The sequence below is a fragment of the Vogesella fluminis genome (assembly GCF_014652335.1).
GTDB lineage: Bacteria > Pseudomonadota > Gammaproteobacteria > Burkholderiales > Chromobacteriaceae > Vogesella > Vogesella fluminis.
Genome location: NZ_BMYP01000013.1, coordinates 1 through 55,852 on the forward strand (window position 1 = coordinate 1; position 55,852 = coordinate 55,852).

Here is a 55,852-nt window from a genome sequence, read left to right on the forward strand (position 1 = left end):
CTGATTTGCCTGGTCAAATTTGGGCGCTGTTTGCTGGTCAAAATTCGACGCTGATTGACAGTCAGAAACGAAAAACGCCGCGAACCAGTGGTTCGCAGCGTAGATTCTTGGCTCCCCGACCTGGACTCGAACCAGGGACCTGCGGATTAACAGTCCGTCGCTCTACCGACTGAGCTATCAGGGAATTGCCTAAAGAGGTGCGCAGTTTAGACAGCGATCGCCGATTCGTCAAGCCCGAAAAAAGAATTTTCCGGGCTTGACGTCCGCATCAACTTAGGCATCCGGGCTAGCCGGGGCTTGAGTCTGCACCTGAACCAGTTCGACAGGCGCCTCGCCGTCTTCCGCCTGGCGCACCACCTCACGACGACGCTTACCCTTCAGCACCGGCTCAGGTTGCACCACTTCCGGCAGCTCGCTGGCGGCACGGGTTGTCACCATCACCAGACCGGCTGTCGCAGCGGCATCGGCCACCGCTACTGGCGTCGGCTCGACCACTACTGCGGCCACTGGCGCCGGCACGTCCTCGACCGCAGCGGCCTCGGCAACGGCTTCGGTTACGACCTCGGCAGGCACTTCCGCCACCGGCTCGGACACCACTTCCGCCACTTCCGCAACGTTGGCCGCAGGCTCTGGCTGGATTTCGGCGACAGGCGCCGCCTCGTCAAGCGCAGGCGCTACCACCTCGGCGGTAACCAGTTCCGGCGCAGCCGGCTCGGTGATTGCCACCACGACGGCTTCGACAACTTCGGCTTCCGCCACTTCAAGCGCAGCAACCGGCTGTGCCGCTTCCTCGGCCGCCACTGGCGCCGCCTCGGCCACGACTACGGCATCGGCCACCACCTCGGTCGCCTGCTGTTCGGCAGACGCTTCGGCACCGGCTTCACCGGCTACGGCCGTGTCATCACGACGGTCACGACGGCTGCGACGGCGACGACGCTCGCGTGGCTCGCGCGCTTCGCGCTCGCTCTGCTCCGGCGCAACCGCAGCCTCTGTCACCACCACATCCGCCACCACGGCATCGACAGCTGGCTGCTCGGTTTCCAGCTCCGGCGCCTGCACCTCCTGCTGTTCCTTGGCGACACGCTGTTGCTCTCGTTCGCGGCGACGCTCATTGCGCTGATTGTCGCGCTGCTCTTTTACCGCACCATCGGCTGCGGCATCGCTGCGCGCTACCATTGCATTCACGTTATCGCGTGGTTCACGCGGTTCGCGTTCGCGTTCGCGTTCGCGTTCGCGTTCGCGTTCGCGTTCACGGCGCGGCGCACGCTCGGCACGGGCCGGCGCCTGACCTTCTTCGCGCACCTCGTTGCGACGATTGTCGTTGCGTGGCTGGCGTTCCTGGCGTTCGGCACGGCCTTCGCCCGGCGTGCGCTCTTCCCGCTCGCGACGGCCATTGCCATTGCTGCGGCGCTCGCCGTTGCGCTGGCGCGGATTGCGCGCTTCACGCTGCGGACGCTTCTCTTCGACCACCGGCTTGGTTTTGCTCACCTGCGGCTCCGGCGACAGCACCGACTTGAACCAGCCAACCACACGCGCCAGCAGGCCCTGCTCGGCAACCACCACCGGGGCGGCGGCGACCGGCGTCACCGGTTCGGCGGCCTGCGGTGCCGGCTGGGCCGGGGTCACACCCTTGACCGCGGCTTCCTGGCGCTCCAGCTTCGGCTTTTCCTGGCCGAACGGGTGCGAGGTGTCTTCTTCCGGCATTTCGACGCGCTGATAGCTCGGGGCATCGCCCACTTCCGCCAGATCGTCGTGGCGTACGCGCACGATCTTGTAATGCGGGGTTTCCAGGTGCAGGTTAGGAATCAGCACCACCGCCACGTCCAGACGCGCCTCGATGGAGTAGATTTCGGCACGCTTCTCGTTGAGCAGGAAAGTGGCCACATCGACCGGTACCTGCGCGTGTACCGCGCCGGTGTTTTCCTTCATCGCCTCTTCCTGGATGATGCGCAGAATGTGCAGCGCGGAGGATTCGATGCCGCGGATGAAGCCGATACCGTGGCAGCGCGGGCAGGCTTCGTGACTGGTTTCACCCAGGCTAGGCTGCAGACGCTGACGCGACAATTCCAGCAGGCCGAAACGCGACAGCTTGCCCATCTGCACGCGGGCGCGGTCGTGCTTCAGCACATCGCGCAGACGGTTTTCCACGTCACGCTGGTTCTTCTGGCTTTCCATGTCGATGAAATCGATCACGATCAGGCCACCCAGGTCGCGCAGGCGCAGCTGGCGGGCGATTTCTTCCGCCGCTTCCAGGTTGGTGCGGAATGCGGTGTCCTCGATGTCGGAACCCTTGGTGGCACGCGCCGAGTTGACGTCGACCGACACCAGCGCCTCGGTGTGATCGATGACGATGGCACCGCCGGATGGCAGGGTCACGGCGCGGGAGAATGCGGTTTCGATCTGGTGTTCGATCTGGAAGCGCGAGAACAGCGGCACCGGGTCTTTGTACAGCTTCACGCGGCCAACGTTGTTGGGCATCACGTGGCTCATGAACTGGCGGGCCTGTTCGTAGATTTCTTCGGTGTCGATCAGGATTTCGCCGATGTCGGGCTGGTAGTAGTCGCGGATGGCGCGGATCACCAGGCTGCCTTCCTGCAGGATCAGGAACGGCGCGGCCTGGGCGCCGGCAGCGCTGTCAACCGCGCGCCACAGTTGCAGCAGGTAGTTCAGGTCCCACTGCAGCTCTTCCAGCGAACGGCCGATGCCGGCGGTGCGCGCGATCAGGCTCATGCCGCCCGGCACTTCCAGTTGCGACAGCAGGTCTTTCAGTTCCTGACGCTCCTCGCCCTCAATGCGGCGCGACACGCCACCGCCGCGCGGGTTGTTCGGCATCAGCACCACGTAGCGACCGGCCAGACTGACGTAGGTGGTCAGCGCGGCGCCCTTGTTGCCACGCTCGTCCTTCTCGACTTGCACGACAACCTGCATGCCTTCGCGCAGCACGTCCTGGATACGCGGACGGCCGCCTTCGTGCTGCTGGAAATAGCTGCGGGAGACTTCCTTGAACGGCAGGAAACCGTGACGGTCGGTGCCGTAGTCGACAAAACATGCCTCCAGCGACGGCTCGATCCGGGTGATGGTGCCCTTGTAGATGTTGCCCTTGCGCTGTTCCTTACCGACGGTTTCGATATCGAGGTCGATGAGCTTTTGCCCGTCAACGATAGCGACACGCAGTTCTTCTGCCTGTGTCGCATTAAAAAGCATGCGTTTCATTAATATTTCCCTACGCGTGCACTCACGCTAGGGGCACAGCAAGTATTTGACGGCTCAATGAGTGTAATGAGCGCATGCCGTTTAAGAAGTGTCGGAGTAAAGAGCAACTGAACTGCGATAGAGTCAAGCCAACTTCTTGTTCTGCACGCGGCCCCTGCTGCGCCATGCTTCGGCGCTTACCAGACCCACCCTGCCTTGGCGGCAGGATAGGCAAAACCGGGTGGCCACGTCGGGTCAAATTTTGCTGCGAAGCCTCGGGGCGGGCCTTATCGCCCCGAAAGCGGGAAACTGGCGTGAGTGCGTCATGCATCCAAATGCATTAACATCGCTACTTCGGGGTGAGCGAGATAACCATGGCTGCGCCCGGTGCAACCGGCGTCAGGTCAGGACCAATGTCCTGCCGGCCGGTTTTTGTTGCGCAGCAGCGCCACAGGCAGTATTGTCTGCGACCCATTTCCGGTGTGCTACACATCGCATTATTTCAGGCGAAGGAGCCAACGGAGTATAAGCAATATGACTGACATTCGCAAAGATTCCGTTACATTCATCACCGTCGACGAAAACGGTGCCGACCAGCGCCTGGACAACTACCTGACGCGCCTGCTCAAGGGCGTGCCGAAAAGCCATATTTACCGCATCATTCGCTCCGGCGAGATCCGCGTGAACAAGGGCCGTGCCGACGCAATGCAGCGCCTGCAGCAAGGCGACGAACTGCGCATCCCGCCGATCCGCCTCGCCGCCAAGGCGAGTGACGGCCAGGTGGTGCCCGGCGCCCATTTCCCGATCGTGTACGAGGATGACGCGCTGTTGGTGATCAACAAGCCGGCCGGCGTGGCCGTGCACGGCGGCAGCGGCGTGTCGTTCGGCGTCATCGAGCAATTGCGCAAGGCGCGTCCGGACGCGCGCTACCTGGAGCTGGTGCACCGCCTCGACCGCGAGACCTCCGGGCTGCTGATGATCGCCAAGAAGCGCTCGGCGCTGGTCAAGCTGCACGAGATGATCCGCAACGACGTGCCGCAAAAGCGCTACTTCGCACTGGCGCTGGGCCAATGGCCGGACAAGATCCGCCACGTGAAGCTGCCGCTGCACCGCTTCCACACCCCGAGCGGCGAGCGCATGGTGCGCGTCGACGAGACGCTGGGCATCTACGCGCATACCATTTTCACGGTGCAGCAGCGCTATCGCGACTTCACGCTGCTGGAGGCGCTGCTGCGCACCGGCCGCACTCACCAGATCCGCGTGCACATGCAGGCCAACGGCTGCCCGATTGCCGGCGACGAAAAATACGGCGATTTCAGCGCCAACCGCGAGTTGCAACGCCACGGTCTGAAGCGCATGTTCCTGCATGCGGCCAACCTGGTGCTGCCGCACCCGCTCACCGGCGAGGAGCTGCAACTGCAGGCACCGCTGCCGCCCGAACTGACCCGCTTTCTGGATACCCTGCCCCAATCATGACTACCCGTTTCGATCTGATCGTGTTCGACTGGGACGGAACCCTGATGGATTCCACCGCCCACATCACCCGCTCCATCCAGGCCGCCTGCCAGGACCTTGGCCTGCCTATCCCGCCGCGCGAGCGCGCCAGCCACGTGATCGGCCTCGGCCTGGTCGACGCCATGCGCGTGGTGTGTCCGGGCCTGCCGGAGCCGCGCCACCAGGACATGGTGCAGGCCTACCGCCACCACTATCTGGCCGGTGACGAGACCATTGAGCTGTTCGATGGTGTGGCCGAAGGCCTGGCCGCACTGGAAGAGGCCGGCTACTTGCTGGCGGTAGCCACCGGCAAGAGCCGCGTCGGTCTGGACCGCGCGCTGAACGTCACCGGTCTGACATCGCACTTCCTCGCCACCCGCACCGTCGACGAGTGCCATTCCAAACCGCATCCGCAGATGCTGCTGGATATTACCGAACAGCTGGGGGTAGCGCCGCAGCGCACGCTGATGGTCGGCGACACCACCCACGACCTGCAGATGGCGCTCAATGCCGCCACCCTCAGCGTCGGTGTCAGCTACGGCGCGCATCCGGTGGAAGATCTGCTCGACTGCGAACCACTGGCGATTTTCGATGTCTTTGACGATCTGCAGCAATGGCTGATCCGGCAGCGCAGCTGATCTGCAACACCGATGCCCTGCAGGATGGCGGCAAGGGCGTGCGCTTCGAGATCCGGTGGCACGGCGAGACGGCAGCCGCATTTGTCATTCGTCATGGCGGCGTGGTATACGGCTACCTCAACCGTTGCCGTCACGTACCGGTGGAGCTGGACTGGCAGGCAGGCCGCTTCTTCGACGGCGATGGCGACTACCTGGTCTGCAGCATGCACGGCGCGCTGTATCTGCCGGACAACGGCTACTGTGTTGCCGGCCCCTGCCGCGGACTATCATTGCAGTCGCTCGCAATCATCGAGCGCGAGGGTCGGATATACTATTTGCTTTGCCGCAAGCCGGCGGCGCCTGACGCGCCTTGCGGCCAACGTTGCGCAAGATTGAGGCAAGCATGGAACAAGAACCCAGATGGGAGCGCCAGCTGATTGAAAAGCTGGCCGGTGCGGCACTGCTGGAACAGAAACGCACCCGCCAGTGGAAGACCTTCTTCCGGCTGGCGTGGCTGTTGCTGATCGGCACGCTGCTGACGATGTTTTTCTGGCAGGACGAACAGGACGGCGGCAAGTTGGGCGGCAAGCACACCGCGGTGGTTTCGCTGGAAGGCGTCATCGACAGCGACAGCAATGCCAGCGGCCGGCTGCTGGAAGGTCTGGAGCACGCCTACAACGACCGCAACACCAAGGGCATCATCATCCGTGCCAACAGCCCCGGCGGCAGCCCGGTGCTGTCCGGCATCGCCAATGACGAAATCCGCCGCCTGAAAAAACTGCACCCTGCCATTTCGCTGCACGTGGTGGTGGAAGAAGTGTGCGCCTCCGGCTGCTACTACATCGCCGCCGCTGCCGACAGGATCCACGTCGACAAGGCCAGCATCATCGGCTCCATCGGCGTGGTGTCGGACGGCTTTGGCTTCGACAAGGCGATCGAGCGGCTCGGCATCGAGCGCCGGCTGACCACCGCCGGCAGCAACAAGGCGATGAACGACCCGTTCTCGCCGCGCGACCCGCAGCAACAGGCCATCCACCAGTCGCTGCTCGATGAAATCCACCAGCAGTTCATTGCAGTGGTGAAACAGGGGCGCGGCAGCCGGCTGAAGGCCGACGCCGAGGTCTTCAGCGGCCGGGTATGGCTGGGCAGCGGCAGCATTGCGCTGGGGCTGGCCGATGACCTGGGTTCGGTCGGATCGGTAGCCCGCGAGCAGATCCGGGCCGAAGAACTGGTCGATTTTACCCCCGGCGACGACCTGGCCAGCCGCTTTGCCAAGCGCATCGGCGTGAGCTTTGCCGGCAGCATCCGCGCACTATTCGACAGCCGCTTTTTCTGACCCGGAATACGGAGCATTCATGGCACGACGCCGCAAACAGGAAGAAGTCCACGAAAACCACGAACGCTGGCTGGTTTCCTACGCCGACTTCATCACCCTGCTGTTTGCCTTCTTCGTCGTGATGTACGCCATTTCGCAGGTCAACGAAGGCAAATACCGGGTGCTGTCGACGTCGATGATCGACGCCTTCCGCAGCGGCAACCTGGCAATCCAGGCCACGCCGCCGTCCGGCAGTGCCAACACCATGATCGAGATTCCCGATACCAAGCCGATCGCCACCGCGGTCGAGGGCCAGCAGCGCTTACAGGAACGCGCGCGCCTGAAACAGCTGGCCGACGACATCGGCAAGAGCTTGGCGCCACTGATGCAGGGCGGCCAGGTCAGCATGCGCCAGGACGACGAAGGCATCCACATCGAAATCAAGGACACCGCGCTGTTCCCGGTCGGGCAGGCACTGCCAACCGGCAACTCGCCACAGATTCTGTCGGCGGTAGCGCAGCAGCTGGCGCAGGTGTCGAACGAGGTGCGGGTGGAAGGCTTTACCGACAACATCCCGATCCGCAATGCCTTTTTCCCGTCCAACTGGGAACTGTCCGCCGCCCGCGCCGGCAGCATCGTGCGCCTGTTCATGGAAAACGGCATTGCACCGGAACGGCTGGTGGCCATTGGCCGCGCCGAAACCATGCCGGCAGCCGACAACGCCTCCGCCGATGGCCGCGCCCGCAACCGCCGCGTGGCAATCACCATCATTGCCAAGACCAGCGGCAAGAGCGAGGACATCGCCGCCGCGACCGCCGCACAGCCAGGCAAGCTGCTGCCGACCTCGGCCACCGCTCCCTGAAACACCGCCAGGTAGAGAGACCCTCCGCATGAGCACGCCAATCAGCCACGCCGCCCTGGAACAGCTGTTCCTCAATGCCCGCACGCACAGCAGCTGGCAAGACCGTCCGGTCAGCACGGAAACCCTGCACCAGCTGTTCGAGCTGATGAAAATGGCGCCGACCAGCGCCAACTGCTCGCCGGCCCGCCTGGTGTTCGTCGCATCGCCGGAAGCCAAGGCCAGGCTCAAGCCCTGCCTGTCGGAAGGCAACCGCGACAAGACCATGGCTGCACCGGTCACCGTGATTGTGGCCATGGACCTGCAGTTCTACGAACAACTGCCGCGCCTGTTCCCGCACACCGACGCCCGCAGCTGGTTTGCCGGCAACGACGCCGCCATCCAGTCCACCGCCATGCGCAACAGCTCGCTGCAGGGCGCCTACCTGATCATGGCCGCGCGTGCACTGGGGCTGGACTGCGGCCCGATGTCCGGCTTCGACAACGCCACCGTGGACGCCGCCTTCTTCCCGCAAGGCACCATCAAGAGCAACTTCCTGATCAATCTCGGCTACGGCGATGCCAGCAAGCTGCCCCCGCGCGCGCCGCGCCTCGGCTTTGACGACGCCTGCCGTATCCTTTAACCCTGTTGTGGCGCAGGCTGCGCCCGCACCTCGGAGAAACCCATGCTTTACCCGCTGTTACGCCCCTTGCTGTTCCGCACCGATGCCGAATCCGCGCACGAAACCACCCTGTCGCTGCTGGATACCGCGTATCGCCTGCAATTGACCGGCTTGCTCAGCCGCAAGGTTGGCCGCAATCCGGTAAAAGCCATGGGCCTGACCTTCCCCAATCCGGTCGGCCTCGCCGCCGGTCTGGACAAGAACGGCGACCACATCGACGCCCTCGCCGCGCTCGGCTTCGGCTTCATCGAGATCGGCACCGTGACGCCGCGCCCGCAGGACGGCAACCCCAAGCCGCGCCTGTTCCGCGTGCCGGAGCACGAAGGCATCATCAACCGCATGGGCTTCAACAACAAGGGCGTCGACGCACTGCTGGAGAACGTGCGCAACAGCCGCTTCCAGGGCATCCTCGGCATCAATATCGGCAAGAACGCCAGCACGCCGATCGAGCACGCCAAAGATGATTACCTGGCCTGCCTCGACAAGGTGTACGAGTGCGCCAGCTACGTCACCGTCAATATCTCGTCACCCAACACCAAGAACTTGCGCCAGCTGCAGCAGTCCGATGAACTGGGCGAGTTGCTCTGCGCGCTTAAGAACCGCCAGTCGCGACTGGCCGACCAGCACGGCCGCTACGTGCCGCTGGCGGTGAAGATCGCACCGGATCTGGACACGGAACAGACGCAGGAGATCGCCCGCCTGCTGACCGAACACCGGCTGGACGCGGTGATCGCCACCAATACCACGCTGTCGCGCAGCGAGATCGCCGGCCATCCGCTGCAAGACGAGGCCGGCGGCCTGTCCGGCGCGCCGGTGCGTGAGCGCTCCACACAGCTGATCCGCAACCTGGCGCGGGCACTGGACGGCGCACTGCCCATCATCGGAGTCGGCGGCATCCTGTCCGGTGCCGACGCCCAGGAAAAAGTCAACGCCGGCGCCACACTGGTACAGCTGTACTCCGGCCTGATCTATCGCGGCCCGGGCCTGATCAGCGAATGTGCCGAAGCACTGCGCAGCAAGCACCACTGCTGACATACCGTACCTGAAAGGAAGCACCATGAAGCACAGACTACTGCAACTGGGCAGCATCGCCCTGCTGGCCGCCGGCCTTGCCTCCGGCTGCGCCAATACCTCCGACTCCGGCCAGATCTACAGCAAGGAGCAGATGCGCCAAGCGCATGTGGTCGAATTCGGCCAGGTAATCTCGGTCAAAAATGTGCTGATGGAAGGCAACCGCAACGAACTGCTGACCATGGGCGGCACCGCACTGGGTGGCCTGGCCGGCAGCAACGTCGGCAAGGGTAGCGGTGCCGTCGCCGGCGCCATCGTCGGCGCCATCGCCGGTGGGCTGGCGGCACAATCGGCACAGCAGACACTGAACACCAAGCCGGCGCTGGAAATCACGGTGAAACTGGATAACGGCGGCAAGATGCTGTCCATCGTGCAGGAAGCCGACGTGCCGTTCAGCCAGGGCCAGCGCGTGCGGGTGCTGAGCGGCGGCGGCACCACCCGTGTCAGCCCACTTTAGGGCCGCCTGTAAACACTTGTTTTGTCACGGCGCAGGCTGGAGAAACCTTCAAATGCAAGGCGGAGGGTGCCACGCTTGGTTATTCCAAGCACAAACCCGTCAACGCCGCAGTTGATGGCTTATCCGGCCTGCCCTTCGGGGCCGGTTTTGCCCGGCACACCCCCGACGTCGTCACGCCAGAAAAAATACCGCCCCGGGACACGGAGGCGGTATTTTTTTGCGCCCTCCCCGGAGCGGGAAACAGGCTGGATCGGCTACAGCAGAGCGTGAACACACACCAGGCTGCCATTACCCCGCATGATAACCACGCTCAATAGGACAGCAACTCGTGACGGGTCGGCACCAGCATGCCTGCTGATAATGACATCATCAATATGACGACACGCTCATGCATGATCACGGTATGGGCGTTACCAGCAAACTGCATGAAACGGCGCAGATCCTCACGGACTTTGCGCGAGCCGCTGAGGTCGATGATGATGTCGATGCGTTCGCCCTGCTCGGCCAGTTCGATGAAGTTGTCGGTAACTGGCACCCCCGCCTCGCGCGCCATCGCGACACCCGGCAACGCGAGATTCAGCTCCGCAACACCGACCAGTTCGATAAACGGTGCTGCCAGCAGTTGCTTGAGCAGCGGCGTCCCGGTTTCACCGGCCCCCACCATGGCAATGCGGATTTTATCCATTGTGACCTCCATGACAGCCTATGCATAAGGCATGAAAAGGTGCCACTCTAGCAACCCGCACAGGCAGATAAATTGCGCCAGATCAATTTCCTGCCGCATTTTGTGCCGCCAGGAAAGCCTGTAACGCGGCCAACGTCGGCATGCCGCCCTGGGCGCCGACCCGGGTCACCGCCAGCGCGCCGGCGGCGGCGGCCAGCCGCATCGCCGTTTCCACCCCCTGCGGCAGGAAGGCAGCCAGCGCGCCGTTGAAGGTGTCGCCGGCACCGGTGCTGTCCACCGCCGTCACCGCGAAGCCGCTCTGGTGGTGCAGGCTGCCGTCGGCGCGCGCGTGCCAGGCGCCCTGCTTGCCGTGCGTCATCACCACCTTACCCGGCAGCGCGGCCAGCAGCGTTTCGATGCTCTCGCCCTCGCGCCGCAGCAGCAGCGCCAGCTCGTGCTCGTTCGGCGTCAGCAAGGCTGCGCCGTCGATGATGTCCTGCGGCAGGGCCTGCGCCGGCGCCGGGTTGAGTATCACCGGCACGCGGTGGCGCGCCGCCAGCGCCAGCAGCGCGCGCACCGTCGGCAGCGGGATTTCCAGCTGCGTCAGGATCACGTCGGCGGCGGCGATGGTGGCCGCGGCGGCCTCGATATCGGCCGGCAACAGCTGGTGGTTGGCGCCGGGGATCACCACAATGTGGTTGTCGCCACCGCTGACGGTGATCACCGCCACGCCGCTGGCAACGCCGTCGGCCACGCCGACGTGGCGGGTGTCGATGCCCTCCGCCTGCAGCCCGGCCAGCAGCTCGCCGCCGAAGGCGTCGCGGCCAACCTTGCCCACCATGCTGACCTCGGCGCCCAGCCGCCGCGCCGCCACCGCCTGGTTGGCGCCCTTGCCGCCAGGCAGGGTCAGGAAGCGCTCGCCGGTGATGGTCTCGCCCGGCTGCGGAAAACGCGGCGCCAGCGCCACCAGATCCATATTGATGCTGCCTACCACCACCACCTTGCTCATACCCGGCCCTCGTGTGCTGTCGTTATCGAAAAGAGGCGCGCAGTATCGCCGCCATGAAAAAGGCTGCCAAGTACCCGCCACTCGGCGGACAGCTGGCAGCCCGGTGCCGCGCGGCCCGGCCGCGCTTAGTGCAGGCTGGTCTGCGACAGGAAACGGATGTAACCGACACTCTCCAGCCAGTAACCGCCATCGGACAGCGGCGTCGCCTCCTCCAGCTCGGCCACGGTCAGCGTGAACTCGCTGCCGTCGAGCGAGGCCTCCAGCGCCACGTCGTCTTCGTCGGCGTAGTCTTCCGAGGCGTACATGAATTCGGGCTTGATCAACTGGTTGTTGATCTGGATGTAGTCGGACTGATTCAGCAAGCGCAGGATGTTCATGATGGTCTCCTTGGTGCTGCCACGCTCCGTCACGAAAGGCGGGGCCGGGTTACATGCTACAAGCCATGACAAACTTTGCCGCAGCGTGCCGGTAGCCGCAGCCTGCTACATCCAGCCACGCTCCGCGAGGGATTCGGCGTGGCTGCCGGTGACCACAAAATGATCCAGTAAACTGATATCGACCAAGGCCAGCGCCTGCTTGAGGCTGGCCGTCAAAGCCCGGTCGGCGGCGGAGGGTTCCGCCACCCCGGACGGGTGGTTGTGCGCGACGATCACCGCGTGGGCATTGTGCTGCAGCGCGCGGCGCACGATTTCACGCGGGTAGACCCGGGTTTCGGTGAGGGTGCCCCTGAATAGTTCTTCGACCGCCAGAACCCGGTTTTGTGCCGTCAGGAACAGCGCCACGAACACCTCCACCTCGCGCACGCCGATCGCCAGCCGCAGGTACTGCCGCACCGCTTGCGGGCTGGACAGTGCATCGCCCAGCTGCATTTCCTCCGCCAGCACCCGCCGCGCCAGCTCCTTCACCGCCATGAACTGCGCGTACTTGGCCGGCCCCAGCCCGCTGCCGCGGACAAAATCGCCCGGCTCCGCCGCCAGCAGCTTGCCCAGACTGCCGAAGCGCTGGATCAGCTGCCGCCCCATATCCACCGCCGAGCAGCCGCGAATGCCGGTGCGCAGGAAAATGGCCAGCAACTCGGCATCGGACAGTACCGCCGGGCCGCGCTGCAACAGCTTTTCGCGCGGGCGTTCCGCTTCCGGCCAGTGGGCAATCGACATCGCAGACTCCTTATTGGGCTATAGCATGATATGTAGCAGGTTTTTAATGACGTATCACTATTATATGATGCCGCACGTGCATGCCGCGCTGCCGGCGACGGTGAATACGTTACAATTCGCGCTCTGTTGCCAACCAACACAAAGCCGAACCGATGACGCAAAAACGCATCCTGCTGGGCATTACCGGCGGTGTCGCCGCCTACAAGGCCGCCGAGCTGACCCGCCTGCTGGCCAAGGCCGGCCATCACGTCGAAGTGGTGATGAGCGAAGCCGCCACCCGCTTCGTGACGCCGCTGACCTTCCAGGCGCTGTCGGGCAATGCGGTGTACAGCGATGTGTGGGACAGCCGCCCGGACAACGCGATGGCGCACATCGAGATGTCGCGCCGCGCCGACGTGTTCGTGATCGTGCCGGCCACCGCCGACTGCCTGTTCAAGCTGGCGCACGGCGCCGCCAACGACCTGATCTCGACCATGGCCAGCGCGCGCACCTGCCCGCTGGTGGTGGTGCCGGCGATGAACCGCCAGATGTGGGACAACCCGCCCAACCTGCGCAACGTCGCCCAGCTGCAGGCCGACGGCGTGCAGGTGTGGGGCCCGGCGCACGGGGTGCAGGCCTGCGGCGAGACCGGCCCCGGCCGCATGCTGGAGCCGGAAGAAGTCTTCGACCTGCTGAACGGTTTCTTCGACGAGAAAGTGCTGGCCGGCAAGCGGGTGCTGCTCACCGCCGGGCCGACTTACGAGGCGATCGACACCGTGCGCGGCATCACCAACATCAGCTCCGGCAAGATGGGCTACGCGCTGGCCCGCGCCTGCCGCGACGCCGGCGCCGAGGTGACCCTGGTCTCCGGCCCCACCGCGCTGGCGGCGCCGCTGGGCGTGCGCCTGCTGCCGGTGCAAAGCGCCGGCGAGATGTACCAGGCGGTGCTGTCCGAGGTTGGCCGCAGCCAGGTGTTCATCAGCGTCGCCGCGGTCGCCGACTACCGCGTGAAGAACCGCAGCGAGCACAAGATCAAGAAGGGCGACGCACTGCCGGTGATCGAGCTGGAAGAAAATCCGGACATCCTCGCCACCGTCGCTAGCCTGCCGGCGGCGCCGTTCTGCGTCGGCTTCGCCGCCGAAAGCCAGAACCTGCTGCAGTTTGCCGACAGCAAGCGCCGCAAGAAAAAGGTGCCGCTGCTGGTCGCCAACCTGGCGCAGCAGGCAATGGGCAGCGACGACAACGAGGTCACCCTGCTCGACGACGCCGGCCAGCACCCGCTGCCGGCGATGGCCAAGGCCGAGGTGGCGCGCGCCATCGTCGCCCACCTGGCCCGCCTGCTCTGAAGCACAAGCCCACAAGGTTGGCCGCAGGCTGCGGCCAACCTTTTCCTTTTAGTCCATGAAACGAGTTAGCGCATGAAACCCACCATCGACGTTCAAATCCTCGACGCCCGCCTGAAGGACAACCTGCCGGCCTACGCCACCAGCGGCTCCGCCGGGCTGGACCTGCGCGCCGCCATCGACGCCGAGATGACCATCGTGCCCGGCCAGACGGTGCTGGTGCCGACCGGCATGGCCATCCACCTGGCCGACCCCAAGCTGGCGGCGATGATCCTGCCGCGCTCCGGCCTCGGCCACAAGCACGGCATCGTGCTGGGCAACCTCACCGGCCTGATCGATTCCGACTACCAGGGCCAGCTGTTCGTGTCGGTATGGAACCGCGGTGACAGCGACTTCGTGCTGAAGCCGCTGGAGCGCATCGCGCAGATGATCATCGTGCCGGTGGTACAGGTCGGCTTCAACATCGTCGACAGCTTCGACGCTTCCGAGCGCGGCGAAGGCGGCTTCGGCAGCACCGGCCGCAAGTAAGCTCGCCGTTAAAACGACTGCGGCCAACCTTGGTGACAAGGTTGGCCGCAATGTTTTGTGCGGAGAGGTTTTGTCGCGCACGCGCCGCCTCAGAACCTGTTCAAAGTCTCGCGAGCTAGAGCGAGACAAGGCGAAAACGGCTGAGGAAGCGGAGTTGACATGGGGTCAATGAGCATTCCGAAGCCGTTTTCAACGCCGTATCGCCGAAGCGCAGCAGACATTGAACAGGTTCTCAGCCCTCGCCGCGCATCTGCCGCCGATAGCGCTCCGGTGAAAAGCCGACCTGCTTGCCGAACATGGCGATGAACGCCGACGGCGTGCCGTAGCCCAGCTGCGCCGCGATATCCTGCACCGGCCAGCCCTCCTTCAGCCACGCCAGCGCCTGCAGCAGCCGCACACGGTTGCGCCACTGCACGAAGCTCATCCCCAGCTGCTGCTGGAAGCGCCGCGCCAGCGTGCGCTCGGTGCTGTGCACCCGCTGCGCCCAGCGGCCCAGCGTGGTGTTGTCGCCGGGCGTGGCGCGGATGGCGGCCAGTATCGGCTGCAGCTGGCGGTCGCTGCTGTCCGGCAGGTAGCTGTCGACGCTGCCGGCGCGCACCAGATGCTCGACCAGCAGCTCGGCCTGGCGCACGTCCCACGCGTCGCCCATCGCCGCCACCTCGCGCTGGCGGAAGTCCTCCAGCAAGGCGCGTACCAGCGGCGTCTGTTCAATCAAACAGACACGATCCGGCAGGCGCGCGGCCAGCGCCGGGCTGACGTACACCGACAGGTAGTCCATCGCCTGTCGCACGTGTGCGGCGTGCGCCATCTCGGCCGGCACCCACACCAGGTAATCGGCCGGCGCGATCAGCCGTCTGTCGTCCAGCACCAGTTCCAGCAGGCCGAGGCTGATGCGATTGATCTGGCCCCACGGATGGCGGTGCGGCTCGAAATCGGTATTGGCCATGAACTGCTCGTAGCGGAAGTACAGCGGCGCCGGCGGTGGCAGCTGCAGGTCGATGGCGGAGTAAGACGGCAGCATGTTGTCGGATTCGGCGCATGAGTTTGTCTGTTTTGCATTATAAGCAACAAAACAGACAGGCTTACACTGGCGCCATCTTGCCGCAGGAGCGTTGTCATGGCCGTACTGTTTCCCCTGCTGGCGGTGCTGATCTGGGCCGCCAACACCGTTGTTTCCAAGGCTGCCGCCGGCGTGTTCGACCCGGCCGCCATTTCCTTCTACCGCTGGCTGGTCGCCGCCGTGGTGCTGACGCCGCTGCTGGCGCGCCCGCTGTGGCGCCGCCGCGCCGAGCTGCGCCCGCACCTGCCGCAGCTGGCCGTGCTGGCGCTACTGGGCATGGTGATGTACCAGTGCCTGGCCTACTACGCCGCGCACAGCACCACCGCCACCAATATGGGCGTGATCTGTGCGCTGATCCCGTTGCTGGGGCTGCTGCTGAACGGCGTGGTGTTCCGCCAGCGCATCGCGCCGGCCGCCATGCTCGGCGTGGCGCTGTCGCTGGCCGGCGTGCTGTACCTGCTCGGCCACGGCGATCCGGCCAGCCTGCTGGCCGGCGGCATCAACCGTGGCGACGCGCTGATGCTGGTCGGTTCGGCGTCGTACGCGCTGTACGGCATCCTGTACAAGCGCTGGGCGCCGCCGTTCGGGCAGTGGCTGAACCTGTACGCCCAGGTGCTGCTGGCGGTGGCGATGCTGAGCCCGCTGGCCGCCAGCGCCGACAGCCTGGCCATCCCCGCCGCCGGCATCCCGCTGGTGCTGTTCGCCGGCATCGCCTCCTCCATCCTCGCCGCCTACTTCTGGATACGCGGCCTGCAGCAGCTGGGCAGCGAACGCACCGCCATCTTCATGAACCTGCTGCCGCTGTTTACCGCGCTGATCGCCAGCCTGCTGCTTGGCGAAACCATCCACGCCTACCACTGGCTGGGCGGCGGCCTGATCCTGCTCGGCGTCAGCCTGACCCAGGGCAGCCTCGCCCCGCTGTGGCGACGCTGGCGGCCGGCTCGGTGCTGAAGCGGCCCGGAGGTGAAAAAGCCTGCGGTGCAAACCGGCACCTCGCACCATCACCAGAAGCAGAACGGCCGCTCCGATACGGAGCGGCCAACCGGGGCCAAGACATCCGGTACCGGATCAGCAGCCGGAGACGCAGTATTTATCCGGACATGAACAAACAGGCCGAGGCTGTTTTTATCGCTGCAACCCCATTGATATCAGTCACAAACAGGTCGTGAGCAGGTTCTTATGCCGGAACGGCAACGATCACGCTGGATGCCTTGAAAATGGCTGCGGCCAACTTGCCAACAACCAGGCCAAGATTATTGCAACTGTCATTGGTCACAATGGCGGCAAGGCTGCCGCCGCCATCCAGGTCAAGCACCACCTCAGTATTCACCGCCCCCGGCTGTATCCGGGAAACCACCCCTTGCAGCCTGTTTCTGGCAGAGAAATGTGCGTCCGCATCATCGGTGACCACGATGATGGCGGAGGATTTGACCAGGGCAAAGGCTTCCGCTCCGGGTACCAACCCCAGGCTCTCCGTGCTCTCATGGGTGACAATGGCAATGATCGTCTGGCCCGTGGCCGTCCGCAGTTCGACTTCATCATTGACGGCACCTGTCTTGACGGCAGCCACCTTGCCGAGAAACTGGTTACGGGCGCTGGTTTTCATTGCCATCCTTCTGAGCAACAAGTAATCGTCGGCCAAGGCCTCTGCCTGCCGCGCCAGCTGACTGACAAATAGCTGGTGTTCATGCTGGATGGACTGGAAATTCTCCACCAGCTGCAATCCGCGCCGGGTCAGACGCGTACCGCCGCCGCCCTTGCCGCCGGCAAGCCTCTCTACCAGCGGCTCTCCCGCAAGATTATTCATCGTGTCGATGGCATCCCAGGCAGTCTTGTAGCTCATGCGGGCCGCCTTCGCCGCCTGGGTGATGGACCCGTATTCTGCGATCTTGGCCAATAGCGCCATGCGGTCGGCTCCGCCAAAGCTCTGACCATCAACCGTCATCCACACCGAGCCCTGCAGCTGGATTGTCTTATCAGTCACACTCATGTTTTGTACCAGTTAGTGGCAAGTTCAATCCGGGAAACAGACCCTGTTCCATTCCCGGCGTCCAGGTGAAAACGGCAGGCTTCCATCCTGTGCCCCACGCAAAACCGCAGCCAGACTGCATGGAAGCAGACGTTCAAGCAATGATCCCGGATCTCGGGAGGGGCTGTTTACCGGCAGATGGTGGTGTTCCCGCATGCAAGGGCCTCGCTGGCTGGCAAATGGCAGGCGGCCGTCTCCTGTGCATCCAGCCTGCCGTCGCGCAACTGGAAAACGTGATCACCAAATATCTCGACATCCTGCGGGTCGTGGGTAATCAGTACGATGGGAATTTGCAAGTGCTGCTGCAGGTCGCTCAGTTCCCGGCGCATGGTATGGCGGAGCGACAGGTCAAGTGCAGCAAACGGTTCGTCCAGCAGCAGGGCCCGTGGCCGGGCGACAATCGCCCTTGCCAGTGCCACGCGCTGGCGCTGCCCGCCGGACAGCTCGTCCGGCAACTGGTGCGCCATCGTTTCCAGGCCAAAAGCCCGCAGCCAGTATTCCACCGCATCGTGGCGCACCCCCGTACGCGGATTGAGCCAGCCCCGGCTCAGGCCGAATGCAATATTCTGGCGTACGTCCAGATGCGGGAACAGCGCATAGTCCTGGAACAGGTAGCCGACCTGGCGCGCCTGCGGTGCCAGGTTCACGCCGGCGCGCTGGTCAAAAAGGGTACGGCCATTCAGCCGGATATGACCGTGCTCCGGCCTGAGCAGGCCGGCAACTGCCTTTAGCGTCAGGCTCTTCCCTGCACCAGACGGCCCGTAAATCACGATGCGCTGGCTGCTGGACTGCAGTTGCAGGTTCAGCGCAAAGCTGCGACTGCCTGCCTGCAGTGTTTTACGGATATCAATGTCAAACAGCATGGGCAACCTCGTTCAGCGCCGTGCAATACGGCCGGGGGCCAGATGACCAGCCGTCAGGAGTACCGCCACACAGACTGCGGAAATGATATACACAAGGGTATTGGCCACATCATCCTGCCCTGCCTGCACCGCCTCATAGACCGCGATCGACAGAGTCTGGGTCTTGCCGGGGATACTGCCGGCCACCATCAGCGTGGCACCGAACTCGCCCAGGGCCCGGGCAAACGACAGCAGCACACCGGCAAGGATGCCACGCCACGCCAATGGCAGGGTCACCCGGAAAAAAACGGCCGTGTTGCTTGTTCCCAATACCCTGGCAGCCTGCTCAAGCTGGCCGTCAACCGACTCGAATGCCGCCCGTGCCGGCTTGAATACCAGCGGAAAGGCAACCACTGAAGCGGCGATCACGGCCCCTTGCCAGGTAAAAATCAGGTTGATGCCGAATTCTTCCAGCAACCATGTTCCCAGCGCGCTGCGCCGGCCCAGCAGTACCAGCAGGTAGTAGCCCAGCACCGTGGGGGGCAGCACCATCGGCAGCGTTAGCAGGGTGTCCAGCACATTGCGTCCCGGAAAGCTGGCCCTGGCCAGCAAAAAACCGACAGCGACCCCCAGTATGGTGGTCGCTGCAGCAGCCAGCCCTGCCACTTTCAGGGACAGGGCCAAGGCCATCCATACAGATTCCATGCGCGAGTTGCTCTCTGTACGGCTCAGGGCTTCCGGAAACCGTACTTGCCCAGCACGGACTGGCCCGCCGGGGACAGGACATAATCGACAAAGCTCTTGGCTTCCTTGGCGTTGGCGCTACCGGTGCTGATGGCAATCGGATAGCTGATCACTTCGTCAAGCGGTACGGTAAATGCCACCTTGACCTTGTCCGGCATCACTGCCGCATCGGTTGCATACACGAAACCGGCATCCACCTCGCCACGAGCCACATAATCCAGCGACTGGCGCACGTTCTGGGTATTGATTGCCTTGGCATTGACGGCAGACCATAGCTTGGCCGCTTCCAGTGCTGCCCGGGTGTAGCGCCCCGCCGGCACACTGGCGGGATTGCCGATCGCCACTTTGGCCACGCCGGCCTGAGTCAGGCCCTTGAGATTCCTGATGCCCGGTTTGCTGTCAAACGGTACCACCAGCACCAGCGAGTTACGGACAAAGTCACGCCGACCGTTGGCCGCCACCAGGCCCTGCCTGACAGCCTGGTCCATGGTTTCTTGGTCTGCCGATGCGAAGACATCGACCGGGGCGCCTTTGGACATCTGCTGCAGCAAGGCACCGGAGGCGCCAAAGTTGAGCAGTATCCTGGTACCAGGGTGTTTTGCCTCGAATGACTGGGCAACATCCTTGAACGCATTGGTCAGGCTGGCGGCTGCCGATACCGTGACATCACCCGCAACGGCAAGATTGCTGGCAATCAGTACCAGTGCGCCGGAAAGCAGTTTTGTGGCAAGTTTCATGACATGTTCCGGGTAATTTGCTACCCCGTTATATAATCATCTATATAGCGAAATATCAATACCCCGATAGCCTTAATCGCCCTGTAGCAGTAGCGCCTCCGCCTGCGCCAGTGCCGCCGGCCGGCCGAGCAACACCAGCACGTCGCCTTCCTGCAATTCCGAATCCGCCCCCACGTGGGCGAGGCGAACGTTGCGGCGGCGGATGCCGCGCACCCCGACACCGAGGCTGTCCAGCTTCACCCCGCCCAGCGGCATGCCTATAGCATGAGCACCGGCCACCAGCTGCACGCTGAGCAGGCGCGGCTGGTCGCTGTCGTCGATGCCGTCCAGCTCGTCGCTGGCGCCACGGAAGAAGCCGGTGAACAGGCTGTAGCGCTGTTCGCGCACCGCTCGGATGCGGCGCAGCACGCGGCTCATCGGCACCTCCATCACCATCAGCGCATGCGAAGCCAGCATCAGGCTGCCCTCCATCACCTCGGCCACCACCTCGTCGGCGCCGGCTTCGCGCAGGCGGGTGATGTCGGAGTCGTCGATGGTGCGCACGATCACCGGCAGGTCACGGCGCAGGTCGTGCACCATATGGATGATGCGCTCCGAGGCGTGGGTGTCGGCAAAGGTGATCACCACCGTCTTGGCGCGCATCGCGCCGGCAGCCATCAGCACCTCGCGCTTGGCGGCGTCGCCGAACACCACCGGATCGCCCGCCTCGCCCGCCTCGCGCACCCGCTCCGGGTCCATGTCCAGCGCAAAAAAGGAGATGCCCTCCGCCTCCAGCAGCCGCGCCAGCGACTGCCCGCTGCGGCCATAGCCGCAGATGATCACGTGCTCGTCCTTGGCCATGCTCTGCACCAGTATCTGGTGCAGATCCACCGCCTGCAGCGCCCAGTCCTGCCTGATCAGGCGGCTGCAGATGCGCTCGGCGTGCTGGATCAGGAACGGCGCCGCCAGCATCGACAGCACGATCGCGGCCAGCGCCGACTGCTCCACCGGCGACGAGATCAGGCCCAGATTGCCGGACAGCGCCAGCAGCACGAAGCCGAATTCACCGCCCTGCGCCAGCGCCAGCGCACCCTTCAGGCTATCCCTGGCACGCTGGCCGAACAGCCGCGCCAGCAGGAACACCACCGCCAGCTTGACCGGCAACAACAGCAGCAGCATCACGCCGATGTCGCCGGCACGGTCGAGCAGCACGCCGATGTCCAGCTTCATGCCGACGGTGACGAAGAAGAAGCCGAGCAGGATGTCGCGGAACGGCTTGATGTCCTCCTCCACCTGGAAGCGGTACTCCGTTTCCGAGATCAGCATGCCGGCGACGAAGGCGCCCAGCGCCAGCGACAGCCCGGCCAGCTGGGTGAGGAAGGCGATGCCCAGCGTCACCAGCAGCACGTTGATGGTGAACAGCTCGCCGGAACGCTGCCGCGCCACCAGGTGGAACCACGGCCGCATCAGGCGCTGGCCGAACACCAGCAGCAGGCTCATCACCGCCACCACCTTGAGCAGCGCGAGGCCCAGATCCGTCCACAGGCTGTCGGAGTTGGCCGCAAACGCCGGCAGCAGGATCAGCAGCGGCACCACCGCCAGGTCCTGGAACAGCAGCACGCCGATCGCCAGCTGGCCGTGCGGCTGCGCCATTTCCAGGCGCTCGGACAACAGCTTGCTGACGATGGCCGTCGACGACAGCGCCAGCGCGCCGCCGACGGCAAAGCCGGCCAGCGGGCTGCCGGTCAGCCGCCACACGATGGCACCGATCAGGAACAGCGTCAGCAGCACCTGCGCGAGGCCGATGCCGAACACCAGCTGCCGCATCGCCTTCAGCTTGGCCAGCGAGAACTCCAGCCCGATGGAGAACATCATGAACACGATGCCGATCTCACCGAGGAACTCGGTCTCCTCGCCCTGCGGGATCAGGCTCATCACGCCGGGGCCGGCCATGAAACCGACCACCAGGTAACCCAGCATGGGCGGTACGCGCAGACTGCGGCACGCGGTCACTGCCAGCACGGCGACCAGCAATACCAACACGATGGGAGACAGGGAGTGCATCGGAAAAACGGCTCCAGATAGGGGATTGAATGGCGCTCAAGCAAAACTTGCACCCGCCAGGCGGTGCCCGGCGATTATAAGCTGATATAATTGCGCATTATGAAAAATGACCAAAAACAATCCTGCCTCGCACTGGCGCGCGAAGCCCTCGCCATCGAGGCCGCCGCCATTAGCCGGCTGGCGTCGCGGCTGGACGACAGCTTCAGCGCGGCGGTCGAACTAATCCTGGCCTGCGAAGGCCGGGTGGTGGTCAGCGGCATGGGCAAGTCCGGCCACATCGGCAACAAGATCGCCGCCACGCTGGCCAGCACCGGCACGCCGGCGTTTTTCATGCACCCGGCGGAGGCCGCCCACGGCGACCTCGGCATGCTGACCGAGCGCGACATCCTGCTGGCGCTGTCCAACTCCGGCGAGAGCGACGAATTGCTGGCGCTGCTGCCGGCGTTGAAGCGCAAGGGCGTGCCCATCATCGCGCTGACCGGGCGCCCGCAGTCGACGCTGGCGACCGAGGCCAGCATCCACCTCGACGCCGGCGTGGAGAAGGAAGCCTGCCCGCTGGGGCTGGCGCCGACCGCCAGCACCACCGCGGCGCTGGCGCTGGGCGACGCGCTGGCAGTGGCGCTGCTCGACGCGCGCGACTTCAAGCCGGAAGACTTTGCGCTGTCGCATCCCGGCGGCAGCCTCGGCCGCAAACTGCTGGTCCACATCAGCGACCTGATGCACGGCGGCGAGGCGCTGCCGCGGGTCAGCAGCGGCAGCAGCCTGAAGGACGCGCTGCTGGAAATGACGCGCAAGGGCCTGGGCATGACCGCGGTTTGCGCCGCCGACGGCCGCCTGCTCGGCATCTTCACCGACGGCGACCTGCGCCGCACGCTGGACAAGAGCCTGGATCTGGCCGGTCTCTGCATCGACGACGTGATGGCACGCCAGCCGCGCACCATCGAGTCACACCGTCTGGCCACCGAAGCGGCCAACGAAATGGAACACCACAAGATCAACGGCCTGCTGGTCACCGACCGCGCCGGCAATCTGGTGGGCGCCCTGAACATGCACGACCTGCTCAAGGCAGGCGTGGTCTGAGAGACACCATGCAAACCATCACCGAACTGGCCAAACGCACGCGACTGCTGATCATGGATGTGGACGGCGTGCTGACCGACGGCCGCATCTTCATCACCGCCAGCGGCGAAGAGCTGAAAGCGTTCAACACCCTCGACGGCCACGGCCTGCGCATGCTGCAGTCCACCGGCGTGCAGCTGGCGATCATCACCGGCCGCGACGCGCCCGGCGTCGCCCACCGCGCCCGCGGCCTCGGCATCGACCACTACTACGCCGGCGTGCACGACAAGCGCACCGCACTGGCCGAGCTGCTGCACAAAACCGGCCTTGCCGCCGAAGACTGCGCCTACATCGGCGACGACGTCATCGACCTGCCGGTGATGAGCCGCGTCGGCCTGGCGGTGGCGGTACCGGATGCGCCCAGCTTCGTGCGCCAGCACGCCCACTTCGTCACCGGCTGCAGCGGCGGCCAGGGCGCGGTGCGCGAACTGTGCGAACTGATCCTGCAGGCGCAGGGCAACTACGACCGCCTGATGGCCGGTTACCTGGCATGAACCGCGCCGCCCGCCTGTTTCCGCTGGGCCTGATGCTGGGCATGGCTCTGCTCGCCTTCTGGCTCAACGTGCTGACCATGCAGCGCGACGATGCCCCGGCCAAGCTCGACCTGAGCCGCCCGGAATACACCATCAACCGGCTGACGGCAAAGCGCTTCGACGCTCAGGGCCGGCCGCAGCAGTACCTGCAGGCGGCCCAGATGTGGCAACTGCCGCGCAATCCGAATGTCTATCTCAGCAAGCCGCGCATCGAGGTCTTCCTGCAGGGCATCCCCGACTACACGGTGACGGCCGCGGCCGGGCGCTACCACAAGCAGCAGAAAACGGCGGACTTCAGTGATAATGTGCGCTGGGAGCGCAAGGCCACCACCGCCGCGCCGGCCATCCTGCTGCAAACCTCGGTGCTGCACGTCGACACCGTGGCGCGCAGCGCCAGCAACCGCGCGCCGCTGGTAGCCGACTACGGCACCTCGCGACTGAAATCGACCGGCTTCATTTACCAGCAGGACAGCGGCCAGCTGAACCTGCTGTCCAACGTAAGGATTACCTATGCGCCATAGTGTGCTGATCGCGCTGACCGCCCTCGTGCTGAGCGCCCCTGTCATGGCTGAGAAGGCCGACAGCGAAAAACCGATCGAACTGTCCGCCGACCGCGGCTCGCTGGACCAGAAAAAAGGCGTGACGGTATGGGAGGGCAATGTCGTGGTGGTGCAGGGCACGCTGAACCTGAAAGCGCAGCGCGTGACCGTGACCCGCGACGCGCAGGGCAACCAGCAGCTGCAGGCGCAGGGCAGCCCGGTCACCTTCCGCCAGAAGGTCGACGGCAGCAATGAGTACGTCGAAGGCAGCGCCAGCAACGTCCACTACAACACTGCGGCCAACCTTGCCACCCTGACCGGCAATGCCCGCGTCAAGCGCGGCCAGGACTCGGTCAGCGGCGCCGTCATCGTCTACAACACCGCCACCGAGACCTACCAAGCCAGCGGCGGCACCGCCGCCAGCGGCAACAGCGGCCGCGTGACGGTGATCCTGCAGCCCAAAGCACAGGGCACGCCATGACAGCTAGCCAGCTTTCCATCCAGCACCTGAAGAAGACCTTCAAGAAGCGCACCGTGGTGCGCGACGTGTCGCTGGAGATCGCCAGTGGCGAGGTGGTCGGCCTGCTCGGCCCCAACGGCGCCGGCAAGACCACCAGCTTCTACATGGTGGTCGGCCTGATCGCCGCCGATGCCGGCGAAATCCGCCTCGACGGCCAGACCATCACCCACCTGCCTATCCACCAGCGCGCGCGGCTCGGCCTCGGCTATCTGCCGCAGGAAGCGTCGATCTTCCGCAAAATGACGGTGGACGAGAACATCCGCGCGGTGCTGGAGATTGCCGGCCTGAAGGACGAGGAGCTGGAAAACGAGCTGACCCTGCTGCTGGACGACCTCAACATCAGCCACCTGCGCGACAGCAACGCACTGGCGCTGTCCGGTGGCGAACGCCGCCGCGTGGAAATCGCCCGCGTGCTGGCCACCCGCCCGCGTTTCATCCTGCTGGACGAGCCGTTTGCCGGCGTCGACCCGATCGCGGTGATCGACATCCAGAAGATCATCGCCTTTCTCAAGGAACGCGGCATCGGCGTGCTGATTACCGACCACAACGTGCGCGAAGCGCTGCGCATCTGTGACCGTGCCTACATCATCTCCGAAGGCAGCGTGCTCGCCTCCGGCCTGCCGGAAACGCTGGTACTGAACGAGCAGGTCCGCCAGGTGTATCTGGGCGAACACTTTCATCTGTAAGCCATGAAACAGACCCTCCAGCTCAAAACCAGCCAGCAACTCACGCTCACCCCCCAGTTGCAGCAATCGATCAAGCTGCTGCAGATGTCGACGCTGGACCTCAGTACCGAGCTGGAGCGCTACCTGCTGGAAAACCCGCTGCTGGAGCGCGCCGACAGCGACAGCCACGACGAGCCCGACAGCCCGTTGCCGGTGCTGACACCCGGCGGCGACACCCCGGCGGCGGACAGCGGCAGCGAGGCGGAGCGACCGGAAACGGACAGCAACCGCGACGACGGCGAACTGCTCGGCGACTGGGGCAGCAGCGGGAGCGGCAGCAGCCGCAACGATGACGACGACGAGTTCGACCCCATTCTCAACACCCCGTGCCGGCCGTCGCTGCGCGAGCACCTGACCGCGCAGATGGGCGAAACCCAGCTCAGCCAGCGCGACAAGGCGCTGATGTCGCTACTGATCGACGAGCTGGACGACGACGGCTACCTGCCGACCCTGCTGGACGACATCGCCGCCGAGCTGCCACTGGAGCTGGAAGTGGAAGGCGACGAGCTGGAGTGCCTGCGCAAGCTGCTGACCCAGTTCGAGCCGACCGGCATCGGCAGCCGCAACCTCAGCGAATTTCTCAGCCTGCAACTGCAGCAACACAGCGCACCGGCTGCGGTGCGCCAGCTGGCGCTGGACATGGTGCAGCAGCACCTGCCGCTGTTGGGCAACCGCGACTTCACCAAACTCAAGAAGCTGCTCGCCATCGACGAGCAGCAGCTGAAAACCGCGCACGCGCTGCTCGCCAGCCTGCGGCCGCGCCCCAGCAGCGGCTTTGACCAGGGCGAGACCCACTACGTCGCGCCCGACATCCTGGTGGTGAAACGCCAGCAGCGCTGGGTGGCGCGCCTCAACCAGGGCACCCTGCCCAGGCTACGCGTCAACCAGATGTATGCAGGCATGTTACAACAGAAGGGCGGCAGCCATAATCTGGGCGGCCAGCTACAAGAGGCGCGCTGGCTGGTAAAAAACATTCAACAACGGTTTGACACCATCCTGAAAGTGGCAGAATCTATCGTTGACAGACAGCAAGCGTTCTTTGAACAAGGTGAAGTGGCCATGCGCCCGCTTATCCTGCGAGACATCGCAGAGGAACTCGGCCTGCATGAGTCAACCATTTCCCGTGTCACCACGCAGAAATACCTGCTGTGCAGCCGTGGCTTGTTCGAACTCAAATATTTCTTTGGCAGTTCGGTCGATACTGACAGTGGTGGCGAATGTTCCGCCACCGCGATCAAGGCACTGATCCGGCAGATCATCGATGCGGAAGACCACAACAAACCGCTGTCTGACAGCGCCATTGCCGACAGGCTGGTCGCGCAGGGCATACAGGTTGCAAGACGTACCGTAGCCAAGTATCGTGAAGCCATGCAGATACCGCCGGTCAGCCAGCGCAAGATTTTTTAGGTTGTTCATAACAAGATCGCCATGCCCGATCCGGATATGGCACCAACAGAAGGAGTTAGGGTATGAACCTCAAGATTACCGGCCTCCACCTCGACGTAACCCCGGCGCTTCGTGACTACATCGAAAGCAAACTGGAACGCATTACCCGCCATGTCGACAATGTGATCGGTGTCAGTGTGACACTGTCTGTCGACAAACTGGTACAGAAAGCCGAAGTCAATGTCCATCTGGCAGGCAAGGACATCCATGCCGAAGCCACCGAAGCGGACATGTATGCGGCCATCGACCTGCTGACTGACAAACTGGACCGTCAGGTACTGAAATTCAAGGAAAAACTGGTCGAGCATCGCGCCCCGGTACCGCAAGAGCAAGCGTCGCTCTGATCAGGATTTGCCGAACAAAAAACGGATAATGCAAGCACTGCTTGCTTATCCGTTCTTTTTTTGGATACCGTTTTTTCTCCTGACGATCATCCTGCGCTTTCCGCTATGGTATTCCGCGGACTCGGCGTAGAATGGCCCTCGATTTTTTCGGGCAAATGGCATTATGGGCTTGATCAGTAAAATACTCTCCATGGACAACGTCATTGCCGACATGGACGTTTCCAGCAAAAAACGACTCTTCGAACAAGTCGGCCTGATGGTCGAGAACAGTCACGCCATTGCGCGCAGCGATGTCTTCGACAGCCTGTTTGCCCGGGAAAAACTCGGTTCCACCGGCCTGGGACAAGGTGTTGCCATCCCGCACGGCCGTATCAAGGGCCTGAAAGAGGCCACCGGCATCTTCATCCGCCTGAAGGCGCCGATTCCGTTCGACGCCCCCGACGGCAAACCGGTCTCGCTGCTGTTCGTGCTACTGGTACCGGAGCAGGCCACCGACATCCACCTGCAGGTACTGTCCGAACTGGCACAACGCTTCTCCAGCAAGGCGCTGCGCGAGCAGATGAACGATCCCACCTGCGACGCGCAGAAACTGTTTGACCTGATTTCCGACACCCCAGACCATGCCTAATATCAGTGTTCGCCGCCTGTACCAGGACAATCAGCACAAGCTCAACCTGAGCTGGGTCGCCGGCCGCTCCGGCTCCGACAACCTGATTTCGAATGATGAACAGCGGCCAACCCAGGCACTGGTCGGCCACCTCAACTTCATCCACCCCAACCGCGTCCAGGTCCTTGGCCTCGCGGAAGTGGAATACCTGAACAAGCTGGAACAGGCCGCGGCACGGACCGCGCTGGACCAGCTGTTCCATCGCACCATGGCAGTGGTGATCGTCGCCAATGCGCAGCCGGTGCCCAATCTGCTGCGCGACTATTGCCAGAGCCACAATGTGCCGCTGATGAGTACGCCGCTGGAAAGCCCGTATCTGATGGATGTGCTGCGCATCTATCTGGCACGCGCGCTGGCGGTGTCCACTGTGATGCACGGCGTGTTCCTGGATGTACTGGAAATCGGCGTGCTGATCATGGGCGATTCGGCAATGGGCAAGAGCGAGCTGGCACTGGAGCTGATCTCGCGTGGTCACGGCATGGTTGCCGACGATGCGGTCGAGCTGTACCGCATCGGTCCGGAAACGCTGGAAGGCCGCTGCCCGGTCCTGCTGCGCGATTTCCTCGAGGTGCGCGGCCTCGGCATCCTCAACATCCGCACCATCTTCGGCGAAACCGCGGTGCGCCCGAAAAAGGTGCTGAAGCTGATCATCCACCTGATGAAGGCCAACGATCAGGCGATGCAGACGCTGGACCGTCTCAACATCCAGTCCGAAACACAGGACATCCTCGGCGTCACCGTGCGCAAGGTAATCCTGCCGGTAGCCGCCGGCCGCAACCTGGCAGTACTGGTCGAGGCCGCGGTGCGCAACTACATCCTGCAACTGCGCGGCATCGACAGTACCCGCGAATTCATAGACCGCCACACCAACCTGCTACGGGACCAGGAACATGCAGCTGATTTTGATTAGCGGCCTGTCCGGCTCCGGCAAGTCCGTCGCCCTGCGCCTGCTGGAAGACAACGGCTACTACTGCGTCGACAACCTGCCGGCCACCATGCTCACCGACGTGGTGGCGCTGTACAGCGAACAGGGCTACCAGCATGTCGCCATCAGCGTCGACACCCGCTCCGCACCAACGTTGGCCGCATTGCCGCAGGTAATGACCAGCCTGAAAGCGCTGCAGGTCGATGTGCGCCTGATCTATCTGGAAGCCACCACCGAAGTGCTGGTACAGCGCTTTTCGGAAACACGGCGCCGCCACCCGCTGTCCGGCAACGGCCTGACGGTGGAGGAATGCATCCGCCTCGAACGCGAGATGCTGGAGCACATCCACGAACTGGGACACCGCATCGACACCAGCCACCTGTCCGCCAACGCGCTGCGCGCCTGGGTCAAGATGTTGGTCGATGCCGACGCCGACTGCCTGACGCTGGTATTCGAATCATTCGGCTTCAAGCACGGCCTGCCACTGGACGCCGACTTCGTGTTCGACGTGCGCTGCCTGCCCAATCCCTACTACGAAGTCGCGCTGCGGCCGCTGACCGGCCAGGACGAGGCGATCTGCCGCTTCTTCGAAGGCGAGGCCAGCGTGACGCAGATGCTGGCCGACATCTGCCAGTTCCTGCAAAGCTGGCTGCCGCGCTTCCGCCAGGACAACCGCAGCTACGTCACCGTCGCCATCGGCTGTACCGGTGGCCAGCACCGCTCGGTCTACCTCGCCGAACAACTGGCCAAGGCCTTTGCCGGCGAACAGGTCCTGCTGCGCCATCGCCAACTACCCATCAAAAAATAAGCGGCGATGTTCAAGGCCGGTGATTACCTGGTGCTGCTGACACTGTGCGCACTGTTGCTGGCGGCCTTCCTGCAGCTCGGCCGTCACGCCGGCGAGGCAGACAGTGTCATCGTGCGCCAGAACGGCACCGAAACCGTCCGCCTGCCGCTGCGCCTGAACCGGCTCCATGTCGCCCGCGGCCCGCTGGGGCTGACCGAAATCGAGATTCACAATGGCCAGGCCCGCATCCGCCGCGACCCTGGCCCGCGCCAGTACTGCGTACAGCAGGGCTGGCTGCGCCACAACGGCGACATCGCCGTGTGCCTGCCCAACCGCGTCAGCATCGAGTTGACCGGCCCGCGACAAGCCCATGACTCGCTCGCCTACTGAACGCACGCTGCAAGCCAGCGCCGACGATCACCGCATCGCCAGCCTGGCCGCGCTGGCCATCGCGCTGGGCATGGTTGATGCCGCCATCCCGTCGCCGCTACCCGGCGTCAAGCCGGGGCTGGCCAACATCATGACCCTGTTCGCGCTGCACACCCTTGGCTGGCGCGCCGCAGTGTGGGTCACGCTGCTGCGCGTCATCGGCGCCGGCCTGCTGCTGGGCAGCCTGTTCACCCCCGGCTTCTGGCTCAGCCTCGGCGGCGCGCTGGCCAGCCTGCTGCTGCTGGGCGCCTGCCGGGTGCTGCCAGAGCGCCATTTCAGCCTGGTCAGCCACAGCCTGCTGGCAGCACAAGCCCATCTGCTGGGACAATTGCTGCTGGTCAGGCTATTCCTGATTCCATACGACAATATACTGGTACTGTTCCCGCCGCTGGCGCTGGCCGCCCTGCTTAGCGGCGCGGCCAACGGTCTGATAGCAAGCCATCTGGTACAAGTGCATGACAAAGATTGACACCGTTACCGTCGCCCTCACCGGCGCCTCCGGCCTGCCCTACGGCCTGCGCCTGATCGAGTGCCTGCTGCGTGCCGGCAAGCGGGTGTGGGTGATGTATTCGCAGGCGGCGCAGGTGGTGGCGAAACAGGAGATGAACCTGACGCTGCCCTCACGCCCGGAAGCCTTCCAGCAGTGGCTGCAAGAGCGCTACCAGGCCGCCGACGGCCAGCTGGCGGTGTTCGGGCGCGAGGCCTGGTTTGCGCCGCCCGCCTCCGGCTCCAACCCGGCCGACGCGATGGTGATCTGCCCGTGCTCGATGGGCACCCTCGCCGCGGTGGCGCACGGCATGAGCGACAACCTGATCGAACGCGCCGCCGACGTGATGCTGAAGGAACAGCGCAAGTTGGTACTGGTACCGCGCGAGGCACCGCTGTCGGTGATCCACCTCGAAAACATGCTCAAGCTGGCCCACCTCGGCGTCTGCATCCTGCCGCCGTCACCCGGTTTCTACACCCACCCGCAGACCATCGACGACATGGTCGACTTCGTGGTGGCGCGCATCCTCGACCAGTTGGCGGTACCGCACCAGCTGCTACCGCGCTGGGGAGAGAGTCACCATGCCGGCGAATGAACGCGCGCTGATCGACGCCGCCGCGCTGCGGCAGTGGGAGCAGCAGGCGGCACAAGCCGGCCTCGACCTGATGGCCCGCGCCGGCGCCGCCATCGCGCAGTGGCTGCGCCAGCACTACCCGCCGCCACGCCAGCTACTGTTCGCCGCCGGTAGCGGCAACAACGGTGGCGACGCGCTGATCGCGGCGCGGCTGCTGCTGGCCGATTACGTGGTCGGCGTGTGGCAACCGCAGCCGCCTATCACTGCCGCCGCGCAGGCGGCCGGGCAGCAGTACCTCGCCGCCGGCGGCCGGCTCGACAGCGCACTGGCCGCGCTCCCACCGGCCGAAGTCCTGATTGACGGCCTGTTTGGCGCCGGGCTGAACCGGCCGCTGGACGCCGGCTGGCAGGCAGACCTCGCCGCGCTGGACGCCCTGCCCTGCCCGCGGGTGGCGCTGGATGTACCCAGCGGCCTCGATGCCTGGAGCGGCTGCGTGCAGGGTGCAGCCCTCCCCGCCGACCATACCCTGGCGCTGCTGTGCCACAAGCCTGGGCTGTTCACCGCCGACGGCCGCGACTACAGCGGCAGCGTCGAGCTATTGACTCTCGACTGCCCGCCGGCGCTGGTACCGGCGGCACAGGGCGAGCTACTTGCGGCCAACCTTGCGTCGCTTAAGCGCCGTCACAACAGCAACAAGGGCAGCTTCGGCAGCGTCAGCATCATCGGCGGCTGCGCCGGCATGGGTGGCGCCGCGCTGCTCGCCGGTCGCGCCGCGCTGGCGCTGGGGGCCGGCAAGGTGCGCATCCACAGCCTGGATGCACGACTGGCGCTGGACCCGCTGTGGCCGGAGCTGATGATCGCACCGCTGGGCAACAGCAGCCTCGCCGCCGATGAGGTGGTCGCCATCGGCCCCGGCCTCGGCCAGAGCCCGCAGGCGCACCGCATCCTCGCCAGCGTACTGGCCCATCCAGGCGCGCTGTTGCTCGATGCCGACGCGCTCAACCTGCTGGCCGGCGACGATGCCCTGCAGCAACAGCTGCGCCAGCGGCCGCGCCCGGCGGTGATCACCCCGCATCCGGCCGAGGCGGCGCGCCTGCTCGCTTGCAGCACCGTTAGCATGCAACAGGATCGCCTCGCCACGGTGCGCCGCCTTGCGGCCAAGCTTGGCGTGATCGCCGTGCTCAAGGGCGCCGGGTCGCTGCTCTGCGGCCCCGACGGCTACTACCGGCTGTGTGCGGCCGGCAACGCGGCGCTGGCCAGTGCCGGCCAGGGCGATATCCTCAGCGGCAGCATCGCCGCGCTGCTGGCACAAGGCCAGGACGAGACCACCGCCGCCGGCAACGCGGTATGGCTGCACGCCAGCGCCGGCGACCGCTATCTGGCCGACGCCGGTGGCCCGATCGGCCTGCGCGCCAGCAGCACGCTGCCGCTGATGCAGCAGCTGCTCAACCAGCAACTCGCCGGCAGCGACCACGATCTCCACCACAGAAAGCCCCCGTTTTGACCTCGCAACAAAAAGCCTACCTCTACGGCCTCGGCGCCGTGCTCGCCTGGTCCACCGTGGCCACCGCCTTCAAGATCAGCCTGCAGCACCTCAGCCCGGCGCAGCTGGTGCTGTACGCCAGTACCTTTTCGCTGCTGTCGCTGCTGTCCATCCTCGCCTGGCAGGGCCGCCTCGGCGAGCTGCTGCCGGCACTGCGCCAGCACTGGCGGCGCTCGCTGCTGCTGGGCGCGGTCAATCCCTTCGTCTACTACCTGATCCTGTTCCAGGCTTATGACCTGCTGCCGGCGCAGGAGGCGCAGGCGCTCAACTACACCTGGGCGCTGACCATGACCCTGCTCGCCATCCCGGTGCTGAAGCAGAAACCGCGGCCGCAGGATGCGCTGGCGGCGCTGGTCTGCTACGCCGGCGTGCTGGTGATCGCTACCCGCGGCCAACCTTTGGCGCTGGAATTCAGCAATCTGGCCGGTGTCGGCTATGCGCTGGCCTCTACCGTGCTGTGGGCCGGCTACTGGCTATTCAATACCCGCGACCGGCGCGAGCCGGTGCTGGGGCTGACGCTGAACTTCCTGTTCGCACTGCCGCTGGCCTGGCTGTGGTGCCTGTGGCGCGGTGAGCTGGGCGCGGTGGCGTGGCAAGGCATCGCCGGCGCCGCCTATGTCGGCGCGCTGGAGATGGGCTTCACTTTCGCGCTGTGGCTGGCGGCGATGAAGCTGACCGGCAGCACCGCACGCATCGCCAACCTGATCTTCCTGTCGCCGCTGCTGTCGCTGTTGCTGATCTACCTGCTGATCGGCGAACAGATCCTGCCCTCCACCCTCAACGGCCTGGCGCTGATCCTGGGCGGCCTGATCCTGCAAAAAATCCCCTTGCCGCACCGCACCGCCAGCGGCGGCTGAAAAAACCGCTGCAACAGTACACCGGGCGCCAGCGGCTGCGTTACCATGATCAACGCTTTATCAGCACAAGGTAACGACATGAACAGCATAAAAAGCCGGCTGGCAATCTGGATCATCTCGGTACTGTCCATCGTGATGGGCCTGACCGGCTTCCTGAGCTACGAGGCCGCCCGTGACACCGAGGAACGCGACTACCTGCTGCTGAAGCAGGGCCTGCAGGAGCGGCTGGCGCTGTCGCTGCCACACGGGGTGTGGCAGCTGGACGACCAGTTCATCCGCCTGACGCTGGACGCGGAGCTGAAATCGGCGGCGGTGGTCGGCCTGATGGTGGAAGGCGATGCCGGGCTGTTCTTCGGTCGCATGCGCAACCCGGACGGCCGCATCACCTCGCTGGCCAAAGCAGCACCGCCACCACATGACGAAATACTGCTGCTGCCCATCCTGTACCAGCAGCGCAACAATCTCGGCCAGATCACGGTGTACCTGTCGCGCGGCAAGATTGCCACCCGCCTTGCCAACGAGCTGACCCGCCAGGTCGTGCAGGCACTACTGATCAACCTGCTGCTGTTCATCATCCTGATCGCCGGCCTGAAACGCTACGTGTTCTCGCCGTTGCACGAGCTGCAGCAAGCGCTGCAGGGTGCCGCCAGGCTGGAAGCCGAGGCCGACCGCTGCCTGCCGCAAAGCCGCTACAGCGAATACGCCGAGCTGGTCGGCGGCGTCAACCTGATCATCCACAAGATCAGCCGCGAGCTGGGCCTGCGCCGCGGCGCGGAGCAGGCCGCCATTGCGGAAAAGGAACGCGCCGAAGTCGCCTACCGGCAATTGCTGGACACCCAGAACACACTGGTGGAAACCGAAAAACTGGCATCACTGGGCGGACTGGTGGCCGGTGTGGCACACGAAATCAACACCCCGGTCGGCATCACCCTCACCGCCGCCTCGCACCTGGCACTGATCACCGGCCAGGTCGGGCAGCAGTTCCAGAGCGGCCAGATCAAAAAAAGCGAGCTGGAGCGCTACCTGACCGACGCCCGCGAATCCACCGTGCTGATCCTGAGCAATACCGAACGTGCGGCCAACCTGATCCAGAGCTTCAAGCAGGTCGCCGTCGACCAGACCAGCGAAGCGCGCCGCCAGTTCGACATCGCACACTACATTGGCGAAATCATTACCAGCCTGCGCCCCAGGCTGCGCCACCGCAAGGTGGAGATCGATATCGACTGCCTGCCCGAGCTGCAGATGGACAGTTACCCCGGCGCCCTGTCGCAGGTACTGACCAACCTGGTAATGAACGCACTGCTGCACGCCTACGACGACGACGCCGAAGGCCGCATCCGGATCTGTGTCGATACGCTGGCCGGACAGAAAATCCGGCTATCGGTGACCGACGACGGCAAGGGGATTCCTCCGGAAAACCTGAAACGCATCTTCGAGCCCTTCTTCACCACCCGCCGCGGCGATGGCGGCAGCGGCCTGGGCCTGCACATCGTGTTCAATATCGTGTTCAAGCGGCTGGGCGGCACGATCCGGGTTGACAGCACCGTCGGGGAAGGCACATCTTTTATTCTGGTGCTGCCATGTACGGCACCTGAAACGGCCAACTAAAGGGGGCGGCACAAGATGAATCTCGACAATAACAATGACTGGCTGATTGACGACAGCAGCAGCGCACAGGGCACACCCCCGCCCTTGCGCCCCTGGAAAGTACTGATTGTTGACGACGAAAAGGATGTCCATACCGCTACCCGGCTGGCGATCCAGGACCTGCGCTACAAGGAGCGGCCACTGACGCTGCTCAATGCCTACAGTGCACAGCAGGGCTTCGAGCTGGTACGCGAGCATCCCGATATCGCGCTGATCCTGCTCGACGTGGTGATGGAGACCGACAACGCCGGCCTCAAGCTGGTACACCGCATCCGAGAAGAGCTGGGCAACAGCCTGGCCCGCATCGTGTTGCGCACCGGCCAGCCCGGGCAGGCGCCGGAACAGGACGTCATCCTCAATTACGACATCAACGACTACAAGACCAAGACCGAGCTGACAGTACAGAAGCTGTTCACCGTCGTCATCGCCTCGCTGCGCGCCTATGAAAACCTGGTCGCCATCGAAAAAAACCGCCAGGGCCTGGGCAAGATCCTGGAAGGCGCCGGCGACCTGTACCAGCTGCGCTCGCTGAAGGAATTTGCCTCCGGCGTGCTGAAGCAGATCAGCGCCATTCTCGATGTCGGCACCGACGGCGTGCTGTGCATGGAAAATACGCCCACCAGCGCCGGACGGCCGAAGCTGGAAGTGCTGGCCGCCACCGGCGAATTCGAGGTACTGCTCGGCGGCGCCCCGCTGGCCACCTTTCCGCAGCTGCAGCAGGCAATCAACGACGCGCTGGCCGAAAAGCGCACCATCTACCGCCACCCCTACGACGTGCTGTACATCACGGCACAGAACGGCCGCGAATTCGTGGTCCACTTCGAGCCGCCGTGGCCACTGGAAGACGTGGAGCGCAACCTGCTGGAGGTGTTCTGCCAGCGTATTTCCTCCGCCTACGACAACCTGTATCTGTACTCGCAACTGGTCAGCGCCCAGGAGGCCACGGTAGTGGCACTGGCCGATCTCGCCGAGTTCCGCGATTCCGACACTGGCGAGCATGTGCTGCGCGTGCAGCGGCTCAGCGATGCCATTGCCAGGGAACTGCAAAGCATGGGCGTCTATCCGGAGCAGCTGACACCGCAATTCATGGAGATGATCGGCATGGCCAGCATCCTTCATGATGTCGGCAAGGTCGGCACTCCCGACCACATCCTGTTCAAACCTGGCAAGCTGGATCCGGAAGAGCGCGTCATCATGGAGCAGCATGCCACCATCGGTGCCAACATCCTGCGCAAGGCCAGCCTGCTGGTGGAGGGCACCAGCTATCTGTCACTGGGGGCCGATATCGCCGGCGGCCATCACGAATATTTCGACGGCAGCGGCTATCCGCGCCGCCTGGCCGGGCAGGATATCCCGCTGGCGGCACGCATCGTCGCCATCGTCGACGTATTCGATGCCTTGCTGCACAAGCGGCCGTACAAGGAGCCGTGGACACTGGGCGACACCATGAGCTACATCAACAGCCGTTGCGGCACCCAGTTCGACCCGCTGGTGATCGAGGCGCTGGACCGGCTGGTGCGCGAGAAGCGCATCCCGATCCGGCTGCCGGAACAGTAAGATCTGGACGGCAGGCGACAAAAAAGGCAGCCCGAGCTGCCTTTTTTCCTGCCTGCAACGCTAGCGCGCTCAGGCGCCCAGTGCCGCCAGCACGTTGTCGCGCACGGTTTCCACCGCCTGGGTACCGTCGATCTTCACATACTGCGGTGCCTTGGCATCGCCGGAGGCGGCCATCCGCGAGTAGAAGCCGACCAGCACTTCGGTCTGTTCGTGGTAAACGTCGAGACGCTTCTTCACGGTTTCCGCCTTGTCGTCGTCACGCTGCACCAGTGCCTCACCGGTTTCGTCATCGATACCTTCCACCTTCGGCGGATTGTACTTGACATGGTAGGTGCGGCCGGAAGCCACATGCACGCGGCGGCCGGACATGCGGTCGATGATGTTCTCGTCCGGCACGTCGATCTCGACCACGAAGTCGATGTCGACGCCGGCTTCCTTCATCGCTTCCGCCTGCGGAATGGTGCGCGGGAAGCCGTCGAACAGGAAACCGTTGGCGCAATCGGCCTCGGCAATGCGTTCCTTGACCAGACCGATGATGATGTCGTCGCGCACCAGGCCACCGGCATCCATGATCTTTTTCGCTTCCACACCCAGCGGCGTGCCCGCCTTGACCGCCGCACGCAGCATGTCGCCGGTCGAAATCTGCGGAATGCCGAATTTCTCGCGGATGTAGTTGGCTTGGGTACCTTTACCGGCGCCAGGAGCGCCCAACAGGATCAATTTCATCTCTCTAAACTCCCTTCGTTAACTTCGTTGTGTTATCCGGAAAGGTTGGCCGCAAACCAGGCGCGCACCCGCGCCAGGTCTTCCGGCGTATCGACACCGGCAGGTGGCGCCTCGGCCACGCACTCCACCACGATGTCGTAGCCGTGCCACAGCATGCGCAGCTGCTCCAGCGCCTCGAACTGTTCCAGCGGTGCCGGGGCCAGGCTGCCGTAAGTGTGCAGCAGGCTGGCACGGTAGGCGTACATGCCGATGTGGCGATACACCGGCAGGCCGGGCGGCAGCTGTGTCTTGTCGGCGGCGAAGGCGTCGCGGGCATAGGGGATGGGCGCGCGACTGAAATACAGCGCCTTGCCGTGGCGGTCGAGCACCACTTTCACCACATTCGGATTGAACATCTCGGCGGCGTCGTGGATCGCGTGCGCCACAGTGGCCATCGGCACCGCGCGCGCCGCCATCAGCGTGGCCAGGCGGTCGATCAGCGCCGGGTCGATCAGCGGCTCGTCGCCCTGCACATTGACCACGATGGTGTCGTCCGGCAGCGCCAGCAGCGCGGCAACCTCGGCCAGCCGGTCGGTGCCGCTGGGGTGATCGGCGCGCGTCAGCAGCACCTCGACACCGTGCTGGCGGCAGACCGCCTCGATGCGGGCATCGTCGGTGGCCACGATCACGCGGCTGGCGGCCGATTGCGCCGCGCGCTCGGCAACGCGGATCACCATCGGCTTGCCGCCGATGTCCGCCAGCGGTTTTTCCGGCAGGCGGCTGGAGGCCAGCCGCGCCGGAATCACCACCACAAAGCCGTTCATTTCACTTCTTCCTCGGCGGCCAGCTCGCGGGCTTCGCCTTCCAGCATCATCGGGATGCCGTCACGGATCGGGTAGGCCAGGCGGTCACCCTTGCAGATCAGCTCCTGCGCGCCCTTGTTGTAGACCAGCGGGCCTTTGCACAGCGGGCAAACCAGGATTTCAAGAAATTTTGCGTCCATTTTTTCGTTCCAGTTGGGACAGAATCCACGCGGCCAGGTCCGGCTCCAGCCGGGCCGAAACCGGCAGAACCCATAGTCTAGCATGATTGATGCACTGCAACTTAACCGCATCCTTGGCGGTGACGATCACCGCGTCAGCATCCTGCGGCAGATCGGCAGCGACGAACTGGTGGTGGTCGGGAAAAGCGTGCGTGGCCGCCAGTTCCACGCCCAGCTCGCACAGGGTGCGGAAGAAGCGCTCCGGATGGCCGATGCCGGCCATGGCCACCACCCGCTGGCCGGCAAAAGCGGCGGCCGTGCGCGGCGGCAATTGGCCGGCGGCATGGACAAAATCGCCGGCCTGCAACCGCTGCCGGAACTGCGGTACCGATAACGGCAGGCGCAGGCCGGTACACGACTCGCCATTGATCACCAGCGCATCGGCTGCGGCCAACCTTGACACCGGTTCGCGCAGCGGGCCGTTCGGCAGCAGGTGGCCATTGCCGACGCCGCGGTTACCGTCGAGCACAACGATCTCCAGCGTGCGGCACAGCGCGTAGTGCTGCAGGCCGTCGTCGCTGAGAATGAAACGGGTCTGCGGATACAGCGCCAGCAGGTGACGACCGGCGGCGACGCGATCGCGGCCGACCACCACCGGCGCACCACTGGCGGCCAGCAGCAGCGGCTCGTCGCCGACCTCGGCGGCAGTGCTATGCGGCGTCACCAGCGTCGGCTGGCGGTGCGTCCCGCCGTAGCCACGGCTGATCACCCCCACCGGCACGTCCAGCCGGGCAAAGTCCTGCAGCAGCGCCAGCGTCAGCGGCGTCTTGCCGACGCCACCGACATTGATGTTGCCGATCACCACCACCGGCACCGGCAGATGGTTCGCCCGACACCAGCCCTGCCGATAGGCCGTGCGCCGCAGCGCCGCCAGCAGGGCAAACAGCCCTTCCGGCAAGGCCAGAAGGGCTGTCATCCACCAGGTCGGCTGAAACCAGTGCCGCTCCAGCCGGGTCACGGCGTCCCCTGCTGGGTGGCAAAGGTGAGCTGCAGCAGGCCGGCGAGGCGGGCCGCCTCCATCACCGTCACCACCGCCTGGTGGCTGGCCTTGGCGTCGGCATTGATCACCACCACCGGCGCCGGGTTCTTGCCCCCGGCCTCGCGCTTCAGGCGCTCGCCGAGCTGGGCCACGTCGCTGCCGGCCACCGCCTGACCGTCGACCGCGTAGCTGCCGCTGGCGCTGATATCGACGCGCAGGCGGCTATCCTTCTGCATCTCCGCCGGACCGCTGGCCTGCGGCAGGTTGACTTCGAGTTCGGAAAAACGGGCGTAGGTAGTGGTTACCATCAGGAAAATGAGGATGACCAGCAGCAAGTCGATCAGCGGGATGAAGTTGATTTCCGGCTCTTCGCGATGACGGTGGCGGCGAAAGTTCATGATCGTCCGCCTCAATCGCCGCGACGCTCGCCGTGCACCGCTTCCAGCAGGTGCACCGCCTGCGCTTCCATCTCGACCAGCAGACCGTCGATCCTGGCGCGGAAGTGGCGGTAGAAGAACATGCTGGGAATGGCCACGATCAGGCCGAAGGCGGTGTTGTACAGCGCCACGGAGATGCCGTGTGCCAGCGCACGCGGGTCGGTGCCGCCCGGCGCCTGCGAGCCGAAGATTTCGATCATGCCGATCACGGTGCCGAGCAGGCCCAGCAGCGGCGCCATCGCGGCGATGGTGCCGAGCATGGTCAGATAGCGCTCCAGCAGGTGCGCCACCACGCGGCCCTCGTCCTCGATCGCCTCTTTCATTACCTCGCGGCTGTTGCCAAACTGGCGCAGTCCGGCGGCGAACAGCCGGCCCAGCGGCGAATGGTCGCGCAGTTCGGCCAGCATGCTCTGGCTCACCGCGGCACGGCGATACTCCTGCAGCGTCTGCGCCAGCAGGTTTGGCGGTATGATCAACGCCGCGCGCAGGCTGTAAAAACGCTCCAGCACGATGGTCGATGCCACCACCGACGCAAGAATGATGGTCCAGATCGGCCAGCCGGCCGCTTCAATGATTGACCACACGGGCAATTCCTCAGGCGTTATCCAAGGCCGAGACTTTATCGGCTCGGGCTGTCGTCTGCAACCGCTGCGCTTGGCCGCCGTCATGATGTTGCACTTTAGACTGCGGTGCTAAGTCGCGAATTTACAAGGGAATTACCCGTTCACCCACAGCGCCTGTGCATAACTTTGTGGACAACCCCGCCGCCGGCACCGTAAAGCCTTGCCCTTGCTGGCCGGACATTACGGCAACACTATTGCCACAAACCATGCAAGTAATTGATTAATATGTATTTTTAGTTTATTTATTCATGCCCTGGCTATGTATTGAGATAAACAATCAACACTCCCCTCTGCCCCAACCTGCCTGTGGATGACTTGACAAGCATGCTTTTCAGCCAACACCAAAACGACGTCATCAGCGTCACCTCGCTCAACCGCATGGCGCGGGATTTGCTTGAAAGCGGCCTGCCGCCGCTGTGGATTGCCGGTGAAATTTCCAATCTGACGTTGGCCGCATCCGGCCATGCCTACTTCTCGCTGAAGGACGAGCGTGCGCAAATCCGCTGCGTGATGTTCCGCAACCGACTGAGCGGACTGGGATTCCGGCTGCAGGAAGGCATGCAGGTCGAGTTGCGCGGCACGGTGTCGCTGTACGAGGCGCGCGGCGACTACCAGATCAACGTCGACATGGTGCGTTCGGCTGGCCTCGGTCGCCTGTACGAGGCCTTCGAACAGCTGAAGGCGAAACTGGCGGCGGAAGGATTGTTCGACAATCGCCACAAGAAAACACTGCCCGGCCACCCCGCCGCCATCGGCATCGTCACCTCGCCGGCCGCCGCCGCGCTGCGCGACGTAGTCACCACCCTGCGCCGGCGCATGCCCAGCATCCCGCTGATCCTGTACCCGACACCGGTACAGGGCGACAGCGCCGCCGCACAGATCGCCGCCGCCATCGATGCGGCCAACCTGCGCCAGGAGGTCGAGCTGCTGATCGTCTGCCGCGGCGGCGGCAGCATCGAGGACCTGTGGGCGTTCAACGAGGAAGTCGTCGCCCGCGCCATCGCCCGCTCCACGCTGCCGGTGATCAGCGGCGTCGGCCACGAGACCGACACCACCATCGCCGATTTCGTCGCCGACCACCGCGCGCCGACCCCGACCGCCGCCGCCGAGCTGGCCTCGCCCAGCCGCGAGGCGCTGCAGCAGGGCGTCGACTACGCGCAGCGCCGGCTGGAACGGGCGCTGGGGCGGCTGCTGACCGACAAATCGCAACAGCTGGACTTCCTCGGCCGCCGCCTGCAACACCCCGGCGCGCGGCTGCAGCGTCAGCGCCAGCTGTTGCAGGCGCAGCAACTACGCCTGGCACGCGCCTGCAGCCAGCTGCTGCAGGCGCGGCAGCGGCAGCTGGAGCAGTGCCAGCACCGGCTGCAGCGCACCCGTCCCGACCTCGCCCGCTGGCAGCAGGTGCTGGCACAGCGCGGCGAGCAGCTGCGGCAGCAGATACACCGGTACTGGCAGCAGCGGCAACTGGTACTGGCGCGGCATCAGGCAACGTTGGCCGCAATCAATCCGGAGGCGGTGCTGCAGCGCGGTTACGCCATCGTACAGCAGCACGACGGCACCGTGGTGCGCTCCGCGGCACAACTGCGCGCCGGCGAGCTGCTGCACATCCGGCTGGCGGAAGGCGACACCACGGTCATGGTCGGCCAGCAGCCGGGGCGGCAGCGCGAGCTGCCGTTCTGAAGCGGGCGGCTGGCGGCTTGACGGCGGCGGCCATTACCGTGACGATAGTCCGATTCAAACAGCCGTTTAAACACTGCCATGAACCATCGCCTCGCCAAGTTCGTCTTCAACCTGTGGCCGCCCTTTCTCGGCGCCGGGGTCCGGGTGCGCCGCATCAGCCCGGACTGGAAGGAAACCGATGTCCAGCTACGGCTGGGGCTGACCAACCGCAACTATGTCGGCGTCCACTTCGGCGGCAGCCTGTATTCGATGACCGACCCGTTCTATATGCTGATGCTGCTGAAAAACCTCGGTAACGACTACATCGTATGGGACAAGGCCGGCCGCGTGGATTACGTAAAGCCGGGCAAGGGTGTGGTCACCGCGCGTTTTCGCATCGACGACACCCTGCTGGACCGGATTCGTGCTGCCACGACCGGCGGCGGCAAATACCTGCCGGAGCTGGAGATAGACGTGACGGACAGCCGGGGCGAGCTGGTGGCCCGCGTGCACAAGACGCTGTACATCCGCCGCAAGAAGGGCCGCTGAGCTGGCCGGCGGCAGGTAACGGCATGTAGGATGCGGCCTACCAACACGGACAGCCAGCGGCACTGACAGGCAAGGCACGATACAATACTATCCCTGTCAGTCCTGCATGCCGCCAGCCTGCATGCACCCTTACGATCGCCCGCACGGAAGACTTATGAGCAAGGTAACGCCCGTTCTACTGCTGATTCTCGACGGCTTCGGCCACCGCCTGGAAGGTGAAGACAACGCCATCCTCGCCGCCAACACCCCGAACTGGGACGCGCTGAAGGCACGCTACCCCTACGGCACCATCGACGCCTCCGAACACAATGTCGGCCTGCCCGGCGGCCAGTTCGGCAACTCCGAAGTCGGCCACCTCAACATTGGCGCGGGCCGCATCGTGCAGCAGGACATCAGCCGCATCGACTGCGACATCGAAGCCGGCACCTTTGCCCGGAATCCGGTACTGGCGCAGGCCATCGCCACCGCCAAGGCCAACGGCAGCACCCTGCACCTGATGGGTCTGCAGTCCGACGGCGGCGTGCACAGCCACGAAAACCACATCTTCACGCTGATCCGTACCGCCGAGGCCGCCGGGGTTGGCCACATCGCCGTCCACACCTTCCTCGATGGTCGCGACACCCCGCCGCGCAGCGCCGAAATTTACCTGCAGCGCCTGCAGGACGTGCTGGCCGAGTGCCCGCACGCCCGCGTCGCCAGCGTCACCGGCCGCTACTGGGCCATGGACCGCGACAAGCGCTGGGAACGCATGGAAGGTGCCTGCCGCGCCGTAGTGGAAGGTGAAGGCGAATTCCACGCCGATACCGCCCTGCAGGCACTGGCCGCCGCCTACGCCCGTAACGAGAACGACGAATTCGTCAAACCCACCGTCATCGGCGAGCCGGTCAAGATGCTGGACGGCGACGTGGCCGTATTCATGAACTTCCGCGCCGACCGTGCGCGCCAGCTCACCACCGCACTGACCGACCCGGCCTTCGACGGCTTTGCCGTACGCCAGCCCAAATTCGCGCTGTACGCCAGCCTCACCAGCTACGGCGAAGCCTACAAGCACGCAGTGGCCTACGCCCCGCAGAAGATCCACAACGGCTTGGGTGAATACCTGTCCGGCCTGGGCCTGAAGCAGCTGCGCATCGCCGAAACCGAGAAATATCCGCACGTCACTTACTTCTTCAACGGTGGCGAGGAGCAAGTCTACCCCGGTGAAGACCGCATCCTGGTACCGTCGCCCAAGGTGGCCACCTATGATCTGCAGCCGGAAATGAACGCACCGGAAGTCACCGACAAGATCGTCGCCGCCATCGAAAGCGGCCAGTACGCCGCCATCATCTGCAACTACGCCAACGGTGACATGGTCGGCCACTCCGGCGTGTTCGACGCCGCAGTCAAGGCCGTCGAGACGCTGGACAGCTGCGTGCAGCGCTGCGTCGACGCCATGCTGGCCACCGGCGGCGAGGTGCTGATCACCGCCGACCACGGCAACTGTGAGCAGATGTTCGACCAGCAGAACCAGCAGCCGCACACCCAGCACACGCTACAGAAAGTGCCGTTCCTGTACGTTGGCCGCAAGGCCTCCATCAGGGAAGGCGGTGCGCTGCGCGACATCGCCCCGTCACTGCTGGCGATGATGGGCCTTGACCAACCGGCCGAGATGACCGGCCATTCGCTGATCGAATTCCAGTGAACGCACGCCTGATGCTCAGCCTGCTCGGCGCACTGTGCGGCGTGGCACAAGCCGCCCCGACGGAGGCTGCGCCACAGCAGGATCTCAACAACGTGCGCAAGGAAATCAGCAGCCTGCAGCAGGACATCGCACGCAAGGAAGCCGAGCGGCAACAAACCGCCGGTGAAATCGTCAAGTCCGAGCAGGCGCTGCAAGCCACGCATCAGGTACTGAATGAGCTGGAAAAGAAGCAGGATGCCAGCAGCAGCCAGCTGGACACGCTGCAGGCCGAGCTGCAGGCCATCCGCATCAAGGTGGCCGAGACACGGCAACGTGTCAGCCGCCTGCTGGCGGCGGAGTACAAGCGCGGCCAGCAGGATGCGATGGCCATCATGTTCAACACCCAGGACCCGAACCGGAGCGCGCGCGATCTCACCTACTACACCCACATCCACCGTGCGCAGCAAAACCTGATCCAGACGCTACGCGACCAGGAAGTGCAACTGCAGGCGATGAGCGAGCGCGTCGAAGACGAGCTGGTACGCCTGGGGCGCCTGTCCAGCGCCAAGGTGCAGGAAAAACGCCGGTTGCAACAGGCACGTAACCAGCACAGCCAGCAGGTCAGCCAGCTGGATAGCACCATCCGCAACCAGCAGCAGAAACTGCAGCAGCTGAAGGAAGACGAGCGCGAACTGAGCGCACTGATCGCGCGCATCAACGCCGACATCCGCCGCCGCCAGCTCGCCGCCGCTGCCAAGGCTGCGCAGGCAAAAAAAGCGCGTGAGCAGGCGGCAAGGTTGGCCGCAGAGAAGCGCCGCCAGCAGATCGCCGACGCGAAAAAACAGGGCAAGCCGCTGCCGGCAGAACCGAAAGCCCCGGCCAGGGTCGAAACGGTGGATGAGGTGGCCGATGCCAGCCTGTCCGGCAACGCCTTCCGCAGCCTGCAGGGCCGGCTGAAACTGCCGGTCGCCGGCGAAATCGGCGGCCGCTTCGGCGCGCGCCGCGGCGAGGGCGCCAGCTGGAAAGGCCTGTTCATCAAGGTCGCCCCCGGCAGCCCGGTACGTGTGGTTGCCGACGGCACCGTGGTTTACGCCGACTGGTTGCGCGGTTTCGGCAATGCGATGATCATTGATCACGGTGGCAACTACATGACGGTCTATACCGGCTTTGCCACCATGGTGCGCGGCAACGGCGCCACGGTCCGCGGCGGCGACGTGCTCGGCGCCAGCGGCAGCCTGGAAAGCGGCGAAACCGGTCTTTACTTCGAGCTGCGCCACATGGGCCGGCCGATCAATCCACAGTCCTGGGCACGATAGCCCGTACGAACGGAACACACACCATGAGCTCTCCCCGCTTACGCAAACTTGCCTTGCTGACCACCGGTGCCCTGGTGGGCGGTGCGCTCACCATCAGCATCCAGGCCTTTGCCGACAAGAATAACGGCATCCTGCCGCTGAACGAGCTGCGCACCTTTGCCGAGGTGTTCGGCCGCATCAAGCAGGACTACGTCGAGCCGGTCGAGGACAAGAAGCTGATCAACGAGGCGATCAAGGGCATGCTGTCCGGCCTGGATCCGCACTCCGACTACTACGATCCGGAAGAATTCAAGGAATTCCGCGAGGGCACCCAGGGCGAGTTTGGCGGCCTCGGCATCGAGATCGGCACCGAAGACGGCCTGGTCAAGGTGGTTGCGCCGATCGAGGACACCCCGGCGCAGAAGGCCGGCATCAAGAGCGGCGACCTGATCGTCAAGATCGACGACACCCCGGTGCGCGGCCTGTCGATCAATGACGCGGTGAAAAAAATGCGCGGCGCACCGGGCAGCAAGGTGACGCTGACCATCGCGCGCAAGACCGAATCCAAGCCGCTGGTGTTCACCCTCACCCGCGCGGTGATCAAGACCAAGAGCGTGAAGTCGCGCCTGCTGGAGCCGGGCTTCGGCTACGTCCGTGTCGCCCAGTTCCAGGAGCACACCGTCGAGAACTTCGCACAGGCACTGACCCAGCTGTACAAGGACAACAAGGCACCGCTGAAGGGCATGGTGCTGGACCTGCGTGACGATCCGGGCGGCGTGCTGCACGGCGCCGTCGGCGTTTCCGCCGCCTTCCTGCAGCAGGACGCGCTGGTGGTGTACACCGAAGGCCGCGCCAGCGACTCCAAGATGCGCCTGTACGCCAACCCGCGCGACTACCAGCGCACCAAGGGTGCCAGCGACTACGCCAAGGTGCCGCCGGCGATCAAGAACGTGCCGCTGGTGGTGCTGGTCAACGCCGGCTCCGCCTCGGCCTCGGAGATCGTCGCCGGTGCGCTGCAGGATCACAAACGGGCGCTGATCGTCGGCACCCAGACCTTCGGCAAGGGCTCGGTGCAGTCGGTGCTGCCGCTGGCCAACAACGGCGGCATCAAGATGACCACCGCGCGCTACTTCACTCCCAACGGCCGCTCGATCCAGGCCAAGGGCATCGTGCCGGACATCGTGGTCGAGGAAGGCAACGAGGCGCTGGCCTCGCTGCGCGTGCGCGAAGCCGACCTGGAACGCCACCTGCAGAACCCGAACGAGGCGGCCGAAGGCAGCAAGCCGGCCGCCCAACCGGCTACCAAACCGGCCAGCACCGGTGACAAGCCGAAAAACGGCGACAGCAACGGCAGCGGCGATGCCGCCAGCGACGTGCAGCTGAACCAGGCGCTGAACATCCTCAAGGTGCAGCAGATCATGCTCAAGAAGACCCCGTCCTGAGTCTTTGCCGCCATCCGCCAAGGCCGGGCCGCCGCAAGGCGCCCGGCTTTTTCATGGCCGGGGCGAACGGGCGTTGCGGCCAACCTTGGCCGCTGTCCGCCCAGGCACCGGCGACACCGCGCGCACGCTGCCAGCGGCACTGTCTATAAAGCCATCATTCCTGCTAATCTTGCGCTTTTGTGGCTGTCTACCGGTGGGACCCATCATGCTGCACCCTGATTTCGTGCTCGCCTTTCGCGAGGCGGCGCCTTACATCAACGCCTTTCGTGGCAAAACCTTCGTCGTCGCCGTCAATGGCGAGTGCCTGGCACACGGCAATCTGTACGGCCTGGCGCAGGACCTGAACCTGCTGGTCAGCCTCGGCGTGCGCATCGTGCTGGTACACGGCGCACGGCCGCAGATCGACGAGCAACTGCGCCTGCGCGGCATTGCGCGCCACTTCCACCAGGGCCGCCGCGTGACCGACGGCCCGACGCTGGAGGCGGTGAAATCGGCGGTCGGCGGCTTGCGCCACGATCTGGAAGCCTTCCTGTCGATGGGGATGCCCAATTCGCCGATGCACGGCGCCCACCTGCGCGTCGCCGGCGGCAACTTCGTCACCGCACAGCCGCTGGGCGTGATCGACGGCGTCGACATGCAGTACAGCGGCCGCGTGCGCAAGATCGACACCGAAGCCATCAACGAGCGCCTCAACCGCGGCGAACTGGTGCTGACCTCGCTGATCGGCTACTCGCCCACCGGCGAAGCCTTCAACATGACCATGGAAGAAGTGGCCTGCCATACCGCCATCGAGCTGAAGGCGGAGAAGCTGATCTTCCTGGTGCAGGGCCACGGCCTGGTCGATGCCGACGGCGTATTGCACAGCGCCATCTCGGCAGAACAGGCCGAAGCCATCCTCCAGCGCGGCATTGACAGCGAGGAAGTCCGCGTCAGCCTGCCCTACGCCATCCGCGCCACCCGTGCAGGCGTGGTGCGCTCGCACCTGATCAGCCACAACGAGGATGGCGCGCTGCTGGTCGAGCTGTTTACCGATTACGGCACCGGCACCATGATCGCGCGCGACTCGCTGGTGAAGATCCGCGAGGCCAGCATCGAGGACGTCGGCGACATCCTGGCGCTGATCCGCCCGCTGCAGGAACAGGGCATCCTGATCAAGCGCAGCCGCGAACACCTGGAAATGCAGATCCGCAACTACTCGGTGCTGGAACACGACGACCGCATCGCTGCCTGTGTCGCCATGCTGCCGTTCCCGGAAGACGGCATGGCCGAGCTGGCCTGCCTTGCGGTCAGTGCCGACCGCCGCAACAGCGGCTTCGGCGACCTGCTGGTACAGCACGTGGAGCAGCGCGCGCGACTGTACGGCTACAAGGCGCTGTTCATCCTCACCACCCAGACCGCGCACTGGTTTGCCGAGCGCGGCTTCGTTGCGGCCAATATCGAGCAGCTGCCGCAGTCACGCCGCGAGCTGTACAACCACAACCGCCGCTCCAAAGTGCTGATCAAGGCCTTGTAAACGGCGGCGGCGGCACAAAGTTTGGTGACCTGTCATCTCTGTGACACAATTAGTCTCTATCGTTTCGACACTTCTCAAGGAATTCACCATGGCACGAATGGTCAACTGCGTTAAGCTCGGTCGCGAAGCCGAAGGCATGGACTTCCCGCCGCTGCCCGGCGCACTGGGTCAGCGCATTCTGGAAAACGTCTCCAAGGAGGCGTGGCAGGGCTGGCTGCGTTACCAGACCATGCTGATCAACGAAAACCGCCTCAGCCTGGCTGATGCCCGCGCCCGCCAGTATCTGGCCGCGCAGCTGGAAGCCTACTTCTTCGGCCAGGGGGCCGATCAGGTTGCCGGCTTCACGCCGCAGCAGTAACAAACGACCGCGCCCTCCCCGTGAGGGCTTTTTTTTACTCCCGCACCAGTACCAATGCATAAAATGCCGACGACACACGAAAACCTGCTTAACCGCGAACTGGCCCTGATCGAGTTCAACCGCCGCGTGATGGCGCAGGCCGAAGAGGAACGCCTGCCACTGCTGGAGCGCCTGAAATTCCTCTGTATCGTGTCGTCCAATATGGACGAGTTTGCCGAGGTGCGGGTGGCGTGGCTGAAGGAAGCGGCACAAGTCACCCCGGATCGCATCCTCGCCGACGGCAGCAAGCCGGCCGAGGTGCTGACCCGGCTGTCGGAAGCCGCCCATGCGCTGGTGCGCGAACAGTACCGCCTGCTGCGCGAGGAAATCTTCCCGGCGCTGCGTGCCGAAGGCATCATCTTCATGCGCCGCAACGAGTGGGACAGCGAACAGAAGGCCTGGGTCAGCGACTACTTCTTCCGCGAACTGATGCCGATCCTGACCCCGATCGGGCTGGACCCGTCGCATCCGTTCCCGAAACTGCTCAACAAGAGCCTGAACTTCATCATCGAGCTGGAAGGCGCCGACGCCTTCGGCCGCGAATCCGGCATCGCCATCGTGCAGGCGCCGCGCATCCTGCCGCGCGTGATCAAGCTGCCGGCCAAGCTGTGCGGCGGCAACCAGCACAGCTTCGTGTTCCTGTCCTCCATCCTGCACTCGCACGTGCAGGAGCTGTTCCCCGGCATGACGGTGAAGGGCTGCTACCAGTTCCGCGTCACCCGCGACAGCGACCTCAACGTCGACGACGACGACGTGAAGAACCTGCGCACCGCGCTGCAGGGCGAACTGCGCCAGCGCCAGTATGGCGACGCGGTGCGGCTGGAGATCGCCGACACCTGCCCGACGCACATGGAAGAATTCCTGCTGCACACCTTCAACCTGCAGCAGCAGGACATCTACCGCGTCGACGGCCCGGTCAACCTGGTGCGCCTGATGCAGGTGCCGGACAAGGTCGACCGCCCGGACCTAAAATTCGCGCCGTTCGAGGCCACGCTGCCGCCGGTGCTGGCCAGGAAGACACCGCTGTTCGAGGCCATCCGCAAGGGCGACATCCTGCTGCACCACCCGTTCCAGTCGTTCCAGCCGGTGATCGACATGCTCACCACCGCCGCCACCGATCCGCAAGTGGTCGCCATCAAGATGACGGTGTACCGTACCGGCACCGACTCGGTGCTGATGGAATCGCTGATCGCCGCCGCCCGCGCCGGCAAGCAGGTGACGGTGGTGGTGGAACTGATGGCACGCTTCGATGAAGAGGCCAACATCAGCTGGGCATCGCGGCTGGAAGACGCCGGCGCCCACGTGGTGTACGGCGTGTTCGGCTACAAGGTGCACGCCAAGATGCTGCTGGTGGTGCGCCGCGAGGAAGGGCAGCTCAAACGCTACGCCCACCTCGGCACCGGCAACTACCACCCGCGCACCGCGCGGCTGTATACCGATTTCGGCCTGCTGACCTGCAACGAAGAGATCGCCGGCGACGTCAACGACCTGTTCGTGCAGATCACCGGCCTCGGCCGCGCCGGCGAGCTGAAGCACCTGTACCAGTCGCCGTTCACGCTGCACAACATGATCATCGGCGCCATCGACCGCGAGATCGCCCACGCCCAGGCCGGCAAGCCGGCGCAGATCATCGCCAAGATGAACGCGCTCTTGGAGCCGCAGGTGATCCAGGCGCTGTACCGCGCCAGCCAGGCCGGGGTCAAGATCAGCCTGATCATCCGCGGCGTGTGTGCGTTGCGCCCCGGCGTGGAAGGGCTGTCGGAGAATATCACCGTGCGCTCCATCGTCGGCCGCTTCCTCGAACACACCCGTGTGTTCTACTTCTACAACGACAAGGCCGAGGACATGTACATCGCCAGCGCCGACTGGATGGGGCGCAACTTCTTCCGCCGCATCGAGACCTGCGTGCCGATTCTCGACCTCAAGCTGAAGCGCCGCATCATGAAGGAAGGCCTGCGCATCTACCTCGACGACAATACCAACGCCTGGGAGATGCAGCCTGACGGCCATTACCGCCGGCGCATGGCGCGCGGCAAGGGCCGCTGTGCACAGGAAACCCTGCTGCAGGAATACGGCAGCTGAACGCAAGGTTGGCCACAACACACGGCGCAGGCGGAACTTCTGCCCCGCGCCGTTTTCTTTGTCTGTCTCCCTTTGCCTTCGGAAGCCCCATGGATCTGTCCCTGCTCTGGTATCTGCTGTCCATCCTGCTGGTACTGGCCGGCCTTGCCGGCACCATCTACCCCGCCTTGCCCGGCCTCGGCCTGCTCGCCGCCGGCTTCCTGCTGGCGGCGTGGAACGGCAACTTCGTGCACGTCGGCTTCTGGCCGCTGACCACCATCGTCCTGCTCGCCGTGGCCGGCATGGTGATCGAGAGCGTCGCCAGCCTGCTCGGCGCCCGGAAAAGCGGCGCCAGCCGCGAGGCACTGATCGGCGCGCTGCTCGGTGGCCTGGTCGGGCTGTTCTTCGGCCTGGTCGGCGCCATTGCCGGGCCGGTGCTCGGCGCCATCACCGGCGAACTGATCGTGCGCCGCAACCTGCCGCAGGCCAGCCGCGTCGGCGCCGCCACCTTCCTCGGCTTTCTGGCCGGCACCGTCGCCAAGATCGCCTGCGCCTTCGCCATGCTCGGCGTGTTCATCCTGGCGCTGCTGTTCTGAGCCCGCTGCGGCCAACGTTGGCCGCACGGCACGGATGCGCCGAATTTGCTACACTTCTCCGGTTCATCTCCCTATCGCAATCCAGCAGGAATACAAGCACAAGCTATGGCTCAATACGTGATGTCCATGCTCCGCGTGAGCAAGATCGTTCCCCCGAAACGCCAGATCATTAAAGATATTTCTTTAAGCTTCTTCCCCGGCGCCAAGATCGGCCTGCTCGGCCTCAACGGCGCCGGCAAATCCACCGTGCTGCGCATCATGGCCGGTGTCGACAAGGAATACGACGGCGAGGTGCAGCATCTGGCCGGCGTCAAGATCGGCTACCTGGAACAGGAGCCAAAGCTCGACCCTGACAAGACCGTGCGCGAGGAAGTGGAAAGCGGCATGGGCGACGTGATGGGCGCGCAGAAGCGGCTGGAAGAGGTATACGCCGCCTACGCCGAAGAAGACGCCGATTTCGACGCGCTGGCCGAAGAACAAGCCAAGCTGGAAGCCATCATCTCCGCCGGCGCCGGCGACAACGTGCAGCTGCAGCTGGAGCTGGCCGCCGACGCGCTGCGCCTGCCGCCGTGGGACGCCAAGATCGGCCCGCTGTCCGGCGGTGAAAAACGCCGCGTGGCACTGTGCAAGCTGCTGCTGTCGCAGCCGGACATGCTGCTGCTGGACGAACCGACCAACCACCTCGACGCCGAATCGGTGGAATGGCTGGAGCAGTTCCTGGTGCGCTTCCCCGGTACCGTGGTCGCCGTCACCCACGACCGCTACTTCCTCGACAATGCCGCCGAATGGATCCTGGAGCTGGACCGCGGCGAAGGCATCCCGTGGAAAGGCAACTACTCCAGCTGGCTGGAGCAGAAGGAAGCGCGCCTGGAGCTGGAAAGCAAGCAGGAAGGCGCGCGCATGAAGGCGATGAAGCAGGAACTGGAGTGGGTACGCCAAAACCAGAAAGGCCGTCAGGCGAAATCCAAGGCACGTCTGGCCCGCTTTGAGGAGTTGTCCAGCTTCGAACACCAGAAGCGCAACGAGACCCAGGAAATCTTCATTCCTGTCGCCGAACGCCTCGGCAACGAAGTGATCGAATTCGACGGTGTGTCGAAAGGCTTCGGCGACCGCCTGCTGATCGACAATCTGTCGTTCAAGGCGCCGCCGGGCGCCATCGTCGGCATCATCGGCCCCAACGGCGCCGGTAAGTCGACGCTGTTCAAGATGATCGCCGGCAAGGAACAGCCGGACAGCGGCACGGTGAAAATCGGCCAGACCGTGCAGATGGCCTTCGTCGAGCAGCACCGCGACACGCTGGAAGGCGACAAGACGGTGTTCGACGACGTCTCCGGCGGTCTCGACATCCTCAACGTTGGCCGCTTCGAGATGTCCAGCCGCGCCTATCTGGGCCGCTTCAACTTCAAGGGCGGCGACCAGCAGAAGAAGGTCGGCATGCTGTCCGGTGGCGAACGCGGCCGCCTGCACCTGGCCAAGACCCTGCTCAAGGGCGGCAACGTGCTGCTACTGGACGAACCGTCCAACGACCTGGACGTGGAAACCCTGCGCGCACTGGAAGACGCGCTGCTGGAATTCGCCGGCACCGTGTTCGTGATCTCCCACGACCGCTGGTTCCTCGACCGTATCGCCACCCACATCCTGGCGGCGGAAGGCGAATCGCAGTGGACCTTCTTCGACGGCAACTACCAGGAGTACGAGGCCGACAAGAAGAAACGCCTCGGCGAAGAAGGCGCCAAACCCAAGCGCATCCGCTACAAGCCTGTCGTGCGCTAGGAACCCGCTCACGATCTCGCAAGCCCAGGCCCGGCAAAACGGCATTGGCCAGGAAATACGGCCGGCGTCGTGTCAACCGGCATTTTCCGGCCGGTTCCGGCACAGGACCGCCAGGGGACGGCAGATCGTGAACAGGTGCCACACCGCTACAAGGGATGCCGGTAGCCACCTGCCTGCATCGCACCCTCAAACGGCCTCGGCAGGGAATCATCCTGCGGCGGGCCGTTTTCCATGCCCGCCTCCGGGTGAAACCGGCCGCCGCGACCAAACGGGCATCAACCGCCCAAGGCTCGGCCCGACATGAAATACCAGGCAATGTCCCGCAGCCCTGCTTGCCGAATCAGCCGCATATCGGTCGCCACCATCACCTATAACAACGAAAGGAAACGACAGCGCGGCGGCTCCTCTGCCGGCCGCAATCCTGTTACCCGGCCCGGCACGGCAATAGCCCGTACTGCCGCAAACCGGGCGGCAGGCCATCAGGAGAACATCATGCAAGTTCGCAAAACAGGCCTCGCACTCGGCATCGTCCTGTCGCTACTGGCCGGCTGCACCACCACCGGCGGCGGCCATTTCACCACCACGCAGCCGGGGCGCGACACCGCCGGCATCGCCAGCGAAAAACGCGAGATCGACAGCGCCTATGACCGCACCCTGGCCAGGCTGTACGGCAATGTGCGCGGCTCGCAGGAGCTGGTGGCCAAGGCCAAGGGCGTGCTGGTATTCCCGTCGGTGATCGCCGCCGGGCTGGTGGTGGGCGCCGAGTACGGCAGGGGCGCGCTGCGCATGGAAGGCCAGCCCGCCGGCTACTACCAGACCGTCAGCGGCTCCTTCGGCTGGCAGATCGGCGCGCAATCCAAGGCGGTAATCTTCCTGTTCATGACCCAGGATGCGCTCGGCAAATTCCGCAGCGGCAGCGGCTGGACTGTGGGTGCCGACGCCTCTGTCGCGCTGCTCAATATCGGCGCCAACGGCGAGATCGACCTCAACACCGCAACACAGCCGGTAATCGGTTTCGTGCTGACCAATGCCGGACTGATGGCCAACCTGACGCTGGAAGGCACCCGTATTACCCGGCTGGACATGTAGCCGCACCACCAGCCGGCGCGGCAGCAACCGTTGCGGGGAAAATTGNCCGGATCTCGGTAGCGATGGCGGCATCCAGCCGCTGCATCAGCGCATCGCCGACGCGGCGGCTGCACAGGATGTGGCGCGTATCGCCGGCGCCGACATCCGGAAACGCCAGCAATCGCAGCGCACCATGACCGGTTTCACCGCTGGTGAGCAGCATCTCCGCCTCTTCGCGGGTGGCGAACATGGCATCGGCGCGGCCGGCCGCCACCATGCGCAGCAGCTGCGGCTGCTCCATGGCGGTGTAGTTGATATCGGCCCTGGCCATGCGCAGCTTGCTCTGCACATAGCTGCCATAGGTCAGCCCGTCCTTGTACAGCAGGTGCAGACGCTCATCGGCCAGTACCTGCTCCAGCGTGCTGCCGGCCGGCAGCCGGAACTGGCTGCGCGCGATCAGCACCACGCCGCGATCCTGGTAGATGGCGCGGCTGTACAGCGCATAGGCCTGCCGCTGCGGGGTACGGAACCAGCCGACAGCGCAATCGTGGCCGCGATTGGCACGCAACAGCCCGAGCTGGCGCTTGGCCGGCGTCAATACCCAGCGGAAGGGGATACCGGCACGAACCATGGCATGCCGTGCGCGATCGGCAGTCAGCCCGACGGCACTGCCATCGCCTTGCCGCACCATGAACGGTGGCCGTTCGTAGTAGTGCAGCGCGACCGGCTGCTGCGCCATCACCGGCCACGGCCACGCCATCGCCAGCAGCACGCCAAGCCCGCGTCGCAGTGTCTGTTTCATCCCGTTCCTCATCCGCCATGCTGGCAACATGGTTCAGCTTACTGCATGCCTGCGGATTCGCCAATCGGCGCCCCGGCATGCCGCAAGGTTGGCCGCAACCATCATGCCGGCACATCCCGCCCCCCCGGCAACGCGCCAACAAAAGCACAAGCCGCCGGCTACTATCCAGATAAGAACTTGAACAGGTTCTCAGGCCGTTCCCCGGCACCAGTGAGGAGTCACGATGCACCATTCATACATCATTCAAGGCGCCGCACAGGAAGATGAAGACGAAGACGACAGGAAGGTGCCGCTGTTCCGCCGTTACGAAACCCAGGGCGTGATCCGCCAGATCTCGTTCTACCTGTCCGGCGAGATCGGCGCGCCCATCCACTACACCGACCTGCTGTACACGCTGCGCAGCACCAGCGAATCCGACATCATTTTCCTGCACCTGAACACCCAGGGCGGCAATTTCGATACCGGGCTGCAGATCATCAACAACATCGCCGCCAGCCCGGCGCATGTGATCACCATCCTGGAGGCGCGCGCCTACTCGATGGGCGCGCTGATCTTCCTCGCCGGCGACGAGCTGATCGTGCACGACACCTGCCAGCTGATGTTCCACAACTACTCGTCGGCGCTGATCGGCAAGGGCAACGAGCAGCAGGCGCAGGTGATGGCCAGCGGCAAGTGGTTCGAGAAGGTGATGCGCCACGTGTGCATGCCCTTTCTCAGCGCGGAGGAGCTGGAGCGCATCTTCCGCGGCGAG

At 64.7% G+C, this 55,852-nt stretch carries 58 protein-coding genes and 1 tRNA gene (1 of these 59 cut by a window edge); 40 read left to right on the forward strand and 19 right to left on the reverse strand.

All coding sequences use genetic code 11. The annotated features are described in order from the left end of the window. Positions 1-108 precede the first annotated feature (108 nt). Both IE083_RS06655 and IE083_RS06660 read right to left on the reverse strand, forming a co-directional pair. Positions 109-184 (reverse strand) — tRNA-Asn (locus tag IE083_RS06655). Between the two features lie 89 nt (positions 185-273). Then, the gene (locus IE083_RS06660; RefSeq protein ID WP_189352837.1) at positions 274-3,213 is read right to left on the reverse strand and encodes an Rne/Rng family ribonuclease; all 2,940 of its coding nucleotides are present in this window, start codon (positions 3,211-3,213) and stop codon (positions 274-276) included. 513 nt (positions 3,214-3,726) lie between these two features. Here IE083_RS06660 and IE083_RS06665 point away from each other — a divergent pair. Genes IE083_RS06665 through IE083_RS06700 form a run of 8 tightly spaced genes read left to right on the forward strand, consistent with a single transcriptional unit; the run spans position 3,727 to position 9,666 of the window. Further along, positions 3,727-4,668 carry an RluA family pseudouridine synthase gene (locus tag IE083_RS06665; RefSeq protein WP_189352838.1) on the forward strand — a complete coding sequence of 314 codons (942 nt, stop codon included), beginning with the start codon at positions 3,727-3,729 and terminating at the stop codon, positions 4,666-4,668. After that, positions 4,665-5,324, forward strand: coding sequence for an HAD-IA family hydrolase (locus IE083_RS06670; RefSeq protein ID WP_189352839.1), 660 nt, complete (start codon positions 4,665-4,667; stop codon positions 5,322-5,324). Before IE083_RS06665 ends, IE083_RS06670 begins: the two co-directional genes overlap by 4 nt. Continuing rightward, the gene (locus IE083_RS06675; RefSeq protein WP_189352840.1) at positions 5,300-5,740 is read left to right on the forward strand and encodes a Rieske (2Fe-2S) protein; all 441 of its coding nucleotides are present in this window, start codon (positions 5,300-5,302) and stop codon (positions 5,738-5,740) included. The genes IE083_RS06670 and IE083_RS06675 overlap by 25 nt, the downstream gene beginning before the upstream one ends. Continuing rightward, the gene (locus tag IE083_RS06680) at positions 5,707-6,639 is read left to right on the forward strand and encodes a S49 family peptidase (RefSeq protein ID WP_189352841.1); all 933 of its coding nucleotides are present in this window, start codon (positions 5,707-5,709) and stop codon (positions 6,637-6,639) included. Before IE083_RS06675 ends, IE083_RS06680 begins: the two co-directional genes overlap by 34 nt. Before the next feature lie 19 nt (positions 6,640-6,658). Continuing rightward, on the forward strand, positions 6,659-7,480 hold the full coding sequence (gene motD, locus IE083_RS06685; RefSeq protein WP_189352842.1) for a flagellar motor protein MotD: 822 nt from the start codon (positions 6,659-6,661) through the stop codon (positions 7,478-7,480). Between the two features lie 28 nt (positions 7,481-7,508). Further along, positions 7,509-8,099, forward strand: coding sequence for a malonic semialdehyde reductase (locus IE083_RS06690; protein ID WP_189352843.1), 591 nt, complete (start codon positions 7,509-7,511; stop codon positions 8,097-8,099). 42 nt (positions 8,100-8,141) lie between these two features. Then, positions 8,142-9,170, forward strand: coding sequence for a quinone-dependent dihydroorotate dehydrogenase (locus tag IE083_RS06695; protein ID WP_189352844.1), 1,029 nt, complete (start codon positions 8,142-8,144; stop codon positions 9,168-9,170). A 25-nt stretch (positions 9,171-9,195) separates the two neighbouring features. Further along, complete coding sequence (locus tag IE083_RS06700) at positions 9,196-9,666, forward strand: outer membrane lipoprotein (protein WP_189352845.1); 471 nt, start codon at positions 9,196-9,198, stop codon at positions 9,664-9,666. Positions 9,667-9,976: 310 nt separating this feature from the next. Here IE083_RS06700 and IE083_RS06705 read toward each other — a convergent pair whose 3' ends face one another. From IE083_RS06705 to radC, 4 genes are all read right to left on the reverse strand, one after another. Beyond that, positions 9,977-10,351, reverse strand: a complete 375-nt coding sequence (locus tag IE083_RS06705) for an oxidoreductase (protein ID WP_189352846.1) — start codon at positions 10,349-10,351, stop codon at positions 9,977-9,979. An 82-nt stretch (positions 10,352-10,433) separates the two neighbouring features. Continuing rightward, positions 10,434-11,339: a ribokinase gene (gene rbsK, locus IE083_RS06710; protein ID WP_189352847.1), complete on the reverse strand. Its 906-nt coding sequence runs from the start codon at positions 11,337-11,339 to the stop codon at positions 10,434-10,436. A 125-nt stretch (positions 11,340-11,464) separates the two neighbouring features. After that, positions 11,465-11,716 carry a hypothetical protein gene (locus IE083_RS06715; RefSeq protein WP_047965788.1) on the reverse strand — a complete coding sequence of 84 codons (252 nt, stop codon included), beginning with the start codon at positions 11,714-11,716 and terminating at the stop codon, positions 11,465-11,467. Between the two features lie 105 nt (positions 11,717-11,821). Further along, positions 11,822-12,496: a RadC family protein gene (gene radC / locus IE083_RS06720; RefSeq protein WP_189352848.1), complete on the reverse strand. Its 675-nt coding sequence runs from the start codon at positions 12,494-12,496 to the stop codon at positions 11,822-11,824. Between the two features lie 152 nt (positions 12,497-12,648). Between radC and coaBC the strand changes: the two genes are divergently transcribed. Together coaBC and dut are read left to right on the forward strand one after the other, a co-directional pair. Then, on the forward strand, positions 12,649-13,821 hold the full coding sequence (gene coaBC, locus IE083_RS06725; RefSeq protein ID WP_189352849.1) for a bifunctional phosphopantothenoylcysteine decarboxylase/phosphopantothenate--cysteine ligase CoaBC: 1,173 nt from the start codon (positions 12,649-12,651) through the stop codon (positions 13,819-13,821). 72 nt (positions 13,822-13,893) lie between these two features. Then, the gene (gene dut / locus IE083_RS06730; RefSeq protein ID WP_047965624.1) at positions 13,894-14,346 is read left to right on the forward strand and encodes a dUTP diphosphatase; all 453 of its coding nucleotides are present in this window, start codon (positions 13,894-13,896) and stop codon (positions 14,344-14,346) included. 232 nt (positions 14,347-14,578) lie between these two features. Here the strand turns inward: dut and IE083_RS06735 are convergent, their stop codons facing one another. Further along, complete coding sequence (locus IE083_RS06735) at positions 14,579-15,367, reverse strand: AraC family transcriptional regulator (protein ID WP_189352850.1); 789 nt, start codon at positions 15,365-15,367, stop codon at positions 14,579-14,581. Positions 15,368-15,463: 96 nt separating this feature from the next. Between IE083_RS06735 and IE083_RS06740 the strand changes: the two genes are divergently transcribed. Beyond that, positions 15,464-16,357: a DMT family transporter gene (locus IE083_RS06740; protein WP_189352851.1), complete on the forward strand. Its 894-nt coding sequence runs from the start codon at positions 15,464-15,466 to the stop codon at positions 16,355-16,357. A gap of 226 nt (positions 16,358-16,583) precedes the next feature. Here IE083_RS06740 and IE083_RS06745 read toward each other — a convergent pair whose 3' ends face one another. The 5 genes from IE083_RS06745 to IE083_RS06765 form a co-directional block, all read right to left on the reverse strand. Further along, positions 16,584-17,396: a TOBE domain-containing protein gene (locus IE083_RS06745; protein WP_189352852.1), complete on the reverse strand. Its 813-nt coding sequence runs from the start codon at positions 17,394-17,396 to the stop codon at positions 16,584-16,586. Positions 17,397-17,563: 167 nt separating this feature from the next. Further along, complete coding sequence (locus tag IE083_RS06750; protein WP_189352853.1) at positions 17,564-18,298, reverse strand: ATP-binding cassette domain-containing protein; 735 nt, start codon at positions 18,296-18,298, stop codon at positions 17,564-17,566. A gap of 12 nt (positions 18,299-18,310) precedes the next feature. Continuing rightward, positions 18,311-18,982, reverse strand: a complete 672-nt coding sequence (modB, locus tag IE083_RS06755) for a molybdate ABC transporter permease subunit (RefSeq protein WP_189352854.1) — start codon at positions 18,980-18,982, stop codon at positions 18,311-18,313. A gap of 23 nt (positions 18,983-19,005) precedes the next feature. Then, positions 19,006-19,758: a molybdate ABC transporter substrate-binding protein gene (gene modA / locus IE083_RS06760; RefSeq protein WP_189352855.1), complete on the reverse strand. Its 753-nt coding sequence runs from the start codon at positions 19,756-19,758 to the stop codon at positions 19,006-19,008. A gap of 72 nt (positions 19,759-19,830) precedes the next feature. Next, the gene (locus IE083_RS06765) at positions 19,831-21,801 is read right to left on the reverse strand and encodes a monovalent cation:proton antiporter family protein (protein ID WP_189352856.1); all 1,971 of its coding nucleotides are present in this window, start codon (positions 21,799-21,801) and stop codon (positions 19,831-19,833) included. A 99-nt stretch (positions 21,802-21,900) separates the two neighbouring features. Here IE083_RS06765 and IE083_RS06770 point away from each other — a divergent pair, with 99 nt between their 5' ends. The 17 genes from IE083_RS06770 to IE083_RS06850 all read left to right on the forward strand — a co-directional run bounded on the left by IE083_RS06770 (position 21,901) and on the right by IE083_RS06850 (position 36,500). Next, positions 21,901-22,881, forward strand: coding sequence for a KpsF/GutQ family sugar-phosphate isomerase (locus IE083_RS06770; RefSeq protein WP_189352857.1), 981 nt, complete (start codon positions 21,901-21,903; stop codon positions 22,879-22,881). An 8-nt stretch (positions 22,882-22,889) separates the two neighbouring features. Then, entirely contained in the window at positions 22,890-23,414 is a 525-nt protein-coding gene (kdsC, locus tag IE083_RS06775) for a 3-deoxy-manno-octulosonate-8-phosphatase KdsC (RefSeq protein ID WP_189352858.1), read from the forward strand. Beyond that, positions 23,411-23,974: an LPS export ABC transporter periplasmic protein LptC gene (gene lptC, locus IE083_RS06780; RefSeq protein ID WP_189352859.1), complete on the forward strand. Its 564-nt coding sequence runs from the start codon at positions 23,411-23,413 to the stop codon at positions 23,972-23,974. Before kdsC ends, lptC begins: the two co-directional genes overlap by 4 nt. After that, on the forward strand, positions 23,964-24,473 hold the full coding sequence (lptA, locus tag IE083_RS06785) for a lipopolysaccharide transport periplasmic protein LptA (RefSeq protein WP_189352860.1): 510 nt from the start codon (positions 23,964-23,966) through the stop codon (positions 24,471-24,473). The genes lptC and lptA overlap by 11 nt, the downstream gene beginning before the upstream one ends. Further along, a complete protein-coding gene (gene lptB / locus IE083_RS06790; protein WP_189352861.1) occupies positions 24,470-25,198 on the forward strand; it encodes an LPS export ABC transporter ATP-binding protein in 729 nt (242 codons plus the stop codon). Before lptA ends, lptB begins: the two co-directional genes overlap by 4 nt. A 3-nt stretch (positions 25,199-25,201) precedes the next feature. Next, positions 25,202-26,644: an RNA polymerase factor sigma-54 gene (locus IE083_RS06795; protein ID WP_189352862.1), complete on the forward strand. Its 1,443-nt coding sequence runs from the start codon at positions 25,202-25,204 to the stop codon at positions 26,642-26,644. 62 nt (positions 26,645-26,706) lie between these two features. Next, positions 26,707-27,027: a ribosome hibernation-promoting factor, HPF/YfiA family gene (hpf, locus tag IE083_RS06800; RefSeq protein WP_189352863.1), complete on the forward strand. Its 321-nt coding sequence runs from the start codon at positions 26,707-26,709 to the stop codon at positions 27,025-27,027. Positions 27,028-27,190: 163 nt separating this feature from the next. Then, entirely contained in the window at positions 27,191-27,655 is a 465-nt protein-coding gene (gene ptsN, locus IE083_RS06805; RefSeq protein ID WP_189352864.1) for a PTS IIA-like nitrogen regulatory protein PtsN, read from the forward strand. After that, a complete protein-coding gene (gene hprK / locus IE083_RS06810; protein WP_189352865.1) occupies positions 27,648-28,604 on the forward strand; it encodes an HPr(Ser) kinase/phosphatase in 957 nt (318 codons plus the stop codon). Before ptsN ends, hprK begins: the two co-directional genes overlap by 8 nt. Next, positions 28,585-29,427 (forward strand): RNase adapter RapZ, encoded by an 843-nt coding sequence (gene rapZ, locus IE083_RS06815; RefSeq protein ID WP_189352866.1) that lies wholly within the window; start codon positions 28,585-28,587, stop codon positions 29,425-29,427. The genes hprK and rapZ overlap by 20 nt, the downstream gene beginning before the upstream one ends. Before the next feature lie 6 nt (positions 29,428-29,433). Next, a complete protein-coding gene (locus tag IE083_RS06820) occupies positions 29,434-29,796 on the forward strand; it encodes a NusG domain II-containing protein (RefSeq protein WP_189352867.1) in 363 nt (120 codons plus the stop codon). Further along, on the forward strand, positions 29,777-30,304 hold the full coding sequence (locus IE083_RS06825) for a Gx transporter family protein (protein ID WP_189352868.1): 528 nt from the start codon (positions 29,777-29,779) through the stop codon (positions 30,302-30,304). Before IE083_RS06820 ends, IE083_RS06825 begins: the two co-directional genes overlap by 20 nt. Further along, complete coding sequence (locus tag IE083_RS06830; RefSeq protein WP_189352869.1) at positions 30,291-30,917, forward strand: flavin prenyltransferase UbiX; 627 nt, start codon at positions 30,291-30,293, stop codon at positions 30,915-30,917. The genes IE083_RS06825 and IE083_RS06830 overlap by 14 nt, the downstream gene beginning before the upstream one ends. Then, positions 30,904-32,400, forward strand: a complete 1,497-nt coding sequence (locus IE083_RS06835; protein WP_189352870.1) for an NAD(P)H-hydrate dehydratase — start codon at positions 30,904-30,906, stop codon at positions 32,398-32,400. Before IE083_RS06830 ends, IE083_RS06835 begins: the two co-directional genes overlap by 14 nt. Further along, the gene (locus tag IE083_RS06840; protein WP_189352871.1) at positions 32,397-33,296 is read left to right on the forward strand and encodes a DMT family transporter; all 900 of its coding nucleotides are present in this window, start codon (positions 32,397-32,399) and stop codon (positions 33,294-33,296) included. The genes IE083_RS06835 and IE083_RS06840 overlap by 4 nt, the downstream gene beginning before the upstream one ends. Positions 33,297-33,374: 78 nt before the next feature. After that, positions 33,375-34,904: a sensor histidine kinase gene (locus tag IE083_RS06845; protein WP_189352872.1), complete on the forward strand. Its 1,530-nt coding sequence runs from the start codon at positions 33,375-33,377 to the stop codon at positions 34,902-34,904. Between the two features lie 15 nt (positions 34,905-34,919). Next, positions 34,920-36,500: a DUF3369 domain-containing protein gene (locus tag IE083_RS06850; protein ID WP_189352873.1), complete on the forward strand. Its 1,581-nt coding sequence runs from the start codon at positions 34,920-34,922 to the stop codon at positions 36,498-36,500. Positions 36,501-36,569: 69 nt separating this feature from the next. Here IE083_RS06850 and adk read toward each other — a convergent pair whose 3' ends face one another. The 6 genes from adk to IE083_RS06880 are packed head-to-tail and all read right to left on the reverse strand — an operon-like array spanning position 36,570 to position 40,247. Continuing rightward, positions 36,570-37,226 carry an adenylate kinase gene (gene adk, locus IE083_RS06855; RefSeq protein ID WP_189352874.1) on the reverse strand — a complete coding sequence of 219 codons (657 nt, stop codon included), beginning with the start codon at positions 37,224-37,226 and terminating at the stop codon, positions 36,570-36,572. Positions 37,227-37,258: 32 nt separating this feature from the next. Continuing rightward, the gene (gene kdsB, locus IE083_RS06860) at positions 37,259-38,029 is read right to left on the reverse strand and encodes a 3-deoxy-manno-octulosonate cytidylyltransferase (protein WP_189352875.1); all 771 of its coding nucleotides are present in this window, start codon (positions 38,027-38,029) and stop codon (positions 37,259-37,261) included. Next, a complete protein-coding gene (locus tag IE083_RS06865; RefSeq protein ID WP_047966211.1) occupies positions 38,026-38,208 on the reverse strand; it encodes a Trm112 family protein in 183 nt (60 codons plus the stop codon). Before IE083_RS06865 ends, kdsB begins: the two co-directional genes overlap by 4 nt. Beyond that, positions 38,189-39,163 (reverse strand): tetraacyldisaccharide 4'-kinase, encoded by a 975-nt coding sequence (gene lpxK / locus IE083_RS06870; protein WP_229799638.1) that lies wholly within the window; start codon positions 39,161-39,163, stop codon positions 38,189-38,191. The genes IE083_RS06865 and lpxK overlap by 20 nt, the downstream gene beginning before the upstream one ends. A 38-nt stretch (positions 39,164-39,201) precedes the next feature. Next, positions 39,202-39,624: an ExbD/TolR family protein gene (locus tag IE083_RS06875; protein ID WP_189352877.1), complete on the reverse strand. Its 423-nt coding sequence runs from the start codon at positions 39,622-39,624 to the stop codon at positions 39,202-39,204. 11 nt (positions 39,625-39,635) lie between these two features. Beyond that, complete coding sequence (locus tag IE083_RS06880; RefSeq protein WP_189352878.1) at positions 39,636-40,247, reverse strand: MotA/TolQ/ExbB proton channel family protein; 612 nt, start codon at positions 40,245-40,247, stop codon at positions 39,636-39,638. Between the two features lie 363 nt (positions 40,248-40,610). Between IE083_RS06880 and xseA the strand changes: the two genes are divergently transcribed. From xseA to IE083_RS06935, 11 genes are all read left to right on the forward strand, one after another. Beyond that, entirely contained in the window at positions 40,611-41,966 is a 1,356-nt protein-coding gene (xseA, locus tag IE083_RS06885) for an exodeoxyribonuclease VII large subunit (protein ID WP_189352879.1), read from the forward strand. Positions 41,967-42,044: 78 nt separating this feature from the next. After that, entirely contained in the window at positions 42,045-42,494 is a 450-nt protein-coding gene (locus IE083_RS06890) for a DUF4442 domain-containing protein (RefSeq protein ID WP_189352880.1), read from the forward strand. Between the two features lie 154 nt (positions 42,495-42,648). Beyond that, the gene (gene gpmI, locus IE083_RS06895) at positions 42,649-44,175 is read left to right on the forward strand and encodes a 2,3-bisphosphoglycerate-independent phosphoglycerate mutase (protein ID WP_189352881.1); all 1,527 of its coding nucleotides are present in this window, start codon (positions 42,649-42,651) and stop codon (positions 44,173-44,175) included. Continuing rightward, a complete protein-coding gene (locus IE083_RS06900; RefSeq protein WP_229799639.1) occupies positions 44,172-45,470 on the forward strand; it encodes a murein hydrolase activator EnvC family protein in 1,299 nt (432 codons plus the stop codon). Before gpmI ends, IE083_RS06900 begins: the two co-directional genes overlap by 4 nt. Before the next feature lie 23 nt (positions 45,471-45,493). Continuing rightward, complete coding sequence (locus tag IE083_RS06905; protein ID WP_189352882.1) at positions 45,494-46,891, forward strand: S41 family peptidase; 1,398 nt, start codon at positions 45,494-45,496, stop codon at positions 46,889-46,891. Between the two features lie 205 nt (positions 46,892-47,096). Continuing rightward, a complete protein-coding gene (gene argA, locus IE083_RS06910; protein WP_189352883.1) occupies positions 47,097-48,404 on the forward strand; it encodes an amino-acid N-acetyltransferase in 1,308 nt (435 codons plus the stop codon). 88 nt (positions 48,405-48,492) lie between these two features. Beyond that, complete coding sequence (locus tag IE083_RS06915; protein ID WP_189352884.1) at positions 48,493-48,762, forward strand: oxidative damage protection protein; 270 nt, start codon at positions 48,493-48,495, stop codon at positions 48,760-48,762. A 63-nt stretch (positions 48,763-48,825) separates the two neighbouring features. Continuing rightward, the gene (gene ppk1, locus IE083_RS06920; protein ID WP_189352885.1) at positions 48,826-50,883 is read left to right on the forward strand and encodes a polyphosphate kinase 1; all 2,058 of its coding nucleotides are present in this window, start codon (positions 48,826-48,828) and stop codon (positions 50,881-50,883) included. Positions 50,884-50,972: 89 nt separating this feature from the next. Continuing rightward, positions 50,973-51,458 carry a DUF456 domain-containing protein gene (locus IE083_RS06925; protein WP_189352886.1) on the forward strand — a complete coding sequence of 162 codons (486 nt, stop codon included), beginning with the start codon at positions 50,973-50,975 and terminating at the stop codon, positions 51,456-51,458. 105 nt (positions 51,459-51,563) lie between these two features. Continuing rightward, positions 51,564-53,231, forward strand: coding sequence for an energy-dependent translational throttle protein EttA (gene ettA / locus IE083_RS06930; RefSeq protein WP_189352887.1), 1,668 nt, complete (start codon positions 51,564-51,566; stop codon positions 53,229-53,231). 492 nt (positions 53,232-53,723) lie between these two features. Then, positions 53,724-54,320, forward strand: coding sequence for a BPSL1445 family SYLF domain-containing lipoprotein (locus IE083_RS06935; protein ID WP_189352888.1), 597 nt, complete (start codon positions 53,724-53,726; stop codon positions 54,318-54,320). Here IE083_RS06935 and IE083_RS06940 read toward each other — a convergent pair. Continuing rightward, positions 54,301-55,131: a substrate-binding periplasmic protein gene (locus IE083_RS06940; protein WP_444545825.1), complete on the reverse strand. Its 831-nt coding sequence runs from the start codon at positions 55,129-55,131 to the stop codon at positions 54,301-54,303. The two genes, IE083_RS06935 and IE083_RS06940, sit on opposite strands and share 20 nt — an antisense overlap. A 193-nt stretch (positions 55,132-55,324) precedes the next feature. On the opposite strand from IE083_RS06940, the gene IE083_RS06945 reads away from it, so the two are divergent. Beyond that, positions 55,325-55,852: the 5' portion of a Clp protease ClpP gene (locus tag IE083_RS06945; RefSeq protein ID WP_189352890.1), read on the forward strand. The gene runs 105 nt beyond the window's last position; 528 of the gene's 633 nt are visible here — the first part of the coding sequence; the start codon lies at positions 55,325-55,327; its stop codon lies off the right edge, out of view.

Bases quoted from the DNA above. Each gene is read 5' to 3' on its own strand.
- IE083_RS06865 (WP_047966211.1), bottom strand. From the start codon at position 38,208: ATGGACGCAAAATTTCTTGAAATCCTGGTTTGCCCGCTGTGCAAAGGC.
- radC (WP_189352848.1), bottom strand. From the start codon at position 12,496: ATGTCGATTGCCCACTGGCCGGAAGCGGAACGCCCGCGCGAAAAGCTG.
- lptB (WP_189352861.1), top strand. From the start codon at position 24,470: ATGACAGCTAGCCAGCTTTCCATCCAGCACCTGAAGAAGACCTTCAAG.
- IE083_RS06745 (WP_189352852.1), bottom strand. From the start codon at position 17,396: ATGAGTGTGACTGATAAGACAATCCAGCTGCAGGGCTCGGTGTGGATG.
- IE083_RS06850 (WP_189352873.1), top strand. From the start codon at position 34,920: ATGAATCTCGACAATAACAATGACTGGCTGATTGACGACAGCAGCAGC.
- IE083_RS06905 (WP_189352882.1), top strand. From the start codon at position 45,494: ATGAGCTCTCCCCGCTTACGCAAACTTGCCTTGCTGACCACCGGTGCC.
- lpxK (WP_229799638.1), bottom strand. From the start codon at position 39,163: ATGACAGCCCTTCTGGCCTTGCCGGAAGGGCTGTTTGCCCTGCTGGCG.
- IE083_RS06820 (WP_189352867.1), top strand. From the start codon at position 29,434: ATGTTCAAGGCCGGTGATTACCTGGTGCTGCTGACACTGTGCGCACTG.
- xseA (WP_189352879.1), top strand. From the start codon at position 40,611: ATGCTTTTCAGCCAACACCAAAACGACGTCATCAGCGTCACCTCGCTC.
- lptC (WP_189352859.1), top strand. From the start codon at position 23,411: ATGAACCGCGCCGCCCGCCTGTTTCCGCTGGGCCTGATGCTGGGCATG.
- IE083_RS06830 (WP_189352869.1), top strand. From the start codon at position 30,291: ATGACAAAGATTGACACCGTTACCGTCGCCCTCACCGGCGCCTCCGGC.
- argA (WP_189352883.1), top strand. From the start codon at position 47,097: ATGCTGCACCCTGATTTCGTGCTCGCCTTTCGCGAGGCGGCGCCTTAC.
- IE083_RS06740 (WP_189352851.1), top strand. From the start codon at position 15,464: ATGGCCGTACTGTTTCCCCTGCTGGCGGTGCTGATCTGGGCCGCCAAC.
- IE083_RS06680 (WP_189352841.1), top strand. From the start codon at position 5,707: ATGGAACAAGAACCCAGATGGGAGCGCCAGCTGATTGAAAAGCTGGCC.
- rapZ (WP_189352866.1), top strand. From the start codon at position 28,585: ATGCAGCTGATTTTGATTAGCGGCCTGTCCGGCTCCGGCAAGTCCGTC.
- hpf (WP_189352863.1), top strand. From the start codon at position 26,707: ATGAACCTCAAGATTACCGGCCTCCACCTCGACGTAACCCCGGCGCTT.
- coaBC (WP_189352849.1), top strand. From the start codon at position 12,649: ATGACGCAAAAACGCATCCTGCTGGGCATTACCGGCGGTGTCGCCGCC.
- IE083_RS06845 (WP_189352872.1), top strand. From the start codon at position 33,375: ATGAACAGCATAAAAAGCCGGCTGGCAATCTGGATCATCTCGGTACTG.
- IE083_RS06915 (WP_189352884.1), top strand. From the start codon at position 48,493: ATGGCACGAATGGTCAACTGCGTTAAGCTCGGTCGCGAAGCCGAAGGC.
- rbsK (WP_189352847.1), bottom strand. From the start codon at position 11,339: ATGAGCAAGGTGGTGGTGGTAGGCAGCATCAATATGGATCTGGTGGCG.
- IE083_RS06765 (WP_189352856.1), bottom strand. From the start codon at position 21,801: ATGCACTCCCTGTCTCCCATCGTGTTGGTATTGCTGGTCGCCGTGCTG.
- IE083_RS06705 (WP_189352846.1), bottom strand. From the start codon at position 10,351: ATGGATAAAATCCGCATTGCCATGGTGGGGGCCGGTGAAACCGGGACG.
- ettA (WP_189352887.1), top strand. From the start codon at position 51,564: ATGGCTCAATACGTGATGTCCATGCTCCGCGTGAGCAAGATCGTTCCC.
- IE083_RS06665 (WP_189352838.1), top strand. From the start codon at position 3,727: ATGACTGACATTCGCAAAGATTCCGTTACATTCATCACCGTCGACGAA.
- IE083_RS06750 (WP_189352853.1), bottom strand. From the start codon at position 18,298: ATGCTGTTTGACATTGATATCCGTAAAACACTGCAGGCAGGCAGTCGC.
- modB (WP_189352854.1), bottom strand. From the start codon at position 18,982: ATGGAATCTGTATGGATGGCCTTGGCCCTGTCCCTGAAAGTGGCAGGG.
- kdsB (WP_189352875.1), bottom strand. From the start codon at position 38,029: ATGAACGGCTTTGTGGTGGTGATTCCGGCGCGGCTGGCCTCCAGCCGC.
- ppk1 (WP_189352885.1), top strand. From the start codon at position 48,826: ATGCCGACGACACACGAAAACCTGCTTAACCGCGAACTGGCCCTGATC.
- lptA (WP_189352860.1), top strand. From the start codon at position 23,964: ATGCGCCATAGTGTGCTGATCGCGCTGACCGCCCTCGTGCTGAGCGCC.
- IE083_RS06695 (WP_189352844.1), top strand. From the start codon at position 8,142: ATGCTTTACCCGCTGTTACGCCCCTTGCTGTTCCGCACCGATGCCGAA.
- IE083_RS06875 (WP_189352877.1), bottom strand. From the start codon at position 39,624: ATGAACTTTCGCCGCCACCGTCATCGCGAAGAGCCGGAAATCAACTTC.
- IE083_RS06890 (WP_189352880.1), top strand. From the start codon at position 42,045: ATGAACCATCGCCTCGCCAAGTTCGTCTTCAACCTGTGGCCGCCCTTT.
- IE083_RS06735 (WP_189352850.1), bottom strand. From the start codon at position 15,367: ATGCTGCCGTCTTACTCCGCCATCGACCTGCAGCTGCCACCGCCGGCG.
- IE083_RS06715 (WP_047965788.1), bottom strand. From the start codon at position 11,716: ATGAACATCCTGCGCTTGCTGAATCAGTCCGACTACATCCAGATCAAC.
- IE083_RS06675 (WP_189352840.1), top strand. From the start codon at position 5,300: ATGGCTGATCCGGCAGCGCAGCTGATCTGCAACACCGATGCCCTGCAG.
- IE083_RS06700 (WP_189352845.1), top strand. From the start codon at position 9,196: ATGAAGCACAGACTACTGCAACTGGGCAGCATCGCCCTGCTGGCCGCC.
- IE083_RS06935 (WP_189352888.1), top strand. From the start codon at position 53,724: ATGCAAGTTCGCAAAACAGGCCTCGCACTCGGCATCGTCCTGTCGCTA.
- ptsN (WP_189352864.1), top strand. From the start codon at position 27,191: ATGGGCTTGATCAGTAAAATACTCTCCATGGACAACGTCATTGCCGAC.
- IE083_RS06795 (WP_189352862.1), top strand. From the start codon at position 25,202: ATGAAACAGACCCTCCAGCTCAAAACCAGCCAGCAACTCACGCTCACC.
- IE083_RS06835 (WP_189352870.1), top strand. From the start codon at position 30,904: ATGCCGGCGAATGAACGCGCGCTGATCGACGCCGCCGCGCTGCGGCAG.
- dut (WP_047965624.1), top strand. From the start codon at position 13,894: ATGAAACCCACCATCGACGTTCAAATCCTCGACGCCCGCCTGAAGGAC.
- hprK (WP_189352865.1), top strand. From the start codon at position 27,648: ATGCCTAATATCAGTGTTCGCCGCCTGTACCAGGACAATCAGCACAAG.
- IE083_RS06925 (WP_189352886.1), top strand. From the start codon at position 50,973: ATGGATCTGTCCCTGCTCTGGTATCTGCTGTCCATCCTGCTGGTACTG.
- adk (WP_189352874.1), bottom strand. From the start codon at position 37,226: ATGAAATTGATCCTGTTGGGCGCTCCTGGCGCCGGTAAAGGTACCCAA.
- IE083_RS06825 (WP_189352868.1), top strand. From the start codon at position 29,777: ATGACTCGCTCGCCTACTGAACGCACGCTGCAAGCCAGCGCCGACGAT.
- motD (WP_189352842.1), top strand. From the start codon at position 6,659: ATGGCACGACGCCGCAAACAGGAAGAAGTCCACGAAAACCACGAACGC.
- modA (WP_189352855.1), bottom strand. From the start codon at position 19,758: ATGAAACTTGCCACAAAACTGCTTTCCGGCGCACTGGTACTGATTGCC.
- IE083_RS06660 (WP_189352837.1), bottom strand. From the start codon at position 3,213: ATGAAACGCATGCTTTTTAATGCGACACAGGCAGAAGAACTGCGTGTC.
- gpmI (WP_189352881.1), top strand. From the start codon at position 42,649: ATGAGCAAGGTAACGCCCGTTCTACTGCTGATTCTCGACGGCTTCGGC.
- kdsC (WP_189352858.1), top strand. From the start codon at position 22,890: ATGCAAACCATCACCGAACTGGCCAAACGCACGCGACTGCTGATCATG.
- IE083_RS06670 (WP_189352839.1), top strand. From the start codon at position 4,665: ATGACTACCCGTTTCGATCTGATCGTGTTCGACTGGGACGGAACCCTG.
- IE083_RS06770 (WP_189352857.1), top strand. From the start codon at position 21,901: ATGAAAAATGACCAAAAACAATCCTGCCTCGCACTGGCGCGCGAAGCC.
- IE083_RS06690 (WP_189352843.1), top strand. From the start codon at position 7,509: ATGAGCACGCCAATCAGCCACGCCGCCCTGGAACAGCTGTTCCTCAAT.